The sequence below is a fragment of the Haemophilus influenzae genome (assembly GCF_003494325.1).
GTDB lineage: Bacteria > Pseudomonadota > Gammaproteobacteria > Enterobacterales > Pasteurellaceae > Haemophilus > Haemophilus influenzae_I.
The window spans coordinates 1-57,671 of record NZ_QQIK01000005.1; the positions used below are offsets into that span (position 1 = coordinate 1).

General features: G+C 38.0%; 44 protein-coding genes, 3 tRNA genes and 9 pseudogenes (1 of these 56 running past the window's edge). 34 read left to right on the forward strand and 22 right to left on the reverse strand.

Annotation, left to right across the window (positions count from 1 at the left end):
* Positions 1-153 precede the first annotated feature (153 nt).
* Positions 154-807: a DNA transformation protein TfoX gene (tfoX, locus tag DV356_RS08085; RefSeq protein WP_118806803.1), complete on the reverse strand. Its 654-nt coding sequence runs from the start codon at positions 805-807 to the stop codon at positions 154-156.
* Between the two features lie 371 nt (positions 808-1,178).
* Between tfoX and recA the strand changes: the two genes are divergently transcribed.
* Positions 1,179-2,243, forward strand: coding sequence for a recombinase RecA (recA, locus tag DV356_RS08090; protein WP_050848032.1), 1,065 nt, complete (start codon positions 1,179-1,181; stop codon positions 2,241-2,243).
* A gap of 77 nt (positions 2,244-2,320) precedes the next feature.
* Positions 2,321-2,779 carry a recombination regulator RecX gene (gene recX, locus DV356_RS08095; RefSeq protein ID WP_118806804.1) on the forward strand — a complete coding sequence of 153 codons (459 nt, stop codon included), beginning with the start codon at positions 2,321-2,323 and terminating at the stop codon, positions 2,777-2,779.
* On the opposite strand, the gene crcB is transcribed toward recX, so the two are convergent.
* Positions 2,776-3,162 carry a fluoride efflux transporter CrcB gene (gene crcB / locus DV356_RS08100; RefSeq protein ID WP_111691157.1) on the reverse strand — a complete coding sequence of 129 codons (387 nt, stop codon included), beginning with the start codon at positions 3,160-3,162 and terminating at the stop codon, positions 2,776-2,778. The genes recX and crcB overlap by 4 nt on opposite strands.
* Complete coding sequence (locus DV356_RS08105) at positions 3,162-3,980, reverse strand: Cof-type HAD-IIB family hydrolase (RefSeq protein ID WP_021034534.1); 819 nt, start codon at positions 3,978-3,980, stop codon at positions 3,162-3,164. The genes crcB and DV356_RS08105 overlap by 1 nt, the downstream gene beginning before the upstream one ends.
* A gap of 414 nt (positions 3,981-4,394) precedes the next feature.
* Between DV356_RS08105 and DV356_RS08110 the strand changes: the two genes are divergently transcribed.
* The 8 genes and pseudogenes from DV356_RS08110 to potE all read left to right on the forward strand — a co-directional run bounded on the left by DV356_RS08110 (position 4,395) and on the right by potE (position 13,007).
* Complete coding sequence (locus DV356_RS08110) at positions 4,395-5,399, forward strand: ornithine carbamoyltransferase (protein ID WP_105887572.1); 1,005 nt, start codon at positions 4,395-4,397, stop codon at positions 5,397-5,399.
* Between the two features lie 9 nt (positions 5,400-5,408).
* On the forward strand, positions 5,409-6,341 hold the full coding sequence (gene arcC, locus DV356_RS08115; protein ID WP_112081819.1) for a carbamate kinase: 933 nt from the start codon (positions 5,409-5,411) through the stop codon (positions 6,339-6,341).
* Positions 6,342-6,446: 105 nt separating this feature from the next.
* Positions 6,447-7,976 carry a YfcC family protein gene (locus DV356_RS08120; RefSeq protein WP_118806805.1) on the forward strand — a complete coding sequence of 510 codons (1,530 nt, stop codon included), beginning with the start codon at positions 6,447-6,449 and terminating at the stop codon, positions 7,974-7,976.
* An 89-nt stretch (positions 7,977-8,065) separates the two neighbouring features.
* Positions 8,066-8,531, forward strand: a pseudogene (locus tag DV356_RS08125) (Lrp/AsnC family transcriptional regulator).
* A gap of 133 nt (positions 8,532-8,664) precedes the next feature.
* Positions 8,665-8,763, forward strand: a pseudogene (locus DV356_RS10025) (ornithine carbamoyltransferase); the annotation flags it as partial.
* A gap of 208 nt (positions 8,764-8,971) precedes the next feature.
* On the forward strand, positions 8,972-9,166 hold the full coding sequence (speFL, locus tag DV356_RS09980; protein ID WP_197532058.1) for a leader peptide SpeFL: 195 nt from the start codon (positions 8,972-8,974) through the stop codon (positions 9,164-9,166).
* A 252-nt stretch (positions 9,167-9,418) separates the two neighbouring features.
* Positions 9,419-11,581 (forward strand): ornithine decarboxylase SpeF, encoded by a 2,163-nt coding sequence (gene speF, locus DV356_RS08140; protein WP_112081817.1) that lies wholly within the window; start codon positions 9,419-9,421, stop codon positions 11,579-11,581.
* A gap of 106 nt (positions 11,582-11,687) precedes the next feature.
* Positions 11,688-13,007, forward strand: a complete 1,320-nt coding sequence (gene potE / locus DV356_RS08145; RefSeq protein ID WP_005640821.1) for a putrescine-ornithine antiporter — start codon at positions 11,688-11,690, stop codon at positions 13,005-13,007.
* Between the two features lie 102 nt (positions 13,008-13,109).
* Here potE and DV356_RS08150 read toward each other — a convergent pair.
* Positions 13,110-13,256 (reverse strand): annotated as a pseudogene (locus DV356_RS08150) (SoxR reducing system RseC family protein); the annotation flags it as partial.
* A 176-nt stretch (positions 13,257-13,432) separates the two neighbouring features.
* Between DV356_RS08150 and pepE the strand changes: the two are divergent.
* The 4 genes from pepE to cpdB all read left to right on the forward strand — a co-directional run bounded on the left by pepE (position 13,433) and on the right by cpdB (position 18,859).
* Positions 13,433-14,137, forward strand: a complete 705-nt coding sequence (pepE, locus tag DV356_RS08155; protein WP_162690987.1) for a dipeptidase PepE — start codon at positions 13,433-13,435, stop codon at positions 14,135-14,137.
* 17 nt (positions 14,138-14,154) lie between these two features.
* Positions 14,155-15,450: a C4-dicarboxylate transporter DcuC gene (gene dcuC, locus DV356_RS08160; protein ID WP_005688115.1), complete on the forward strand. Its 1,296-nt coding sequence runs from the start codon at positions 14,155-14,157 to the stop codon at positions 15,448-15,450.
* Positions 15,451-15,520: 70 nt separating this feature from the next.
* Positions 15,521-16,792: a M20 family metallo-hydrolase gene (locus tag DV356_RS08165; RefSeq protein WP_118806806.1), complete on the forward strand. Its 1,272-nt coding sequence runs from the start codon at positions 15,521-15,523 to the stop codon at positions 16,790-16,792.
* A gap of 93 nt (positions 16,793-16,885) precedes the next feature.
* The gene (cpdB, locus tag DV356_RS08170; protein WP_118806807.1) at positions 16,886-18,859 is read left to right on the forward strand and encodes a 2',3'-cyclic-nucleotide 2'-phosphodiesterase; all 1,974 of its coding nucleotides are present in this window, start codon (positions 16,886-16,888) and stop codon (positions 18,857-18,859) included.
* An 86-nt stretch (positions 18,860-18,945) separates the two neighbouring features.
* Here the strand turns inward: cpdB and DV356_RS09950 are convergent.
* Positions 18,946-19,044 (reverse strand): annotated as a pseudogene (locus DV356_RS09950) (MerR family transcriptional regulator); the annotation flags it as partial.
* A 501-nt stretch (positions 19,045-19,545) separates the two neighbouring features.
* Here DV356_RS09950 and mnmG point away from each other — a divergent pair.
* The 7 genes from mnmG (at position 19,546) to dusA (ending at position 27,586) form a co-directional block, all read left to right on the forward strand.
* On the forward strand, positions 19,546-21,435 hold the full coding sequence (mnmG, locus tag DV356_RS08180; RefSeq protein ID WP_118806808.1) for a tRNA uridine-5-carboxymethylaminomethyl(34) synthesis enzyme MnmG: 1,890 nt from the start codon (positions 19,546-19,548) through the stop codon (positions 21,433-21,435).
* Between the two features lie 181 nt (positions 21,436-21,616).
* A complete protein-coding gene (gene rpsL, locus DV356_RS08185) occupies positions 21,617-21,991 on the forward strand; it encodes a 30S ribosomal protein S12 (protein WP_005543325.1) in 375 nt (124 codons plus the stop codon).
* Positions 21,992-22,148: 157 nt separating this feature from the next.
* The gene (rpsG, locus tag DV356_RS08190; RefSeq protein WP_005626581.1) at positions 22,149-22,619 is read left to right on the forward strand and encodes a 30S ribosomal protein S7; all 471 of its coding nucleotides are present in this window, start codon (positions 22,149-22,151) and stop codon (positions 22,617-22,619) included.
* A gap of 83 nt (positions 22,620-22,702) precedes the next feature.
* On the forward strand, positions 22,703-24,805 hold the full coding sequence (gene fusA, locus DV356_RS08195; RefSeq protein WP_118806809.1) for an elongation factor G: 2,103 nt from the start codon (positions 22,703-22,705) through the stop codon (positions 24,803-24,805).
* Between the two features lie 64 nt (positions 24,806-24,869).
* Complete coding sequence (gene tuf / locus DV356_RS08200) at positions 24,870-26,054, forward strand: elongation factor Tu (RefSeq protein WP_005654658.1); 1,185 nt, start codon at positions 24,870-24,872, stop codon at positions 26,052-26,054.
* Between the two features lie 153 nt (positions 26,055-26,207).
* Positions 26,208-26,600, forward strand: a complete 393-nt coding sequence (locus tag DV356_RS08205; protein ID WP_269460551.1) for a chloride channel protein — start codon at positions 26,208-26,210, stop codon at positions 26,598-26,600.
* 2 nt (positions 26,601-26,602) lie between these two features.
* Positions 26,603-27,586 (forward strand): tRNA dihydrouridine(20/20a) synthase DusA, encoded by a 984-nt coding sequence (dusA, locus tag DV356_RS08210; RefSeq protein ID WP_118802703.1) that lies wholly within the window; start codon positions 26,603-26,605, stop codon positions 27,584-27,586.
* A 53-nt stretch (positions 27,587-27,639) separates the two neighbouring features.
* Here the strand turns inward: dusA and DV356_RS08215 are convergent.
* The 6 genes and pseudogenes from DV356_RS08215 to trpS form a co-directional block, all read right to left on the reverse strand.
* Positions 27,640-27,744 (reverse strand): annotated as a pseudogene (locus DV356_RS08215) (DUF406 family protein); the annotation flags it as partial.
* Between the two features lie 52 nt (positions 27,745-27,796).
* On the reverse strand, positions 27,797-30,868 hold the full coding sequence (locus DV356_RS08220) for a TonB-dependent hemoglobin/transferrin/lactoferrin family receptor (protein WP_239994854.1): 3,072 nt from the start codon (positions 30,866-30,868) through the stop codon (positions 27,797-27,799).
* Positions 30,804-30,938, reverse strand: a complete 135-nt coding sequence (locus tag DV356_RS09955) for a PT domain-containing protein (protein WP_239994853.1) — start codon at positions 30,936-30,938, stop codon at positions 30,804-30,806. The genes DV356_RS08220 and DV356_RS09955 overlap by 65 nt, the downstream gene beginning before the upstream one ends.
* Positions 30,939-31,290: 352 nt before the next feature.
* Positions 31,291-31,389: pseudogene (locus DV356_RS09870) on the reverse strand (DUF406 family protein); the annotation flags it as partial.
* A gap of 129 nt (positions 31,390-31,518) precedes the next feature.
* Complete coding sequence (locus DV356_RS08230; protein ID WP_118802701.1) at positions 31,519-31,809, reverse strand: YfcZ/YiiS family protein; 291 nt, start codon at positions 31,807-31,809, stop codon at positions 31,519-31,521.
* Between the two features lie 22 nt (positions 31,810-31,831).
* Positions 31,832-32,836 (reverse strand): tryptophan--tRNA ligase, encoded by a 1,005-nt coding sequence (gene trpS / locus DV356_RS08235; RefSeq protein WP_042594690.1) that lies wholly within the window; start codon positions 32,834-32,836, stop codon positions 31,832-31,834.
* Positions 32,837-32,964: 128 nt separating this feature from the next.
* On the opposite strand from trpS, the gene hflD reads away from it, so the two are divergent.
* From hflD to glmU, 5 genes are all read left to right on the forward strand, one after another.
* Entirely contained in the window at positions 32,965-33,582 is a 618-nt protein-coding gene (gene hflD / locus DV356_RS08240) for a high frequency lysogenization protein HflD (RefSeq protein WP_048942755.1), read from the forward strand.
* 22 nt (positions 33,583-33,604) lie between these two features.
* Complete coding sequence (gene purB, locus DV356_RS08245) at positions 33,605-34,975, forward strand: adenylosuccinate lyase (RefSeq protein ID WP_118806811.1); 1,371 nt, start codon at positions 33,605-33,607, stop codon at positions 34,973-34,975.
* Between the two features lie 271 nt (positions 34,976-35,246).
* Positions 35,247-35,738 carry a 50S ribosomal protein L10 gene (rplJ, locus tag DV356_RS08250; RefSeq protein WP_005626605.1) on the forward strand — a complete coding sequence of 164 codons (492 nt, stop codon included), beginning with the start codon at positions 35,247-35,249 and terminating at the stop codon, positions 35,736-35,738.
* 54 nt (positions 35,739-35,792) lie between these two features.
* Positions 35,793-36,164, forward strand: a complete 372-nt coding sequence (gene rplL / locus DV356_RS08255) for a 50S ribosomal protein L7/L12 (RefSeq protein ID WP_005650892.1) — start codon at positions 35,793-35,795, stop codon at positions 36,162-36,164.
* 157 nt (positions 36,165-36,321) lie between these two features.
* Positions 36,322-37,692, forward strand: coding sequence for a bifunctional UDP-N-acetylglucosamine diphosphorylase/glucosamine-1-phosphate N-acetyltransferase GlmU (gene glmU, locus DV356_RS08260; protein ID WP_118806812.1), 1,371 nt, complete (start codon positions 36,322-36,324; stop codon positions 37,690-37,692).
* 34 nt (positions 37,693-37,726) lie between these two features.
* Here glmU and DV356_RS08265 read toward each other — a convergent pair whose 3' ends face one another.
* The 9 genes from DV356_RS08265 to DV356_RS08305 all read right to left on the reverse strand — a co-directional run bounded on the left by DV356_RS08265 (position 37,727) and on the right by DV356_RS08305 (position 45,515).
* Positions 37,727-38,038 carry a DUF5389 family protein gene (locus DV356_RS08265; RefSeq protein ID WP_005654509.1) on the reverse strand — a complete coding sequence of 104 codons (312 nt, stop codon included), beginning with the start codon at positions 38,036-38,038 and terminating at the stop codon, positions 37,727-37,729.
* Between the two features lie 95 nt (positions 38,039-38,133).
* Positions 38,134-38,210, reverse strand: a tRNA-Arg gene (locus DV356_RS08270).
* Positions 38,211-38,267: 57 nt separating this feature from the next.
* A tRNA-Arg gene (locus tag DV356_RS08275) sits at positions 38,268-38,344 on the reverse strand.
* A 20-nt stretch (positions 38,345-38,364) separates the two neighbouring features.
* Positions 38,365-38,459: transfer RNA gene (locus DV356_RS08280), tRNA-Ser, on the reverse strand.
* 280 nt (positions 38,460-38,739) lie between these two features.
* Entirely contained in the window at positions 38,740-41,217 is a 2,478-nt protein-coding gene (gene torA, locus DV356_RS08285) for a trimethylamine-N-oxide reductase TorA (RefSeq protein ID WP_118806813.1), read from the reverse strand.
* Between the two features lie 25 nt (positions 41,218-41,242).
* Positions 41,243-42,343, reverse strand: coding sequence for a NapC/NirT family cytochrome c (locus DV356_RS08290; RefSeq protein WP_075913425.1), 1,101 nt, complete (start codon positions 42,341-42,343; stop codon positions 41,243-41,245).
* Between the two features lie 184 nt (positions 42,344-42,527).
* Entirely contained in the window at positions 42,528-43,463 is a 936-nt protein-coding gene (locus DV356_RS08295; protein ID WP_118806814.1) for an alpha/beta fold hydrolase, read from the reverse strand.
* A 53-nt stretch (positions 43,464-43,516) separates the two neighbouring features.
* Positions 43,517-44,632: an aspartate-semialdehyde dehydrogenase gene (gene asd, locus DV356_RS08300; RefSeq protein WP_005650877.1), complete on the reverse strand. Its 1,116-nt coding sequence runs from the start codon at positions 44,630-44,632 to the stop codon at positions 43,517-43,519.
* A gap of 166 nt (positions 44,633-44,798) precedes the next feature.
* Positions 44,799-45,515 (reverse strand): MgtC/SapB family protein, encoded by a 717-nt coding sequence (locus DV356_RS08305; RefSeq protein ID WP_005650876.1) that lies wholly within the window; start codon positions 45,513-45,515, stop codon positions 44,799-44,801.
* 152 nt (positions 45,516-45,667) lie between these two features.
* Here DV356_RS08305 and rimO point away from each other — a divergent pair, with 152 nt between their 5' ends.
* Positions 45,668-47,005, forward strand: coding sequence for a 30S ribosomal protein S12 methylthiotransferase RimO (gene rimO / locus DV356_RS08310; protein WP_048950749.1), 1,338 nt, complete (start codon positions 45,668-45,670; stop codon positions 47,003-47,005).
* A 62-nt stretch (positions 47,006-47,067) separates the two neighbouring features.
* On the opposite strand, the gene DV356_RS08315 is transcribed toward rimO, so the two are convergent.
* Positions 47,068-47,646: an NAD(P)H-dependent oxidoreductase gene (locus tag DV356_RS08315; RefSeq protein WP_048942749.1), complete on the reverse strand. Its 579-nt coding sequence runs from the start codon at positions 47,644-47,646 to the stop codon at positions 47,068-47,070.
* A 210-nt stretch (positions 47,647-47,856) separates the two neighbouring features.
* Positions 47,857-48,328, reverse strand: a pseudogene (locus DV356_RS08320) (oxidoreductase); the annotation flags it as partial.
* A 961-nt stretch (positions 48,329-49,289) separates the two neighbouring features.
* Between DV356_RS08320 and DV356_RS08325 the strand changes: the two are divergent.
* The 7 genes and pseudogenes from DV356_RS08325 to DV356_RS08350 all read left to right on the forward strand — a co-directional run.
* A complete protein-coding gene (locus DV356_RS08325) occupies positions 49,290-52,277 on the forward strand; it encodes a type I restriction endonuclease subunit R (RefSeq protein WP_118806816.1) in 2,988 nt (995 codons plus the stop codon).
* A 148-nt stretch (positions 52,278-52,425) separates the two neighbouring features.
* On the forward strand, positions 52,426-53,565 hold the full coding sequence (locus DV356_RS08330) for a Fic family protein (protein ID WP_112119610.1): 1,140 nt from the start codon (positions 52,426-52,428) through the stop codon (positions 53,563-53,565).
* 38 nt (positions 53,566-53,603) lie between these two features.
* Positions 53,604-54,149 (forward strand): annotated as a pseudogene (locus DV356_RS08335) (restriction endonuclease subunit S); the annotation flags it as partial.
* Positions 54,150-54,256: 107 nt separating this feature from the next.
* Positions 54,257-54,328: pseudogene (locus DV356_RS10030) on the forward strand (adhesin); the annotation flags it as partial.
* Between the two features lie 80 nt (positions 54,329-54,408).
* Positions 54,409-54,957 carry a restriction endonuclease subunit S gene (locus DV356_RS08340; protein WP_239495807.1) on the forward strand — a complete coding sequence of 183 codons (549 nt, stop codon included), beginning with the start codon at positions 54,409-54,411 and terminating at the stop codon, positions 54,955-54,957.
* Between the two features lie 70 nt (positions 54,958-55,027).
* Complete coding sequence (locus DV356_RS08345; protein ID WP_112119611.1) at positions 55,028-56,191, forward strand: AAA family ATPase; 1,164 nt, start codon at positions 55,028-55,030, stop codon at positions 56,189-56,191.
* Positions 56,188-57,671, forward strand: partial view of a type I restriction-modification system subunit M gene (locus DV356_RS08350; protein WP_118806818.1) — the 5' portion only. It continues 130 nt past the right edge of the window; 1,484 of the gene's 1,614 nt are visible here — the first part of the coding sequence; the start codon lies at positions 56,188-56,190; its stop codon lies beyond the right edge, outside the window. The genes DV356_RS08345 and DV356_RS08350 overlap by 4 nt, the downstream gene beginning before the upstream one ends.

Genomic DNA, 57,671 nt, shown 5'->3' on the forward strand with positions numbered 1-57,671 from the left:
ATTGTCTGATACATTGTTAAAGAGCAAAAAATAACGACGCACTTGGAAACTTAAAAAAATTCACAACAGTGCGTCGTTGTGTGCGGTGCATTATAGGGATTTTCAAATCCCTTGCAAGTACTTTTTGCAAAAAATTATTTGAATGAACAAATTTTATTCATCATCTAATTTTCTATAGCCTTTTAAGCCATTTTTTCTCAAAACTTCGTTTAATTTCTTCAATAAACGCTCTTTTTCAGCTTGACTTAACATCTGACTATTTTTATTTTGCAAAGCACATACTAATTTCCAATAAAAATCAAGCGTAGCACCACTGCCACTTTTCTTTAATTCCACCAATGCATTTTCTGCGCCAATCTCTCTTAGCATCGCAACATTTGTAATACCAACTTTTATTAAAGCTCTTTCATGTTTAATCGTTAAATTGGGTAAATCCTTTAATCGATTCAATTTTCTTAACGTACATTCTAGCTTCCGCTCAAGAATCTGCTTAATAGAAAGAATAATCAATCTTCTACACAATCTATTACTACGTAAAATCTGATCAGAAAGTGCATAATATTGTGAAAGCACAAACCGTTTATTCAATTCATTCGTTGTAAAAGGTTCACAACCTAATTTAGTTAATTGAATTGCGAGAACACCCTCACCGCGTAAATAAAGTTTTTTATTTTGCCAAATGGCAAACATTGTCTCTTCCTTGTGAAACAAACCGTAACCAGTAAAAAGATTTTTAAAGGAAACATTTCCTACTAACTGATCTAACAAGGAGCAAACGCTATCTATATGCTCATCCTTTATATTCATATTAAACCTCCAATGAATAATTATTTTAAAAGAATCAGTAGAAGTACTTCTGATTTCATTTATATCATGACATTTTTACTACACCTAAATATAAATCTCAGATTTGTGAAGCAGATCGTAAATTTGAAATTTATTTTTATGTAAACGATTGGTTTATATATAAATATACTATATTTAAAACTTTTTTTGCGATTAAAAATCGTACATAATTTGATCTAATTATTCTATCAAAACTTCTATTTTTAGACTAACCCACCTTTTTTACTAGAATGTATACCCCATATTTTTTATTAATATAAATATTTTTCTTGATCTGTACATCAATACAGATATAATCATAAAAAATTGGACATTCAAACAGGAATTTAATTATGGCAACTCAAGAAGAAAAACAAAAAGCACTAGCGGCTGCATTAGGGCAAATAGAAAAACAATTTGGTAAAGGCTCAATTATGAAATTAGGCGATACTAAAACGTTGGATGTAGAATCTATTTCTACCGGATCACTTGGCTTAGATGTTGCACTGGGAATTGGTGGTTTACCTATGGGTCGAATTGTAGAAATCTTCGGACCTGAATCATCTGGTAAAACAACATTAACTCTTTCCGTCATTGCTCAAGCACAAAAAGCAGGAAAAACCTGTGCATTTATTGATGCAGAACACGCACTTGACCCTATTTATGCAGCAAAACTTGGTGTAGATGTAAAAGAACTTTTTGTTTCTCAACCAGATAATGGAGAACAAGCACTTGAAATATGTGATGCATTAGTTCGTTCTGGCGCAATTGATGTAATTATTGTGGACTCCGTTGCCGCACTGACACCAAAAGCTGAAATTGAAGGCGATATGGGGGATTCTCATATGGGTCTGCAAGCGCGTTTAATGTCTCAAGCTTTGCGTAAACTCACAGGTCAAATTAAAAATGCAAACTGTCTAGTTGTGTTTATTAACCAAATCCGTATGAAAATAGGTGTAATGTTTGGTAATCCTGAAACCACCACAGGCGGTAATGCATTAAAATTCTATTCATCCGTTCGCTTAGATATTCGCCGTACAGGTTCTGTAAAAGACGGGGAAAATATTATAGGAAATGAAACTCGCGTAAAAGTAGTAAAAAACAAACTAGCAGCACCATTCCGCCAAGTGGATTTCCAAATTCTCTATGGAGAAGGCATTTCAAAAGCAGGAGAATTACTGGAATTAGGAGTAAAACACAAACTTGTAGAAAAATCAGGCGCGTGGTATTCCTATAATGGCGAAAAAATTGGTCAAGGAAAGGCTAATTCAATGAAATGGCTTAACGAAAATATAGAAAAATCAGATGAATTAGAAGCTCGTTTACGTGCTGAATTAGTAGCTAATCCAGAACAAGCCTTAATGGCTGACATTGAACAATCTGAAAATAGTTCAGAATCAGAAAGTGATTTTGAATAAAGAAAATTACAAATGCCAAAAGTGCGGTTAAAAATGACCGCACTCTATATCAATTCAATAAAATAAGGAATCATTCCTTGTCATCTCTTGCTTTTAATTACATAGTTAATCTTCTTTCCCGCAGAGAATATAGTGAATTCGAGCTCCGCAATAAAATGCAGGAAAAGAACTTTTCGGAAGAAAAAATTGATGAAGCTTTATCTCAATGCCAAGCAAAAAATTGGCAAAGTGATCGTCGTTTTTCAGAAAATTATCTAAATTCACGCGCACAAAAAGGTTATGGTGTAGTAAGAATTCGACAAGAATTACTCCAATTAAAAGGTGTGTCTTCTGATATTATTGATGAAGTTTTAATGGAATCAGAAATTGATTGGTATGAAATGGCTGAGAACTTGTTACGTAAAAAATTCCCAAATTATAACGAACAGCAAAAGCCTAAAATGAAACAAAAAATTTGGCAATATATGCTATCACACGGGTTTCGTAGCGATGAATTTGCTGATTTAATTGGGCAAAACCAAAGTGAATGGGATTAATGTAAAAGTTGAGAACAAATTTTATATATCCAAATGCCCAATGTTGTCATAGCTAAACATCCAAATAAATGCATAATCAATACACAAAATCCATTTAACCACTTGTCATTAAAAAATAATTCCACAACTTCGGAAGAAAAAGACGAAAATGTAGTTAGCGATCCTAAAAAACCGGTAATTAAAAATAACCGCCATTCAGAACTAATTTGTGGGAATTGCCAAAAAATCCCAAGTAATACACCAATAATTAAACAACCAAGCAAATTAGCGATTAAAGTCCCAAAAGCAAAGGAAGAAAATAAAGGATTAAATAACAATCCTATAGTCCAACGCAATGACGCGCCTAATATTGCACCACAACTTATGAATAATAATGCCTGCATTAATAATCTAATCCAAATTGAGTTCGCAAATAACAAGCGACTGATTCTTCTTTATTTGATCCAATAACTTCTAAATCTGGACAAGCCGTTTTTAAACGAATATCAGCATCTTTCATAATGCAACCTTTTCCAGCCCAAGAAAGCATTTCTACATCATTCATTCCATCGCCAAAAGCAATACAGTCTTTTAACTCATATTCTCGTGATTCGAGTAAATGTTTTAATGCATCGCCTTTTGAAACATTCTTATTCATTACTTCCAAACAAGCTAATGCAGAATAAACAATTGTCGTCACGTCACCAAACTTATCTCGTAAATAAGTTTCTACTTCAACTAAATCCTCTGGAGTTTTACCAATAAAAAAGACTTTTTCTGTCCCACGTCCATGATGTTTGGAAAAATCAACTACGTTATAATCAAATCCTGATTCTTTGTGGAACTGACGCATTGCAGGAATATCTTTATTAGTAAACCAACCTTCATCTTGATAGCTATTCATGCATACTTTGGACGTATCAAATGGCGTTTTGTAAAGCTCGAGAACTAATTCTTCAGGCAAGCTATTGCTATAAAGCAAATTACCCTGTAAATCCCGTACACGAGCACCATTTGATGTAATCATAACCGCACGTTCCGCACCAATTTTTCCAAGAATGGATGACACATCGGTATGATTACGTCCTGTTGCCAAAATAATATCTACGCCTTTTTGCTCTAATGCTCTCAGCGTATCAATGGTAAGATCACCCACTAAATGTTCAGGTGTTAAAAGCGTGCCATCTAAATCAGACACCATTGCTCGAAAAGGTAAATTCATAAAAACCTCAAAAAATAAACTATGCTTATCATATCACTAAATATACAAATGGTACTTGCTGAAGATCAATGTATTAAAAACTGTAATAAAAATAACCGCACTTTTATTAAGCATCAATAGACACATTCCTCTTTATCCAATAATAAGCTAAAACATATTTTCGTTTAAATTGATCTACTATTAGAAATTAAACAAATACCAATAAAGAGTTAGTTTATTTTTATTAGAATGAATATAAATTCTAATAAAGCTGAAAATCTCGCAATAAAATTCTACATACTGGAATTACCAGTTGAAAAACGATAACAAATTTCATTTTACCTCTCTTATAATACAAGTGTTCGAACAACAAGCAGTACCTCGAATGATGTATGTTTATTCCCCAATGGATAGTCAAAAAACAAGGAGATTATTATGGCTTTCAATATGAAAAACAGACATTTACTTAGTCTTGTTCATCACACAGAACGTGAAATTAAATATCTCTTAGATCTCTCCCGAGATTTGAAACGAGCCAAATATACAGGCACAGAACAACAAAAATTAAAAGGCAAAAATATCGCACTCATCTTTGAAAAAACCTCCACTCGCACACGCTGTGCATTTGAAGTCGCCGCTTATGACCAAGGCGCACAAGTCACCTATATCGACTCTAACTCCTCCCAAATTGGCCACAAAGAAAGTATGAAAGATACCGCCCGCGTATTAGGCAGAATGTATGATGGCATTGAATATCGTGGCTTTAAACAAAGTATAGTTCAAGAACTTGCTGATTATGCTGGTGTGCCAGTATTCAATGGTTTAACCGATGAATTCCACCCAACACAAATGCTTGCTGATGTGCTTACCATGATTGAACATTGCGACAAACCATTAAGCGAAATTAGCTATGTCTATATTGGGGATGCTCGTAATAATATGGGTAATTCACTTTTATTAATTGGTGCAAAATTGGGTATGGATGTGCGGATTTGTGGACCTAAAACATTATTACCAGAAGCAAGTCTTGTGGAAATGTGCGAAAAATTTGCGAAAGAAAGCGGTGCTCGTATTACCGTAACTGAAGATATCGACAAAGCGGTGAAAGGTGCTGATTTTGTTCATACTGATGTGTGGGTTTCAATGGGTGAACCATTAGAAACTTGGGGCGAACGCATTAAATTATTACTTCCTTATCAAGTCACACCTGAATTAATGAAACGCACTGATAATCCAAAAGTGAAATTTATGCACTGCTTGCCAGCCTTCCATAACAGCGAAACCAAAGTTGGTCGTCAAATTGCTGAAAAATATCCTGAATTAGCTAATGGTATTGAAGTGACTGAAGATGTATTTGAATCGCCAATGAACATTGCATTTGAACAAGCAGAAAACCGTATGCACACAATTAAAGCTGTAATGGTAGCAAGTTTGGCATAAGGAGAACGTATGAGAATAGTGATTGCATTAGGCGGTAATGCGTTATTACGACGCGGAGAACCAATGACAGCCGAAAATCAACGACAAAATGTTCGCATTGCTTGTGAGCAAATTGCTAAGATTTGGCCAAATAATGAATTAGTGATAGCACACGGTAATGGTCCACAAGTGGGTTTGCTCGCCTTACAAGGTGCTGCCTATACTGATGTGCCAACTTATCCTTTAGATGTATTGGGAGCAGAAACAGCTGGAATGATTGGTTATATGATTCAACAAGAACTCGGTAATTTAGTTCCATTTGAAGTGCCATTTGCAACGTTATTATCTCAAGTAGAAGTTGATATCAACGACCCAGCTTTCAAAAATCCAACTAAACCAATTGGTCCTGTTTATACGAAAGAAGAGGCTGAACGTTTGGCAAAAGAAAAAAATTGGTCTATTGCACAAGATGGTGATAAATATCGCCGCGTTGTGCCAAGTCCATTGCCAAAACGTATTTTTGAAATTCGTCCGGTCAAATGGTTGCTTGAAAAAGGCAGTATCGTAATTTGTGCGGGTGGCGGTGGTATCCCGACCTATTATGATGAAAACCATAATTTACAAGGTGTTGAAGCCGTTATTGACAAAGATTTATGTTCAGCTTTACTTGCAGAAAATCTTGATGCTGATTTATTCATCATTGCAACTGATGTTTCAGCAACCTTCGTAGATTGGGGAAAACCAACTCAAAAAGCAATTTCAGTTGCCTCACCTGAAGCAATTTCAGAACTTGGTTTTGCAGCAGGTTCTATGTGGCCAAAAGTACAAGCAGCCATCAACTTTGCAAAACAAACAGGAAAAGATGCAGTAATAGGCTCTTTATCTAATATTGTGGACATTGTGAAAGGCAAAGCTGGTACTCGTATTACGAAAAAAGCTGAAGGCATATCCTATTATGCTTAAATAATAAAGGTGCTTTGTGAAATCATTCTCAAGGTAAAAAGTGCGGTCGGTTTAACCGATGTTTTTACCAACCGCACTTTAAACGTTACACATAAGGAGCTCGCTATGGATGCGTCCAAAAAGAAGAAAACGTTTAATTTCCCATCAGCGTTTACAATTTTATTTGCAATATTAATTCTCGCTGTTGGATTAACCTGGATAATTCCATCTGGTTCATATTCAAAATTAACATATAATTCCACTGATAATGTCTTTGTGGTCAAAGCTTATGGCGTTGATGATAAAACTTATCCCGCCACAACAAACACTCTTGATAATCTCAATATAAAAATTAAACTCTCCAATTTCACCGAAGGCGTGATCAAAAAACCAATCGCTATTCCTGGTACTTATCAACGTGTAGAACAACACCATAAAGGCATTGAAGATATCACCAAAAGTATGGTTGAAGGCACCATCGAAGCCGTTGATGTTATGGTCTTTATCTTTGTATTAGGTGGTATGATTGGTGTCATTAACCGTACCGGTTCTTTTAATGCCGGTTTGATGGCTCTCGTGAAAAAAACCAAAGGCAATGAGTTTTTTATTGTATTCAGCGTATCTGTTTTAATGGTGTTAGGCGGTACAACCTGTGGTATCGAAGAAGAAGCAGTGGCATTCTATCCGATTCTGGTGCCAGTATTCTTGGCTCTGGGATATGATGCAATAGTCTGTGTAGGAGCTATATTCCTTGCTTCATCTATGGGAACGGCATTCTCTACAATTAACCCATTCTCCGTTGTTATCGCATCAAATGCAGCTGGTATTCAATTTACTGAAGGTATTGGTTTCCGTGCTCTAGGTTTAGTTTTAGGGGCAACTTGCGTAATCGTATATCTTTATTGGTACTGTAAAAAAATCAAAGCTGACCCAAGTTTTTCTTTCACTTATGACGATCGCGAAGAATTTCGCCAACGTTATATGAAGAACTTTGATCCAAATGCAACTATCGCATTCTCAGCTCGTCACAAATTAATCTTAACGCTTTTCTGCATTGCATTCCCTATTATGATTTGGGGTGTAATGGTTGGCGGATGGTGGTTCCCTCAAATGGCTGCATCTTTCCTTTCCATTACTATCATCATTATGTTTATCAGTGGCTTGTCTGAAAAAGATATTGTGGAATCTTTCACTGAAGGTGCATCAGAATTAGTAGGCGTATCCTTAATCATTGGTCTTGCTCGTGGCGTAAACTTAGTACTCGAACAAGGTATGATTTCTGACACCATTCTTGATTATATGTCTAATGTAGTTAGCGGTATGCCAGGTAGCGTATTCATCTTAGGTCAATTAGTCGTATTTATTTTCCTAGGCTTAATCGTGCCGTCTTCTTCAGGCTTAGCCGTGCTTTCAATGCCAATTATGGCTCCACTTGCTGACTCAGTGGGTATTCCACGCGATATCGTGGTTTCCGCTTACAACTGGGGACAATATGCAATGCTATTCTTGGCACCAACAGGATTAGTATTGGTGACTCTCCAAATGTTGCATATTCCGTTTGATAGATGGGTTAAATTCGTGATGCCTATGATTGGATGTTTATTACTAATCGGATCTATTTTACTGGTAGTACAAGTATCCTTATATAGCGTTTAATTAGTCAAATTGCCACCTAGATCACAGTTTTTCTAGGCGGTTTCTTTTATAATAAGTTATCTTTTTTGTTAGCATAAAAAGGATTTACTATGCTTAAAAAACGCTTTGATAATATTGATACCCGTATTCTTAAAGCATTGCAACGCAATGGCTGATTACAAAATAATGAACTGGCTAACGAAATAGGACTTTCAAATTCAGCTTGTTTACGTCTAGTGAATCACTTAGAAGAAAGTGGCGTAATTGATAACTATGTAGCCTTATTAAATTAAAAAAGTAAACTGTAATCTCATCGTTTATGCATTAGGTTCTTTCTTTGAAGAAGATCCAGAATTAAAAGAGCGGTTTATTTTTGAAGTGAAACTAATCCCTCAAATTACCGAATGCCATTTTATGGCTGGTAGCTTTGATTTCTTATTAAAACTCAATGTATCAGATCTTGATCAATTTAATTACATCAAAAATACCTATCTTAATTCTAGGCTTGGCATTAAAACCTTAAAATCAGAAGTTACTCTAAAAACGGTCAAATCAACAACTGAATTGCCTTTATAAAATCATCATAATGATTGCTCCTAAAATAAAAAGAAGCACGCATAGAATGATGCGTACTTTATGTAGGGTGGGCTTCAGCCCACCAAAATATCTCACGATTGTTTGTTGGTGGGCTAAAGCCCACCCTACAACTACTGAAGATGTATTTGAATAGCCAATGAACATTGCATTTGAACAAGCAGAAAACCGTATGCATACGATAAAAGCAGTCATGGTAGCAAGTTTAGCTTAGGAAAGAGATAAATTGGTACATTAATTAATCGCCTAAATTTAAGAATAATTTATTTCCATACTTTTTGTGGTTTTATTTTTTATATGAAATTTAAATTTATTTTTTGATAATGATCACATTTTTTGAAAAATATTATTGACATGATATTTACACAAGCAGAGAATATACCTAACTAAGGTTAGTTTAGATAGAAAGAGGAAATTTTTCTATGCTACTTCGTACATATATACACAGATACGTCTATACGAAAGTATTGAGACTTTTATGGTTTAATCCGATAAAAGGTCGTTCTTTGATGGCGCATATCCGTCGTACACGCCATATTATGATGCCATCGCATCGCTCTTGCTTCTCATACTCAGTATTCGCTTCTCAAAATAAACCATCCAACACGGCTCTCTAAACAGAGTTGTTCTCTCTGTTTAGAGAGTCTCCATAGATTAATTTCTGAATATTTTTGTATTGTCTAGAACAGGCAAGAAATATTTTGTGAAATTAACTTAATCTTATTTAATTTAAAATAAAAATTCTTACTTTAGTTTTTTATATTAAAAAACTAGAGCGAGTTGTTTTATTCTAAATAAATCTATTGCGTTATTAAAATTAATAGCGCAGGGTAACTTTACGTCAAAAAAATAAATAAAAGGAGTTTATTATGCCAAACTTAAAAATTGCATATAATCCAAAAGTTGAACAATATTTCTCTACAAATAGAGAATTAGTTGAAATTACCAAAACAGACTTTACTGATGTTGCAGCTATCATGTTGACATCAGGGGATGTAGGTGAATACCTTGAACGTATTCAAACAACAAATTTTGGTATCCCAGTATTTGTTGTTCAAACTGAAGAAGAACAAGTTGATCCGAAATTCTATGATGCTATTTATCATATTCAAGATTTAAATGGTTATGACATTAAGCTTTATAGCCGTCAAATCGAAACTGCTGCAAGACTTTATGAAGAAAAAATGTTACCTCCATTCTTCAAAATGTTAAGTGAATATGTAGAAATGGGTAATATTGCTTTTGACTGTCCGGGACATCAAGGTGGTCAATACTACCGTAAACACCCAGCAGGTCGTTTCCTTTATGACTTCTACGGTGAAAACATTTTCCGTTCAGATATTTGTAATGCAGACGTGAAATTAGGTGACTTGTTAATTCACGAAGGTGCAGCTTGTGATGCACAAAAATATGCTGCTCAAGTATTCAATGCAGATAAAACTTACTTCGTATTAAATGGTACATCTTCTTCAAACAAAGTTGCATTAAACGCAGTACTTGCTCCGGGCGATTTAGTATTATTTGACCGTAATAACCATAAATCAAACCACCATGGTGCATTAATTCAAGCGGGTGCAACCCCAATTTACTTAGAAACTGCACGTAATCCATTTGGTTTCATTGGTGGTATCGATAGTCACTGCTTCGAAGAAGATTATTTGAAATCATTAATTAAAGAAGTGGCGCCTGAAAAATTAAACCAAAAACGTCCATTCCGTTTAGCCGTTATTCAATTAGGTACTTATGACGGTACAATTTATAACGCACGTCAAGTGGTAGATAAAATTGGTCATCTTTGTGACTACATCTTATTCGACTCTGCATGGGTAGGTTATGAACAATTTATTCCAATGATGAAAGACTGCTCTCCATTATTGCTTGAATTAAATGAAAATGACCCTGGTATTTTAGTGACTCAATCTGTTCATAAACAACAAGCAGGTTTCTCACAAACTTCACAAATTCACAAAAAAGATAAACACATTAAAGGTCAAGATCGTTATGTAAACCACAAACGTTTCAATAATGCCTTTATGTTACATGCGTCAACCAGTCCGTTCTATCCATTATTTGCGGCGTTAGATGTGAATGCAAAAATTCAAGGTAGCGAAGCAGGTCGTCGTTTATGGCATGAATGTGTGAAAGTTGGTATCGAAGCACGTAAATTAGTATTAAATCACTGTGAATTAATTCGTCCATTTATTCCAACCACAATTAAAGGTAAAAAATGGCAAGATTATGACACAGAAGAAATCGCAACTAACCTCGAGTTCTTCAAATTCCACCCAACAGATACATGGCATAAATTTGAAGGCTATGCTGACGAACAATATTTCGTTGACCCATGTAAATTCTTGCTTACCACGCCAGGTATTAGCTTAGAAACAGGCGAATATGAAAAATTTGGTGTACCAGCAACCATTCTTGCAAACTACTTACGAGAAAACGGTATTATTCCGGAAAAATGTGACTTGAATTCAATCTTATTCTTGCTCACTCCGGCAGAAACCCTCACCAAAATGCAAACTTTGGTCGCTCAAATCGCCTTGTTTGAAAAACACATTAAACAAGACTCTTTATTAAAAGATGTATTGCCAACTGTGTATAAAAACAATGAAGACCGTTACAAAGGCTACACCATCCGTCAATTATGCCAAGAAATGCATGATCTTTATGTAAGCCGCAATGTGAAACAACTTCAAAAAGATTTATTCCGCAAAGCGACATTACCAGAATATGTATTAAATCCACATGATGCAAATATTGAGTTAGTACGTAACAAAGTTGAACTCGTTCCATTGACTGATATTGTTGGTCGTGTGGCTGCGGAAGGTGCATTACCTTATCCTCCAGGTGTGTTATGTGTGGTGCCTGGAGAAAGATGGAGTCCAACTGCACAAAAATACTTCCTTGCATTAGAAGAAGGTATCAACACATTACCTGGTTTCGCACCTGAAATCCAAGGGGTTTACTTACAAAAAGACCCTGATGGACGTACTCGTGCATATGGCTATGTTTTAACTGACTATTAATAAAGTGAGGTTGTGAGGATCTTCCTCATAACCCTCTCAGCACAAACAAAAGAAAGTGCGGTTAAAAACATCTGATTTTTTGACCGCACTTGTAGGAGTATAAATTATGAGCGCTAAAAGTAATAAAATTGGTGTGGTACAACTTACCATTCTTACCATGGTTAATATGATGGGTTCCGGTATCATTATGTTACCGACCAAATTAGCTGAAATTGGGACTATTTCCATCGTTTCTTGGCTTGTAACAGCCGTTGGTTCAACAGCCTTAGCTTACGCATTCGCACAATGCGGTATGTTCAGTAAAAAATCTGGTGGTATGGGCGGTTATGCGGAATACTCTTTCGGTAAAGCCGGTAACTTCATGGCTAACTACACTTACGGTGTATCATTAGTTATTGCGAATACAGCAATCGCGATTTCTGCGGTGGGTTATGGTTCAGAGCTTCTCGGCGCAACCCTTTCTCCACTTTCTATCGCATTATGGACCATCTTCACCCTTTGGCTTGCAACCGTTCTTAACTTTGGTGGTGCAAGAATCACCGGTAATATAAGTTCATTTACTATCTGGGGCGTAATTATCCCTGTAGTAGGTATTTCTATCATTGGTTGGAAATGGTTTGATGGTTCAATGTATGTAAACTCTTGGAACCCACATAATGTACCAACTTTTGAAGCGATCGGTGTATCTATTTCAATGACATTATGGGCGTTCTTAGGGTTAGAATCAGCTTGTGCTAACGCAGATGCAGTTGAAAACCCTGAGAAAAACGTACCAATAGCAGTACTTGGTGGTACTTTAGGGGCAGCGGTAATTTATATTGTTTCAACTAACGTGATTGCAGGTATTGTACCTAACCTTGAACTCGCTAATTCAACAGCGCCATTCGGTTTAGCCTTTGCTCATATGTTTGATGAAATTGTAGGTAAAGTTATCATGGTCTTAATGGTGATGTCTTGCTTTGGTTCATTATTAGGCTGGCAGTTCACTATTGCTCAAGTATTCAAATCTTCAGCAGAAGAAGGTTATTTCCCAGCATTCTTCAAAAAAGTTACCACTAAAGATGCACCTGTTGTTGGTATGATTACCATTACTGCGTTACAAACTTTACTCTCTTTAATGACAATCAGCCCATCATTAAATAAACAATTCAATGTGTTGGTGGACTTAGCGGTAGTAACAAACGTTATTCCATACTTGCTCTCAATGGCTGCACTTGCAGTGTTATTGAAAGCAGAGAATGTTACGCCACAAAAATATAAAACAACCGTTTTTGTTGCCTTTATTGGTTCACTATATAGTATCTATGCGCTTTATGCAGCCGGTGAACAAGCGATGTTATATGGTTCAATTGTGACCTTTATCGGTTGGACATTGTATGGTTTTGTTTCTTACAAATTTGACCTTAAAAAATCACAAGCTAATTAAAAAAAGAGAAGCCTACATCTTAATGTAGGCTCTTTCGAGTAGTAATAAGCTAAGTACAAAAGAGCGGTTGAAAATTTAATTGTTTTCAACCGCTCTTTTTATTTAGGATAATACTCTTAACAAAATAGGCTGAAATTCTGTTTGTTGGCCGAGTTTTCGGGTGTAACGTTTAACCATAACAAAGGAAAGTGCGGTCAACATAAAGATTAAAATCTCACGGATGATCTCTTTTTCACTGATATAACATGAAATAAAAGCCAGTTTTTCAATTAAATTTTGAACACGATTAAGATTAATTGACATAGTTTTCTCCTGATATGATTTATTTTTTGATATTCGTTAAACAATAATAATTTTTCGTTGAAAATTAACCTTCTCTAAGCGTAATATCGGTATTTCTAAATACCTATAAAAAGGAGTAGAAAATGAAAAACATGTTACTGCTCAGTAGCTCAAAATACAAGAACACAGGTTATCTTGAACACACTCTACCTTGGTTACAAAATTTCTTGGCGGATTATCGTGGTAAAACAATTGCTTTTGTGCCTTATGCTGGGGTACGCCGCACTTTTGATGAATATGAAAAAACTGTGCAAAATGCACTTTCTTATTTAGAGATGAATATTGTTTCCGTTCATCATGGTAAACAGCATCGAGATATTATTGAACAAGCAGATGTCATTGCTATTGGCGGCGGGAATACATTTTGTTTGTTAAAACAGCTTTATGAACACAATTTAATTGATATCATTCGTGAAAAAGTGAATAACGGTACGCCTTATTTTGGTTGGAGTGCTGGGGCAAATGTAGTGGGTGCATCCATTATGACAACGAATGATATGCCAATTACTTATCCTCCTTCATTTCAAGCATTACAGCTTTTTCCTCATCAAATTAATCCGCACTTTATTTCAGGTAAAATGCAAGGTCATAATGGCGAAAGCCGAGAAGAACGTTTGGCTGAATTTTTACTCGTTAATCCAACCGCACTTGTATATGCATTGCCTGAAGGTTCTGCACTTTATATACAAAATGAAATGGCAACTGTGTTGGGTGAAAATCCTATTTTGTGCTTCAGTGAAAATATGGAATGTGGCACATTTGACATCAATACAACTTTTTCTTATTAACTTAAAAGGAACATATAATGGAATTATTCAAATCCATCGTTGCAGTGATTGGCATTATTGCCACAATTTATTTTCTGATTAAAAAAGCCGAAACCCGAACTGTTTTGATTGGTGTCGGTTTAATAATGTCCATTCTAACGCTGAATCCAATGGGCGCATTAGATGCTTTTGCCAAAAGCATGACATCTGGCGGATTAATTATGGCTATCTGTTCTAGTATGGGTTTTGCTTATGTAATGAAATACACTCAATGTGATACTCATCTAGTGCATTTACTTACCAAACCATTAAGCGGATTAAAATTCTTCTTAATTCCGATTGCAACAGTCATCACCTTTTTCATCAATATTGCTATTCCTTCTGCTGCTGGTTGTGCAGCTGCGGTTGGTGCAACATTAATTCCTGTTTTAAAAAGTGCGGGTGTTCGACCAGCTACTGCTGGTGCAGCTATTTTAGCAGGGACTTTTGGATCAATGATGAGCCCAGGTTCTTCTCACTCAGCAATGATTAGTGAAATGTCAGGCTTAACTATCACTCAAGTAAACCTTTCACATGCGCCATATAACATGATTGCGGGAGCAATAGGTGCTGTTGTTTTAACAATTCTTGCGCTTGTTTTTAAAGATTATGGTGAACAACATCGCCAAGCTTATCTTGCAGAACAAAAAGAAAGTGAAATTAAAGTTGTTGAAGGTGTCAATGTACTTTATGCCCTTGCACCATTAATACCATTAGTTATTTTAGTGATTGGTGGAACATCATTACAACAAGTACCGGGTCTTGAATGGACTAAAATGGGCGTTCCTCAAGCGATGCTGATTGGTGCAATTTACGGCATTATAGTAACTCGTATTTCCCCAGTAAAAATCACTGAAGAATTTTTCAATGGTATGGGAAATTCTTATGCAAACGTACTTGGTATCATTATTGCAGCCAGTGTATTTGTAGCAGGATTAAAATCTACAGGTGCAGTGGATGCGGCAATTTCTTTCTTAAAAGAATCCAACGAATTTGTACGTTGGGGTGCAACAATTGGACCATTCTTAATGGGTTTAATTACAGGCTCTGGCGATGCAGCAGCGATTGCCTTTAACACTGCCGTCACACCACATGCTGTAGAACTCGGCTACACTCACGTAAATCTTGGTATGGCAGCAGCGATTGCTGGTGCAATCGGTCGTACAGCTTCACCAATTGCAGGTGTAACCATTGTTTGTGCAGGCCTTGCGATGGTAAGCCCAGTAGAAATGGTAAAACGTACCGCACCAGGTATGATACTTGCTGTTTTATTCTTAGCATTATTTATGTTGTAAAAATAGTAAAAAATTGACCGCACTTTTTTTAAGTGCGGTCTGTTTTTATAGACTTTTAAAGGAAGAAAAAATGAACTTAGATTTAAATCAACTTGTTAAATGGCGTCGTGAATTTCATCGTTTTCCAGAAATTGGCTGGAGTGAATTTTGGACAACTTCTCGCATTGCGGATTACTTGGAAGACTTAGATTGTTTTGAAATTTTTCTTGGCAAACAAATTATAAATCCAGACTTTGTTCGTGGACGAAAACAAGCCGTAGTAGATAAAGGCTTAGCTAATGCAAAAGCCTATGGAGCCAATGAAAAATGGCTCGAAAAAATGGAAGGGTACACTGGTTGTGTGGCATTATTTGATTCAGGTAAACCAGGAAAAACCATCGCGTTACGTTTTGATATCGACTGTGTGAATGTAACGGAAACTCGCTCACCCGCGCATATTCCAAATAAAGAAGGTTTTGCCTCAATTAACGATGGTTTTATGCATGCTTGTGGACATGATTCACATATTACAATAGGTTTAGGTGTTGCATTATGGATCGCTCAGAACAAAGATAAACTCACTGGAAAAGTAAAAATTGTATTCCAACCAGCAGAAGAAGGTGTTCGAGGTGCAGCAGCCATTGCACAAAGTGGCATAATTGATGATGCAGATTATTTTGCTTCTTCACACATTAGTTTTTGCGCGAATACAGGCACAGTTATTGCTAATCCAAGAAATTTTCTTTCCACTACAAAAATTGATATTCGCTATAAAGGTAAACCTGCGCACGCAGGTGCTGCGCCCCATTTAGGTCGTAATGCTTTATTAGCTGCAGCGCATACAGTCACTCAACTTCATGGTATTGCACGCCATGGTAAAGGCATGACAAGAATTAATGTGGGTGTGCTAAAAGCGGGTGAAGGACGAAATGTCATTCCATCCTCTGCTGAATTACAATTAGAAGTGCGGGGAGAAAATAAAGCAATTAATGAATACATGACTGAACAAGTCATGCAAATAGCCAAAGGTATCTCCATAAGTTTTGATGTAGCGTATGAAACTGAAATTGTAGGTGAAGCAGTGGATATGAATAACGATGTTGAACTTATAAAACTCATCGAAGAAATATCTCTTGAACAACCACAAATAAATAACGTAAATTCAGATTATGCTTTCAATGCAAGTGAAGATGCGACTATCTTAGGTAGACGTGTACAAGAACATGGAGGCAAAGCAATTTACTTCATTCTTGGCGCAGATCGCACAGCAGGTCATCACGAAGCTGAATTTGATTTTGATGAAAATCAATTACTTACTGGGGTTAATATTTATACTTCCTTAGTACAGAAATTATTATCTTAATTAAATAAAAATATTTTTACTCCTTTCTTTTAAGAATCCGCTATTTTTCTTAGAATAAAGGGAATATTTACTCACCCTAATAAGGAAAACTCTATGATGAACAGACGTCATTTTATTCAAATTGGTGCGACCAGTATTCTTGCATTAAGTGCAAACCGTTTTGCGATGGCAAAAGGAAAGAGCGATGTTGATTTACGCATTGTGGCAACAACAGATGTTCATAGTTTCTTGACCGATTTTGACTATTATAAAGATGCACCAACCGATAAATTCGGTTTTACTCGTGCGGCAAGCCTTATTCGTCAAGCACGTGCTGAAGTAAAAAATAGTGTATTGGTTGATAACGGGGATTTAATTCAAGGTAATCCAATTGCAGACTATCAAGCCGCACAAGGCTATAAAGAGGGTAAATCTAACCCTGCGATCGATTGTTTAAATGCGATGAATTATGAAGTGGGTACATTAGGTAACCACGAATTTAACTATGGTCTCAATTATCTTGCAGATGCCATCAAACAAGCTAAATTCCCAATTGTGAATTCAAACGTAGTAAAAGCGGGGACAGAAGAACCTTATTTCACACCTTATGTCATTCAAGAAAAATCAGTTGTTGATAATCAAGGTAAAACACATAAATTAAAAATTGGTTACATCGGTTTTGTGCCACCGCAAATTATGGTTTGGGATAAAGCAAACCTTCAAGGCAAAGTTGAAACCCGTGATATTGTAAAAACAGCGCAAAAATATGTCCCTGAAATGAAGAAAAAAGGGGCTGATATTGTCGTTGCATTAGCTCACACTGGCCCATCTGATGAACCTTATCAAGAAGGTGCTGAAAACTCTGCATTCTATTTAGCGGATGTTCCACATATTGATGCGGTTATTTTTGGACACTCACACCGTTTATTCCCAAATAAAGAATTTGCGAAATCACCAAATGCAGACATCGTAAATGGTACCGTAAAAGGCGTACCAGAAAGTATGGCTGGTTACTGGGCAAATAATATCAGCGTGGTGGATTTAGGCTTAACAGAACACAAGGGTAAATGGATCGTGACTTCTGGCAAAGCTGTGCTTCGTCCAATTTATGATATAGAAACCAAAAAAGCACTTGCAAAAAATGACCCAGAAATTACCGCACTTTTAAAACCAGTTCACGAAGCGACACGTAAATATGTTTCTCAACCTATCGGCAAAGCCACAGACAATATGTATAGTTACCTTGCATTAGTACAAGATGATCCAACCATTCAAATTGTAAACCAAGCACAAAAAGCGTATGTAGAGAAAGTTGCACCAAGTGTTGCAGCAATGGCTGGCTTACCTATTTTAAGTGCAGGCGCACCATTTAAAGCGGGTGGTCGTAAAAATGACCCAACGGGTTATACAGAAGTGAATAAAGGTAAATTAACTTTCCGTAACGCTGCAGACTTATACCTTTATCCAAATACATTAGTGGTTGTTAAAGCGACAGGCGAACAATTAAAAGAATGGTTAGAATGTAGTGCTGGTATGTTTAAACAAATTGACCCTACAAGTGATAAACCACAATCATTAATCGACTGGGAAGGTTTCCGTACTTACAACTTTGATGTAATTGATGGTGTCAATTATGAATACGATCTAACCAAACCTGCTCGTTACGATGGCGAATGTAAATTAATTAACCCAGAATCACATCGTGTAGTGAACCTCACTTATCAAGGCAAACCAGTTGATCCAAAAGCAGAATTCTTGATTGCAACGAATAACTATCGTGCTTACAGTAATAAATTCCCAGGCACTGGCGATCAACATATTGTTTACGCTTCGCCTGATGAAAGCCGTCAAATTTTGGCTGATTATATTAAAGCAACCAGTGAGAAAGAGGGTTCAGTCAATCCAAATGCGGATAAAAACTGGCGTTTTGTGCCTATCACAGGTAACGATAAATTAGATGTCCGTTTTGAAACATCGCCAAGCGAACAAGCAGCGAAATTTATCGCAGAAAAAGCACAATACCCGATGAAACAGGTGGGTACTGACGAAATCGGTTTTGCAGTGTATCAAATTGATTTGTCGAAATAGTAGCTAGAAAAATAAAATGCCGTCTAAAAATTAAAATTTAGGCGGCATTTTTTCTTCCTAAAGTGCGGTCAAATTTTTGAATATTTTTACAAATTACATTTGCTTTTCAATCCTTCTATTGCTTTACATTCCTCTTCATTATGTTCACTTTCAGTAACAATTGACTGTAAAAAATCTTTAATTTTATTTCCTTAACTATTTGATTTGAAGGAAGCATAAAACCTGTAGTAACTACAAAGTCAAATCATAAAACGTACATTTAATAAAATTAATTGTTTAAAAAAACTAAATTATAGGGATTTCAATAAAAATTCATTTTTATCTGTGGATAACTCATAAATAATCTGTCATAAAACTGTTTTTACTCACTTAGTAACGTTGAGAAAAAATAAAGTTGTTAATAACTTTCCATTTTACACACAAGATTTTTAAAGAAAATGATCGCATTTTCACAAGATTTTTGGATCCTATAACACCTGTTTCCATAAGGATCGAATAAGGTTACTCACAACCAAAAAAGATCTTAATAATAACAATAATAAGATCTTTATATATAAAAAGAGATCTTATTTACTAATACAAACCTGATCTTTCAAAGGATCAATAGATCCATTCTTTTTTTGTCAGGTGTTTTAAATTTCTGTAGAATAACGCCAATTTTTTGATCCGAATAAATAGAGATAGATATGTTTTACACTGAAACTTATGATGTGATTGTGATCGGTGGTGGCCATGCGGGTACAGAAGCCGCGCTTGCACCAGCTCGTATGGGATTTAAAACCCTTTTATTAACACATAATGTAGATACTTTAGGGCAAATGTCTTGTAACCCTGCAATTGGTGGGATCGGTAAAGGTCATTTAGTAAAAGAAGTAGATGCAATGGGCGGTTTAATGGCGCATGCTGCAGATAAAGCAGGGATCCAATTTCGTACTTTAAATAGCAGTAAAGGCCCAGCAGTGCGTGCTACTCGAGCTCAAGCTGACAGAGTTCTATATCGTCAAGCTGTTCGTACTGCATTAGAAAATCAACCTAATTTAGATATTTTCCAACAAGAAGCGACCGATATTCTGATTAAGCAAGATCGAGTTACAGGCGTTAGCACAAAAATGGGATTAACTTTTCGTGCTAAATCAGTGGTATTAACTGCAGGTACTTTCTTAGCTGGTAAAATTCATATTGGTTTGGAAAATTATGAAGGTGGTCGAGCAGGCGATCCTGCTTCTGTAAATCTTTCACATCGATTAAGAGATCTCGGATTACGTGTAGATCGCCTTAAAACAGGTACACCACCGCGTATTGATGCACGCACGATCAATTTTGATATTTTAGCTAAACAGCATGGTGATGCTGTATTACCTGTATTTTCTTTTATGGGATCGGTATCTGATCACCCGCAACAAATTCCTTGTTATATTACTCACACCAATGAACAAACTCATGAAGTAATCCGTAATAATTTGGATCGTAGTCCAATGTATACTGGTGTAATTGAAGGGATCGGTCCACGTTATTGCCCATCTATTGAAGATAAAGTGATGCGTTTTGCGGATCGTAATTCACATCAAATCTATTTGGAACCAGAAGGATTAACCAGTAATGAAGTGTATCCAAACGGGATCTCTACCAGTTTGCCGTTTGATGTGCAAATGGGCATTGTGAATTCTATGAAAGGTTTAGAAAACGCACGTATTGTGAAACCAGGTTATGCTATTGAATACGATTATTTTGATCCACGCGATTTAAAACCAACATTAGAAACTAAATCAATTTCGGGTCTATTCTTCGCAGGTCAAATTAACGGTACAACCGGTTATGAAGAAGCAGCGGCACAAGGTTTATTGGCTGGGATTAACGCAGGTCTTTATGTTCAAGAGAAGGATGCATGGTATCCACGCCGTGATCAATCTTATACTGGCGTATTGGTTGATGACCTTTGCACACTTGGTACCAAAGAACCATATCGTGTATTCACTTCTCGTGCTGAATACCGTTTGTTACTACGTGAAGACAATGCAGACATTCGTTTAACACCAATTGCCCATGAATTAGGTCTAATCGATGAGGCTCGCTGGGCACGTTTCAATCAAAAAATGGAAAATATTGAACAGGAACGCCAACGTTTACGCAGCATTTGGTTGCATCCTCGTTCGGAATATTTAGAAGAAGCGAATAAAGTGCTTGGTAGTCCACTTGTACGTGAGGCTAGCGGTGAAGATTTATTGCGTCGTCCTGAAATGACCTACGATATTTTGACTTCTTTAACGCCATATAAACCGGCAATGGAAGATAAGGAAGCTGTTGAGCAAGTAGAAATTGCTATTAAATATCAAGGCTATATCGAGCACCAACAAGAAGAAATCGAAAAACAAAAACGCCACGAAAATACGGCTATTCCAGCTAACTTTGATTACAACAAGGTATCTGGTTTATCTAATGAAGTACGTGCGAAATTGGAACAACATCGTCCGGTTTCCATTGGTCAAGCGAGCCGAATTTCAGGTATAACGCCTGCTGCTATTTCAATTATTCTGGTTAATTTGAAAAAACAAGGAATGCTAAAACGTGGGGAATAAAGTTTTTTATTAAAAAACAAAAGTGCGGTAAATTTTAATCTAATTTTAATCCTAGAGCATATTGTTTAATTATTGACAATAAAGCGTAAAACTATTAGAATTCGCCGTCTATTTCTATATAGAAGTAGATTTTTTGAACAACATTCTATTCTTGAATAACATTTAAACTGGAGCTTTTTTAATGGCAACTATCAACCAGCTAGTACGCAAACCGCGTGTGAAAAAGGTTGTAAAAAGCAACGTTCCTGCATTAGAGGCTTGCCCGCAGAAACGTGGTGTATGTACTCGTGTATATACTACAACTCCTAAAAAACCAAACTCAGCGTTACGTAAAGTATGTCGTATCCGCTTAACTAACGGTTTTGAAGTAACTTCTTATATCGGTGGTGAAGGTCACAACCTTCAAGAGCACAGTGTTGTATTAATCCGTGGTGGTCGTGTTAAAGACTTACCGGGTGTGCGTTACCACACAGTACGCGGTGCATTAGACTGCGCAGGCGTTAAAGATCGTAAACAAGGTCGTTCTAAATACGGCGTTAAACGTCCTAAAGCTTAATGGTTCTCCGTTAAGTAAGGCCAAACGTCTAAATTAGCAAAACAATTTAAACCATAAACTCCAGTCAAAAAGCGCTTTGCGCTGCAAATTTTCTCAATGAGAAATATTGCTGATGGGTTTTGGATATCCTGAAGATTAAAATACGGAGAAATTCGCAATGCCACGTCGTCGTAGTGTTGAAGCACGCAAGATTCTTCCAGATCCGAAGTTCGGTTCAGAATTACTTGCAAAATTTATTAATGTAATCATGGTAGACGGTAAAAAATCCGTTGCTGAATCAATCGTTTATGGTGCTTTAGAAACTTTAGCACAACGCACAGGTAAAGAACCTTTAGAAGCGTTTGAAGTTGCACTTGAAAACGTACGTCCAACTGTTGAGGTTAAATCTCGTCGTGTTGGTGGTTCTACTTACCAAGTACCAGTTGAAGTGCGCCCTGTACGTCGTAACGCATTAGGTATGCGTTGGATCGTTGAAGCAGCACGTAAACGTGGTGATAAATCAATGGCTTTACGCCTTGCAAACGAATTATCTGATGCTTCAGATAATAAAGGTGCAGCAGTGAAAAAACGTGAAGACGTTCACCGCATGGCTGAAGCTAACAAAGCATTTGCTCACTACCGTTGGTAATAAGTTTTTGAATTTAAAGGGCTTCATCATTGATGAAGCCTTACCCTTATATAAACTGATATTAAATAAACAAGGTTATAATAATGGCTCGTACAACCCCTATTGAAAGATATCGTAATATCGGTATCAGTGCGCACATTGATGCGGGTAAAACCACTACTACTGAGCGTATCTTATTCTATACTGGTGTTAGCCACAAAATCGGTGAAGTGCACGATGGTGCAGCAACGATGGACTGGATGGAACAAGAACAAGAGCGTGGTATCACCATTACCTCTGCGGCAACAACTGCATTCTGGTCTGGTATGTCACAACAATTCCCACAACATCGTATCAATGTTATCGATACTCCGGGACACGTGGACTTTACTGTTGAAGTAGAACGTTCTATGCGTGTTCTTGATGGCGCAGTAATGGTTTACTGTGCGGTTGGTGGTGTTCAACCACAATCTGAAACCGTATGGCGTCAAGCTAATAAATATGAAGTTCCGCGTATTGCGTTCGTAAATAAAATGGACCGTACTGGAGCGAACTTCTTACGTGTTGTTGAACAATTAAAAACCCGCTTAGGTGCTAATGCGGTTCCACTTCAACTTCCAATTGGTGCAGAAGAAAACTTCACTGGTGTAGTTGATTTGATCAAAATGAAAGCGATCAACTGGAATGAAGCAGACCAAGGTATGACTTTCACTTATGAAGAAGTGTCTGCAAATATGCAAGCAGACTGTGAAGAATGGCGTCAAAATCTTGTTGAAGCGGCAGCTGAAGCATCAGAAGAATTAATGGAAAAATACTTAGGTGGCGAAGACTTAACTGAAGAAGAAATTAAGTCAGCATTACGTCAGCGCGTATTAGCAAATGAAATTATTTTGGTAACCTGTGGTTCTGCATTCAAAAACAAAGGTGTTCAAGCAATGCTTGACGCAGTTGTTGAATACTTACCAGCACCAACTGATATCCCTGCAATTAAAGGTATCAACCCAGATGAAACTGAGGGTGAGCGTCATGCAAGTGATGAAGAACCATTCTCTTCATTAGCATTTAAAATTGCAACTGACCCATTTGTAGGTAACTTAACATTCTTCCGTGTATACTCTGGTGTTATTAATTCTGGAGATACAGTATTGAATTCTGTACGTCAAAAACGTGAACGTTTTGGTCGTATCGTACAGATGCACGCTAATAAACGTGAAGAAATTAAAGAAGTTCGTGCAGGTGATATCGCAGCAGCTATCGGATTAAAAGATGTAACTACTGGTGATACATTATGTGCAATTGATTCGCCAATTATCCTTGAGCGTATGGAATTCCCAGAGCCAGTAATTTCTGTTGCGGTAGAACCAAAAACTAAAGCTGACCAAGAAAAAATGGGCTTAGCATTAGGTCGTTTAGCACAAGAAGACCCTTCATTCCGTGTTCACACAGATGAGGAATCTGGTGAAACCATTATTTCTGGTATGGGTGAGTTGCACTTAGATATCATTGTTGATCGTATGAAACGTGAGTTCAAAGTGGAAGCTAATATTGGTAAACCACAAGTATCATACCGTGAAACTATCCGTACTCGTGTTAATGATGTGGAAGGTAAACACGCTAAACAATCTGGTGGTCGCGGTCAATATGGTCATGTTGTTATCGACTTATACCCATTAGATCCAGAAGGTCCTGGTTATGAATTTGTAAACGAAATCAAAGGTGGTGTAATCCCTGGTGAATACATTCCAGCCGTTGATAAAGGTATTCAAGAACAACTTAAATCTGGTCCATTAGCGGGTTACCCAGTAGTTGATCTTGGTGTACGTTTACATTTCGGTTCATACCATGATGTGGATTCATCTGAGTTGGCGTTTAAACTTGCTGCGTCTTTAGCATTTAAAGCGGCATTCTCAAAAGCAAACCCAGTATTACTTGAGCCAATTATGAAAGTTGAAGTTGAAACTCCACCTGAATATGTTGGTGATGTAATTGGTGATTTAAGCCGTCGTCGTGCTATGGTAAACGGTCAAGAAGCGAACGAGTTTGTTGTTAAAATCGATGCAGAAGTTCCACTTTCTGAGATGTTCGGTTATGCAACAGACTTACGTTCACAAACTCAAGGTCGTGCATCATACTCAATGGAACCGTTAAAATATGCTGAAGCTCCAACAAGTGTGGCAGCTGCAGTAATTGAAGCGCGTAAAAAATAATTTTTGTAAACCAGCGGTGTAAAATATGATTGTTTTATACCGCACTTCTTAGGAAACATTAGCAATGTCTAAAGAAAAATTTGAACGTACAAAACCGCACGTAAACGTGGGTACAATCGGCCACGTTGACCACGGTAAAACAACTTTAACAGCAGCAATCACAACCGTATTAGCAAAACATTACGGTGGTGCAGCGCGTGCATTTGACCAAATCGATAACGCGCCAGAAGAAAAAGCGCGTGGTATTACCATCAACACTTCACATGTTGAATACGATACACCAACTCGCCACTATGCACACGTAGACTGTCCAGGACACGCCGACTATGTTAAAAACATGATTACCGGTGCGGCGCAAATGGATGGTGCTATTTTAGTAGTAGCAGCAACAGATGGTCCTATGCCACAAACTCGTGAACATATCTTATTAGGTCGCCAAGTAGGTGTACCATACATCATCGTATTCTTAAACAAATGCGATATGGTAGATGACGAAGAGTTATTAGAATTAGTAGAAATGGAAGTGCGTGAACTTCTATCTCAATATGACTTCCCAGGTGACGACACGCCAATCGTACGTGGTTCAGCATTACAAGCATTAAACGGCGTAGCAGAATGGGAAGAAAAAATCCTAGAATTAGCTGGTCACTTAGATACTTACATCCCAGAACCAGAACGTGCGATTGACCAACCGTTCCTTCTTCCAATCGAAGATGTGTTCTCAATCTCAGGTCGTGGTACAGTAGTAACTGGTCGTGTAGAACGTGGTATCATCCGTACTGGTGATGAAGTAGAAATCGTCGGTATCAAAGATACAGCGAAAACTACTGTAACAGGTGTTGAAATGTTCCGTAAATTACTTGACGAAGGTCGTGCAGGTGAAAACATCGGTGCATTATTACGTGGTACCAAACGTGAAGAAATCGAACGTGGTCAAGTATTAGCGAAACCAGGTTCAATCACACCACACACTGATTTTGAATCAGAAGTATACGTATTATCAAAAGATGAAGGTGGTCGTCATACTCCATTCTTCAAAGGTTACCGTCCACAATTCTATTTCCGTACAACAGACGTAACTGGTACAATCGAATTACCAGAAGGCGTGGAAATGGTAATGCCAGGCGATAACATCAAGATGACAGTAAGCTTAATCCACCCAATTGCGATGGATCAAGGTTTACGTTTCGCAATCCGTGAAGGTGGCCGTACAGTAGGTGCGGGCGTTGTTGCAAAAATCATCAAATAATTGATGGATTCCTGAATGTCTTAAAGATAAAAGACAGAAGAAACAAAAAGAAAAGTGCGGAGAAAATTCTCCGCACTTTTTTATTTTATATATGTAAATATTTACTAAATTATCTGATTTTGGATTAGAACTAAATGCTCACTGGTCATCTAAATATCCTGTTGCAGTTTGGTTTGTGTTACCCCTAGGAATGGTATTGCCGGTGGTATCTTTACCCCATCACTGACAACAGGCGCAGGCATTGGCACAATGCTTTGGGATCTAAGTGGTGGTATGGTTGATCAACGTTTTTTGGTGATTTTATGTATGGTGGCATTTTTAGCTGGCTGCACACAATCGCCAGTTACAGCCAGTGTTATTGTAATGGAAATGACAGGTGCACAACCCGTTCTCATTTGGCTCTTGATTTCCAGCATTATTGCATCCATAATCTCGCACCAATTTAGCCCAAAACCATTTTACCACTTTGCTGCAGGCTGTTTTCTCCAGCAAATGCAAGCTCGCCAAGCCGAAGAATTACGTAGCAAAACCGAACAAGAGAAATAAAAATGCCTCAAAATCTACCGCACTTTTACCGCGGCCGTTTTTCTGTTGCACCAATGTTAGATTGGACAACACGCCATTGTCGTTATTTTCATCGCCAATTTTCAAAGCACGCATTACTTTACACTGAAATGGTCACAGCACCAGCGATTATCCACGCAAAATATGACCACTTGGATTTTGATTTACAAGAAAATCCCGTTGCGTTACAGCTGGGAGGAAGCGATCCTGAACAACTCAAATATTGCGCAAAACTTGCTGAGGAACGAGGCTATCACGAAATTAATCTTAATGTAGGATGCCCTTCTGATCGCGTACAAAATGGAATGTTTGGTGCTTGCTTAATGGCGAAAGCAGATTTGGTGGCAGACTGTGTAGAACAAATGCAAGGTGCGGTCAAAATTCCAGTCACTGTGAAAACGCGTATTGGTATTGATGAATTAGATAGCTATGAATTTTTATGTGATTTTATTGAAAAAGTTCAAGGAAAAGGTTGCCAAGAGTTTATTATCCACGCACGAAAAGCTTGGCTTTCGGGGTTAAGTCCCAAAGAAAATCGAGAAATTCCGCCATTAGATTATACTCGGGTGTATCAACTAAAACGTGATTTTCCACATCTAACTATTGCAATTAATGGTGGTATAAAAACCATTGAAGAAATGAAGCAACATTTGCAATATGTGGACGGCGTGATGGTTGGGCGAGAGGCTTATCAAAATCCAAGTTTACTTGGGCAAATTGACCAAGCCTTATTTGATCCTAACGCACCAATTGTTACCGCTCATGAAGCGGTACGGTCAATGCTTCCTTATATTGAAAAACAACTTAGCCAAGGCATACACCTTAATCATATCGTCCGTCATATATTAGGCGCATTCCAAAATTGCAAAGGTGCTCGTCAATGGCGACGCTATTTAAGCGAAAATGCGTTTAAACAAGGCGCAGGAATTGAAGTGGTTGAAACAGCCTTAAGCTTTGTAGAAAGCTAATCCTAAAAACAAAATAAGCCGCAAAAGTGCGGCTTATTTTTCAGCTGTTTTTCTTACGCAATACGCATTTGAAAAATCACCAATTCAGCTTGGCAACAGAAAGTGAAATCTGCCTTTAATAAATAGCCATCATCCACTTTTGTAATTTCAGTTGTTATAGGGGGCATAAGCCGACCCTATAAATAATATCACTTTGGGTTTTAGAGATAACTAAAACTCAAACTGAACTGACATTCTATAGTTTCTGCCTGGTGCGTTGAAGCGGTTGATACCCAATCCACTCTTTTGGTCAATTATATTACTTGTACCAAATGGTCTAATTGATCTCGCAGAATCCCAAGTAATATATTTTCTATTGGTTAAATTATATACCCCTGCTCTTAAAGTAAGATTTTTAATTGGTTTGATATATCCTAACAAATCAATGGTTGTATAAGATTCACTTCTCCATTTAATTGTGCTGTCTGTTTTGCCTTCTTCTTTATAGAACATATTATAAGTATCTTCTGCATTTTTGGCAGAGACGTGAGTAAAGTACAGGTCTAAGCCAAATTTATCAGCAGGATGAGCATAACTCACGCCATAAACAGAGGTTTTTGGTTGAATGGCATTCATTGGGATGCCGCCGTCTATTCTGCCTTTTTGATAGGTGTATTTATAGCTTAGGTTCAAACCGTTAAGGAATTGAGTAATCTTACCTAAGGAGATTTGAGAAGCAATTTCCCAGCCTGTTACTTTAGCATTTGGTCTATTTACATTTTGATATGTGTGATATGGTCTTAGTTTTGAATGTCTCTGAACGTTATAAAGACCTTTATAGGCTAAATCAATAAAATTACGATAGCGTGTGTCAAAAACAGAAGTCGTCACGTAACCTATTTCGTTATGTAAGGTTAAAGCTAGCTCTTTTGTTTTTGCCGTTTCTGCTTGAAGATCTCTATTTGGTCGAATAGAAAAATCTGGATGCAAGAAAGTAAAGTAAATTTCATCACTTGTTGGTGCACGGAATGCTTTACCATATTTTGCTTGTAAGCGTAACCAATTTAACGGATCAAGCGTTGTCCCCACAGAATAAGAACTTGCAGAGAATTTTTTAGGTTGAGCAATTGCTTTAATGTTTGCAGCAGCATTAGCTTCTTTTTTCCTTAACTCTTCAGGAGGAAGATTTACTTTTGTATCATCAAATGTCGGCTGTTTTACATAAAGATTAACGACCATATCGTCAGGAATTTTTGGTGTTTTTCCTGGGATATACTCGGGGTCATATTTCACGCGATCATAACGATAACCAAAATTAAAGGCGATATGGCTGTTCACACGGAAATCGTTAATAAAATACAACGCACCTGTTTTCGTTTTCACGGGAATCAGGAAAGAATACACATTGCTATTATTACATAATGTATTTGTTCGCTCTGGGTTTAATGTTGGTGCTCCATTTGGTGTAGATGATGGTAAAAAGATATCACAATTATGTGGATATTGTGCCCACCATTTTACATTCAGCGGAGAATCGCCAGAGATATTGGTCATTGATTTTTCCATTTCAGACCACAAGCCACCATAAGACAAATCGTGCTGTGTTTTACCTAATTCAAGATGTTTGGTTAAGTCAAGGTTAATTTGTTTAGTTTCACTCGTTAAATCACGTTGTGTCCAAAGATTCGTTTGATAACCTTTTTTATTTGGCATAAAAAGGAATGGACCAGATAGCTGAGTTTTGGCTTTTACTTCTGTTTTAGCATATTTTTTGCCATTTTTGTAAATTACCTCAAAAGGAATATTTTCAGTAGTTCCATCTTTTTTAAATCCTTGAATCATTTTTTTATCACAATTTAATCCATCACAACTAAAAAGATAACTGACGTTAGTCGGCAATCTTTGTTCATCAGAGATAACGTTTTTATCTGCTTCAGATAATAGATTGTATTTTTTGCCATTGATTTCAAAGGTGTTTTCTTTTTGACGAGTTTTTACTTCGTAAGTGCAAAAGGAATCAGATTCATTGTTTAAACAATATTTTTGTATTTTGGCTTCAGGATGTTTTGCTTGAACAGCATTCCAATCTACTTTCTTCCATAACCATCTTTCGTGAGTGTGAGTTAATTCTGCTCTTTCTTTTTTTGTATTCTCTTTATCAAGATCTTTATATTTAGCAGGATTACCATCTTTTCCAACAAGTTGATTATCCTTATTATATTTCATTCCAAGCGGATTTCCCGCCAAGGCACATTTGTCATTCCCATCGCAATAATCATCGGTTCTTGCTGTAGTCGTGATTTTTTGATGAGAATAACTGATTTTTAAGGTATCCCAGAAAGGTGTTTCGGTAAAGTTTTCATAAGTAAACGCAAGATTTTTACGATCCACTTTATCATTGGTATGGCGTAATTCTACCTCGTCATAGGTCATATACTCCGTGTTTGGTTTTAGAGTATAAGAAAAGTCATGACCTTTAGACGTTTGTTTATATAAATCTACCACTACAGACAAGCGGTGATTTTCAGTGGGTTGAAAAGCAAATTTTAACAGTTTACTTTCTTGTGTTCTTCGATAAGGATCGGCTTTTTCTCTTTCTCTACCTTGTATTCTATCGTTATAATTTTTATAACCATAGTTTTCTAATTCATGACCTTTACGTGATGTAATTACCGCAATAGCATCAAAATATTTATAACGCCCAGCGAGGGTAAGTGTTTGAAGATTTTGGTTATCTGCGGTGTTATAGCCTCTTTTATAGGAAGCATAGTAATTTTTGTTAAGTAAATAATCTCTTGCATCTTTTGTATCAAAACTCACTGAACCACCTAATGCACCACTCCCTGATTTTAGCGAGTCTGCACCTTTACGAATGGTTACTTGTTTGAGGGTTTCAATCTCTGCAGTGTTTCTCGTGTTATTGAAGTTTCCATAGCCTTCAAATAATTCTTTAAATCCTTGTGAAGAAATTGTTTCTGCTTGATGCAATCCATCTATTTGAACGGCTACACGGTTTTCATCTACTCCTCGAACGGCAAAGCCACTATTTCCAAAACGTCCCGCCTCTACGACAGTAATCCCTGTTTCATAACGTACGAGATCTTTAACATCTTGTGCCTGTTCTTTTTCTAATTTTTTTGCTGATTTTACTGTTTCAGCAATTTTTGGTGGTGTTTTTGTATCACTATTTTCGGTAGAACCAGATACATTAATTTGTTCTAGTTGTTCAGAAACATTACTATTTTGGTTGGTTGGTTGGTTGGTTGGTTGGTTGGTTGGTTGGTTGGTTGGTTGGTTGGGCAGCATAGGCTGTGCTTGCATTTAATGCAAATGCAATAGAGCAAGCAAGCAGGCTGAATTTAAAGTTGGCCATAGGTTTCCTTATTTTTAATGATAATAATTGTCATATATTAAATAATTCAATTTATCTAATCAATATCAAAATGAAAAAGTATAATAAGTACAAAATCCTAATTGCTTTGTATCAGCATAAAAGAAAATCATTTTGACCGCACTTTTGTTTGTAAGCCGTATTTTAAAATCATCAAAATGCAATTTTTAATCACTCTTTTATCGACTACGTAGATTTCTTTAGTAATTGTAGGGTGGGCTTTAGCCCACCAACAAACAATCGTGAGATATTTTGGTGGGCTGAAGCCCACCCTACGTTTGGGATAGGTTCAAAACAAGCCGTAAAAGTGCGGCTTATTTTTCAGCTGTTTTTCTTACGCAATACGCATTTGAAAAATCACCAATTCAGCTTGACAACAAAAAGTGAAATTTGCCTTTAATAAATAACCATCATCCACTTTTGTAATTTCAGTAATTGTAGGGTGGGCTTTAGCCCACCAACAAACAATCGTAAGATATTTTGGTGGGCTGAAGCCCACCCTACGTTTGGGATAGGTTCAAAATAAGCCGCAAAAGTGCGGCTTATTTTTCAGCTGTTTTTCTTACGCAATACGCATTTGAAAAATCACCAATTCAGCTTGGCAACAAAAAGTGAAATTTGCCTTTAATAAATAACCATCATCCACTTTTGTAATTTCAGATTGAATTTTACAAGGTTCACTTTCTACATCACGCGCTTTCTGGGTAAAAAATGCGAGCGCTTCTTGCGCTTGTTCTTCACCGTCATAAATATATTCAATAACCTGACTACAATCACGATTATCGAAAAGTGATTTCATATCAAATGTGTTACAACCTACACATTCAATCGGTTTTTCAGTTTGAATTGCCATAATATTATCCCTTTTATTCAGATTATTTTGCAGCAACAAAACCTACTGCTTCATACACTTTCGCCAAGGTTTCTTGGGCTTTTGCACGCGCTTTTTCCGCACCTTGTCGTAAGATATTATCTAATAAAGCTTCATCATTACGATATTGATGGAAACGTTCTTGTAAACCAGCAAGTAAAGTTGAGACTTCATCCGCTACTGCAGTTTTTAAATGTCCGTACATTTTACCTTCAAATTCTTTTTCAAGATCCGCAATTGGCTTATCCGTAACCGCAGAAAGAATATCTAAAAGATTGGATACCCCCGCTTTATTTTGCACATCATAACGAACAACAGGCGGTTCATCTGAATCTGTTACGGCACGTTTAATTTTCTTCGCCACAGATTTTGGATCTTCTAAAAGTGTCACCACGTTGTTGCGGTTATCATCTGATTTTGACATTTTCTTTTCAGGATCTTGCAATGACATAATACGCGCACCTGCTTTTCCAATGAAAATTTCAGGAATAGTGAAAATATTGCCATAGAGCGCATTAAAGCGATTTGCAATATCACGCGTAATTTCTAAGTGTTGTTTTTGGTCATCGCCAACAGGCACGCTTTTTGCTTGATAAAGTAAAATATCCGCCGCCATTAACACAGGATAATCAAACAAACCCACGTTAATATTTTCTTCATAACGCGCTGATTTATCTTTGAATTGCGTCATTCGGCTCATTTCACCGAAATAGGTGTAGCAGTTTAACACCCAGCTTAATTGCGTGTGTTCAGGAACGTGAGATTGAACAAAAATAGTACTTTTATTTGGATCAATTCCGCACGCCAAATAAAGTGCAAGCACATCAAGCGTTGCTTTGCGAAGGGCAACAGGATCTTGACGCACAGTGATCGCATGTAAATCAACTACGCAGAAAATACATTCATAATCCTCTTGCATTTTCACCCAGTTGCGCAACGCGCCCAAATAATTTCCGATAGTTAATTCACCAGAAGGCTGCACGCCACTAAAAACAATTGGTTTTGCCATAATCAATCCTTAATACCTTAAAACTGTTCGCTCATCATATCAGAAACTCTAGGCTTTTTTAATGTTCGAGTTCAAAAGCTAGGTTAAAAATGCTATATTTAACGGAAACGTTTTCCTAATATTTTCTAATGAAAAACTACCACGATATTGTTCTTGCCCTTGCTGGAGTGTGCCAATCAGCAAAATTGGTTCATCAACTTGCAACAGAAAGTCGAGCAGATTCAGATACATTTTTAACCGCACTTAATAGCCTTTTCATTACCCAACCACAACAAATCGAAGATGTTTTTGGTGGAGAAGTTCGTCATTTAAAATTAGGTCTAGAAACCTTAATTGATCAGCTCAACGCGCAAGGCGATCAAAATTTAACTCGCTATTGGCTAAGCCTTTTGGCATTAGAAGGGAAATTATCGAAAAATCCCGATGCCAAACAAACATTAGGCAATCGAATTTCTCGCCTAAAAGAACAGGAAATTCATTACGCTCGCGATAGTGAAACAATGCTATCTATTATGGCAAATATTTACAGCGACGTTATTAGCCCATTGGGCAAAAAAATTCACATACTAGGCTCACCTGATTATTTGCGACAAGAACTCGTGCAAAATAAAATTCGTGCAGTGCTACTTGCAGGCATTCGCTCTGCTGTGCTATGGAAACAAATGGGCGGAACAAAATGGCAAATTTTATTTTTCCGCAGAAAATTACTTGCCACCGCAAAACAGATTTATTCTTCTATTTATTAATACAATTCTGGAGCAAACATTTATGCAACTCTCTACACTGACCGCACTTTCTCCTCTTGATGGTCGTTATCAAGATAAAGTAACGCCATTACGTGCTATTTTTAGCGAATTCGGGTTAATGAAATTCCGTGTAGCTGTGGAAGTTCGTTGGTTACAAAAATTAGCTTCAACGGCAGACATTACTGAAGTACCGACATTTTCTATGCAAGCAAATGCTTTTTTAGATGGAATTGTGGCTAATTTTAATGAGACCGATGCTGCGCGTATTAAAGAAATTGAACGCACAACCAATCACGATGTGAAAGCCGTTGAGTATTTTCTGAAAGAGAAAATTCAAAATGAAGTGGAACTAATGAACGTTTCCGAATTTATTCATTTCGCTTGCACCTCAGAAGATATTAACAACCTCTCTCACGCATTAATGTTAAGTACCGCTCGTGACGAAGTGATTTTACCAGAATGGCAAAAACTGATTGATGAAATCACTCGTCTTGCAGAAGAATATAAAACGATCCCATTACTTTCTCGCACACATGGTCAGCCAGCTTCACCAAGCACAGTGGGCAAAGAAATGGCGAATGTCGTTTACCGCCTAAAACGTCAATTTAAACAACTTCAGAACGCGGAAATCTTAGGTAAAATCAATGGCGCAGTAGGTAACTATAATGCGCATTTATCGGCATATCCTAATATTGATTGGCATAAATTCAGCGAAGAATTTGTCACTTCATTAGGTATTCAATGGAATCCTTATACCACGCAAATTGAGCCGCACGATTACATTGCTGAATTTTTTGATGCAGTAGTACGCTTTAATACCATTATCATTGATTTTGATCGTGATTTATGGGGATACATTGCATTAAATCACTTTAAACAACGAACTATTGCAGGCGAAATTGGTTCTTCAACCATGCCACATAAAGTCAATCCAATTGATTTTGAAAACTCAGAGGGCAATCTAGGGTTAGCCAATGCAGTAATGACCCATTTAGGTCAAAAATTACCAATTTCTCGCTGGCAGCGTGACTTAACAGATTCAACCGTATTACGTAATTTAGGCGTAGGATTAGGTTATTGTTTGATTGCTTATGCTTCAACGCGCAAAGGCATTAGTAAACTTGAAGTAAATCAACCGCACTTATTAGAAGAACTCAATCAAAACTGGGAAGTTTTGGCTGAACCAATTCAAACCGTAATGCGCCGCTATGGAATAGAAAAACCTTACGAAAAATTAAAAGAATTAACGCGAGGTAAACGAGTGACAGAACAGGCTATGCGTGAATTTATTGATAAGTTGGATATTCCACAAGAAGAAAAATTACGTTTACAAAAATTAACACCCGCTACTTATATTGGGGCTGCAGAGGAATTAGTAGAAAAACTATCATAGGAATTTGGCTCTTTTTTCAACAATATTCTTTACAAGAACATAGCTTTTCTCTATAATCCAGCGCCTGTGTTAGTCAATCTAACAAATTTCTGGTTGGTGCTTGACCTATTCAAGCCCCATCCAAGACCGTAGGGGAGTAATCTTAATTATCCTACGTAGATGGTGAACAGAATAAGAATTTTTCTTGCTTCTGGGCGCCGAAGTCATCCTAGTCTTAGGATTAGGTAAATTAATTCCGAGTAATCGGAGTGTATTCAGGAGCTAAAAGCCAATGGCATTAAATCTTCAAGACAAGCAAGCAATTGTTGCTGAAGTAAATGAAGCAGCCAAAGGTGCACTTTCAGCAGTAATCGCGGATTCTCGCGGTGTAACTGTTGAGAAAATGACTGAATTACGTAAATCAGCACGTGAAGCTGGCGTTACAATGCGTGTAGTTCGTAATACTTTATTACGTCGCGCAGTTGAAGGCACAGATTACGAATGCTTAAAAGATACGTTTGTAGGTCCAACACTTATCGCGTTCTCTAACGAACACCCGGGCGCAGCTGCTCGTTTGTTCAAAGAGTTTGCTAAAGCAAACGATAAGTTTGAAATTAAAGGTGCAGCCTTTGAAGGTAAAATCCAAGATGTTGAATTCTTGGCAACATTACCAACTTACGAAGAAGCGATTGCACGTTTAATGGGCACAATGAAAGAAGCTGCAGCAGGCAAACTTGCTCGCACCTTCGCGGCATTACGCGACAAATTACAAGAAGCAGCTTAATCATTAAGCGTTTCTTACTTCATCTAACTTTATTTATTTTAGGAATTGATTGTTATGTCATTAACTAACGAACAAATCATTGAAGCGATTGCTTCAAAAACTGTAACTGAAATCGTTGAATTAATCGCAGCGATGGAAGAAAAATTCGGTGTTTCAGCAGCGGCAGCAGTAGCAGCAGCTCCAGCAGCAGGCGGTGCAGCGGCAGCAGAAGAAAAAACTGAATTCGACGTTGTACTTAAATCTGCAGGTGCGAACAAAGTAGCAGTAATTAAAGCAGTACGTGGTGCAACTGGTTTAGGCTTAAAAGAAGCTAAAGATTTAGTTGAATCTGCTCCAGCTAACTTAAAAGAAGGCGTTTCTAAAGAAGAAGCTGAAGCACTTAAGAAAGAATTAGAAGAAGCGGGTGCAGAAGTAGAAGTTAAATAATTTCTATTTTAACCACTTTAAAATTCAAAAAACCGATGGGAAACCGTCGGTTTTTTTCTTATCTAAAAGTCTGTTATAGCTTTTACTTAAAAACTTACCATTCGCTATCTTTCTACGATAGAATATTACCCATTATTGATGAATAAAGAGAAAATCTATGACAAAAAAAGCATTAAGTGCGGTAATTTTAGCAGCTGGAAAAGGAACTCGCATGTATTCCGATTTACCTAAAGTGCTACATACAATCGCTGGTAAACCAATGGTAAAACACGTGATTGATACTGCCCATCAATTAGGCTCAGAAAATATTCATTTAATCTATGGTCACGGTGGGGACTTAATGCGTACCCATCTTGCAAATGAACAAGTAAACTGGGTATTACAAACAGAACAACTTGGCACAGCACATGCAGTTCAACAAGCGGCACCTTTCTTTAAGGATAACGAAAATATTGTTGTACTTTACGGCGATGCACCATTAATAACTAAAGAAACATTAGAAAAATTAATTAAAGCGAAACCAGAAAATGGCATTGCATTGCTTACCGTAAATTTAGACAACCCAACAGGCTATGGACGAATTATCCGTGAAAATGGGAATGTTGTGGCAATTATAGAACAAAAAGATGCAAATGCAGATCAACTAAATATTAAAGAAGTAAATACTGGCGTTATGGTATCTGATGGTGCAAGTTTCAAAAAATGGCTCGCTCGTGTAGGCAATAATAATGCTCAAGGCGAATATTACTTAACGGATCTTATTGCTCTCGCAAACCAGGATAATTGCCAAGTTATTGCTGTACAAGCAACAGATGTCATGGAAGTTGAAGGCGCAAATAATCGCTTACAATTAGCCGCACTTGAACGTTATTTCCAAAATAAACAAGCCTCCAAATTATTACTTGAAGGCGTAATGATCTACGATCCCGCTCGCTTTGACCTACGTGGAACATTAGAACATGGAAAAGATGTGGAAATCGACGTTAATGTTATTATCGAAGGTAGTGTTAAACTCGGTGATAGCGTAAAAATTGGCGCAGGTTGCGTATTGAAAAATGTTGTTATTGGTAATGGTGTAGAAATAAAACCTTATTCTGTGCTAGAGGATTCCGTAGTGGGAGAAAAAGCCGCAATTGGTCCATTTTCTCGTTTACGCCCAGGTGCAGAACTCGCAGCTGAAACGCATGTCGGTAACTTTGTAGAAATTAAAAAATCTATCGTTGGTAAAGGTTCTAAAGTTAATCATCTAACTTATGTTGGCGATTCTGAAATCGGCTCAAATTGTAATATTGGAGCGGGTGTTATAACCTGCAACTACGATGGTGCAAATAAATTTAAAACGATCATCGGTGATGATGTATTTGTGGGATCTGATACACAATTAGTCGCGCCAGTGAAAGTCGCAAGTGGTGCAACTATTGGTGCAGGCACAACAATTACACGTGATGTAGGCGAAAATGAATTAGTGATTACAAGAGTTGCTCAACGACATATTCAAGGTTGGCAGCGACCAATAAAGAAAAAATAAAATAAAAAATCCTACGTTTTATCGTAGGATTTTTTTATAAACCAATTTTACAAATCGTAATTAAAACCACATAAAAAATGACCGCACTTAATATTAATAATTTATTTGCTAGTTTAGGTTTATGTTGATGAATAAGGTATAGTATTCGAGCTGTAATGGCTAGAATAAAGGGATAAACCCAAAAAAGTATTGAAAATAAATTGATTTGCCAGTTTGTTAGATGAGGATTTTTACTGAATGCCGTAGAAATTAATAATGCCATTGGACACAATAATATAGGCGAACAAAAAGCAGCAAGCCCCCAAGCAAACGGGCTAAATTTAGTTGGTAAAGATTGTTTTTTCATATTTTAAATGATTAAAAATAAATAGATGCAAGAAATAAATATAACAAATGTATTGAATAGTAAAGAATATTTTAATGAAAGTAATAATGTAGAAATGGCGCACCCGAAAGGATTCGAACCTTTGACCGCTCGGTTCGTAGCCGAGTACTCTATCCAGCTGAGCTACGGGTGCGTAGATGATGCTTTAATTATTCATAACCACTTTAATAAGATAGAGCCGTTTTAAAAATGGCGCACCCGAGAGGATTCGAACCTCTGACCGCTCGGTTCGTAGCCGAGTACTCTATCCAGCTGAGCTACGGGTGCAGAATAAATAAAACAAACAATGGCGGTGAGAGAGGGATTCGAACCCTCGATGGAGCTTTTTAACCCCATACTCCCTTAGCAGGGGAGCGCCTTCAGCCTGCTCGGCCATCTCACCACAATCAGTGTGAGCGGTATAATACGTTTTTTAGAAAATATGTCAAACCATTTTTTGAAAAACACACCTGTTTGAATATTTTATCTACACATTAAATATATTATTGAATAAAAATCTACTTATCATTCAAAAGTACTAAAATCTTAGATATTGTTTCCCGTCTTAATTCATCTTGCTCAAATAACACCTCATGTTTAGAATTTAGTGCTGTTAATGCCTCTTCGTTCTATTATTAAAAAAGAACCGCACTTTTTGAAGTGCGGTTATATTTTTAATAGTTTTACGCCACCTGTTTAGGTTGTTTAAATACCGTAACTTCTGGTGCTACACCTGTAAATTTCTCAATCTGAACGATACAAGTATTTGGAGAATTACCCTGTGCCAATTTAGATGTACCTTCATCTCTAGTTAAGACATTTGCACAACCATTTTTACACAATGGTTTTTCACTTTCACCTAAGTCCATTGGGTCATACCATGCACCCTCATGTAGAGCAATGGTACCTTTGATGATGTTTTCTGTGACAACCGCACCTGCAAGCACTTGACCGCGTTTGCTATGAATGCGAACAATATCACCGTCTTTAATACCGCGAGCAGCGGCATCTTCAGGGTGAATCATCACTGGCTCACGATCATTTACCGCATATTTTTGACGTAATGAAGTATGTGCCAATTGGCTATGTAAACGATAGTAAGGATGTGGCGTCACTAAAGCTAACGGATATTCTTCTGTCACATTACCCGCAAATTCTTCTGGCTCCATCCAGCTTGGGTGACCTTTACAGTCGTTATAATGCATTTTCTCAATAACATCAGAGAAAATCTCAATTTTGCCTGATGGCGTGCCGAGCGGATTGAGCAATGGATCTTCACGGAATTCACCATAACGCACCCATTTCTTCGCGGCTTCGCCCGCTTCAAAACTTAATGGTTTATTTTCTGCCCAGAATTTATCAAAACGTGGCATTGCTACACGGTTTGCACGTGCGGCAGTAAAGGCTGCATTGTAGAATTCTTCCAGCCATTCCATTTCCGTTTTACCTTCAGTGTATTGTTCTTCCACACCTGCTCGTTTTGCGAGTTCAACGAAAATATCGTAGTCATTTTTCGCTTCAAATTGTGGTGGAACCACTTGTTTCATCGGGTAAACGCTCATCATGGAGTAGTCGCCTGCCATGGTTAAGTCATTACGTTCATAACTGGTAGTTGCCGGCAATACAATATCTGCCATGCGTGCAGTTGGCGTCCAGTTCACCTCATTGACAATCACCACATCAGGTTGTTGGAAGGCCTTCACTAAGGTATTGGTATCTTGATGGTGAACAAACGGGTTACCACCTGCCCAATATACCGCTTTGATGTCAGGATAAGTAATTTCAGTACCGTTATACTGAATTTTTTTGCCTGGATGGAGCAACACATCAGCAATACGAGCTAATGGGAAGGCAGATTTAGAGGTATCATCCAACCATGTTTTTGCACCCGCTTTGCCTGATGGACTTGCGGTAATGGAGCCGATAATACCCCCTGTCGCTGTTGGCACCCCACCATTTGAATAGTGATAGCTTAAACCGAAACCACCACCTGGCAAGCCAATTTGTCCCAACATAGACGCTAGCGTTACTAACATCCAGTGGGTTTGTTCACCATGGCGTTGGCGTTGCATACCCCAGCCCCCCATTAACATGGTACGTTTGCTAGAGAAATCTGCTGCAAGCTGTTTAATCGTTTCTGCTGGTACACCACAAATTTTTGCCGCCCATTCTGCTGTTTTTGGTTGGCCATCGGTTTTACCTAATAAATATTCCTCGAATTTAGCATAACCCGATGTGTATTTTTTCAAGAAATCTTTATCGTGCTTACCTTGTTCAACTAAAGTATGCGCAATACCAAGCATTAATGGCACATCCGTTGCTGTATTCACCGGAATCCATTCTGCATTCAGCATTTGGCAAGTTTCGCTTTTTTGCGGGTCGATACAAATAATGCGTTTTCCACTCGCTTGGAATTTTTTGAAATATTCAATCCCTTTTTGGTCAGTAGACATCCAAGCAATACGCATGGTTGTGAGTGGATTTGCAGACCAAAGCACAATAATATCACTACTTTCTAATATGGATTCCCAGCTGGTTTGTTGTTCATAGACTTCAATAGTACCAAGCACATGCGGCATGATTACTTGCGCAGCACCCGTAGAATAATCTCCTTTATGCCCCACAAAACCACCGGTAGCGTTCATATAACGATGTAATAACGTACGAGAAGCATGTAATGAACCACAGCTAAACCAACCATAAGAACCGGCAAAAATGCCTGTTGGTCCATGTTCGTCACGAATGCGTTTAAGCTGATTGTGTACTAAATCTAACGCTTCATCCCAAGAAACACGCACCCATTCATCACGACCACGCATTGTAGTATCGCTTTTTCCTGGGTTAGCTAAAAAGCCTTTACGCACCATTGGATATTTCACGCGGGCTTCGTTATACAATTGATCGGCAACAACTGTTTGCAATTCGTTCGGCACTGCAGGCTCAATAGCAGGACCAGATTTTACGACCTTACCATCTTGTACAACAACCCCAAGAGATCCCCAATGAGCGGCAGTCACTACCGTTTTCATTTCAGCTTCTTTTGCGACCGCACTTTTTGATACAATGCCCACCATACCACCGGAAAGGGCACTACCAGCCACGCCTAAAGATGTTTTTTTCAGAAAATCACGACGTTGTTCGTTTACGTTATTCTTTTTCATTTCAGCCTCGTTAGATACTCAGTAATTATTTTTTTGCCATATCTTTGGCATTGCGTTGCAGATAAATAGTTAATGCACGCACTTCATCTTTGTTCATTGATGTACGGTCTTTCATGGAATTCACCACACCAATCCATTGGTTAGCCGTGTAATGATCCGCACTAATTGCTGCGTGACAACTACTACATTGAGTTTGATTTAACTGACTACCGTATTGATTAAGTGCGGCTAAATCTGATGTCATTTTTTCTTTTTTAACATTCACCGCAACATTGATTTCTTTCCAGTCAGAATCTGTTACTGCATCATGAACTGTTTTTAATACTTGAACATGATTACGTGCATCTTCATCCAGTAAAGCAAGCGTGATACGTTTGCCTAACTCTTGATAAACAACCGCTTCAGCTCCTACTTGTTGCCAACCATGCAAGGTGCCTTGAACTTGATCGCCATTTACTTTCCATTGCATTAATTCTGCATAAGGCATTAAGCGAACCTCATTTCCTTTATCATTAGTCGCTTTCATCATTTCAGTGGCAAAAATGGCTGAACCATCAGAGAGAGTACCACCTTGTACAGCAGAGGATTTTTGCGCATTTTGATCGCTATGTGCTTCAGGAAGGAAGTGAACAATACCTTTATGGCAATCAATACAGGTTTGCCCATTTGTTTGAGCGTCTGTATGGGTTTGTTTTGCTAATTTAGTTTGTTTTGAAAGCTCCATTGCATCAAAACTGTGGCAACTGCGACAGGTTTCTGAATCGTTGGCTTTCATATCGTCCCACACTCGTTGTGCCATTTCTTCGCGATGAGCTTCATATTTTTCTTTATTCTCAATCTTGCCTTGTGCTTCATACCACAAGTCTTTTAAAGCAATAAATTTCGCTTTGACATAATGCCAACCTTCTTTTGGAATATGGCAGTCTGAACATTGTGCTCGCACGCCTTTTGTATTCGCAAAGTGGCTCGAACCTTCCCATTCTGCTTTTGGATAGCTCATTGAATGACAACTTACACAAAACTCAGTTGTACTGGTTTTATGCATAACCCATTGCGTTCCCCACAATGCTACAACACCGACACCCACCAAGCAAAGTGCGGTCACGATTTTCTTGATTTTTGACATAGACACTCCAACTATACAAACAATAAAAAGTATAACTACAAATAAGTATTATGGATTGTAGGGATATAGTGAGAAAGAAACTATGATCTTGCTCAATAAAAGCTTAAACACTCATGAGATAAAAATAAAAAAACATTACATAAATAAATATATAATGTTTTATATTTAATCTAATTAGGAAAATTTAAGAATGAAGAAATTGATTAATGCGTTCAAGCACCGCTTTTCTCACGTTATCCTTTTCAAAAAGGATTTCATGTTTTGCTTGAGGTACAAGTATAGATTCTGCATAAGGAAAAAGTGCGGTTAATTTTTCAAGATTTTTGTTATCTACTATTTTTTCTTTTTCGGCTTGTAAAATGAGGATTGGAATTTCAATCTTAGGAATAACTTTCGGTAAGCGTTTAATTGCATTCAAACACAAATGTACCCAACGGAATGTTGGTCCGCCAAGATTAATTGCTGGATTTTTACGATTTATACGATTCATCCATTTCATTCTGGTTTTACAGAAAGTTAATTCATTGTATTCCAAGTGGGTTTGTTGATAATCGCCTTTTCCAAAAACATAACGCTCGCCTTGTCCTAAAATATTCATTAGGGCAATAATCAGTTCATCTCTAATTGGATGTTTTAAAGAAATGCCGTAAAAAGGCGAAGAAAGTACCGCTTTATTAATGCGATGATCACAATTCGCCAAATAATAGGTGGAAATCAATGCGCCCATTGAATGAGCAAGCAAATGCTGTGTTGAATAGCTGAAAAGTGCGGTCACTTTTTCGATGATTTTCGCCATATCATCGACATAGAAACGAAATTCGTCTAAATGCCCTTTTTGAGGAATAATACGCTGTGAATAGCCTTGACCACGGTGATCAAATAGCAGCACATCATAGCCTTGATGATAAAAATCATAAGCCAATTCAGTCCATTTCAGCATATTTTCTGCTCGACCATTTACTAAAATCATCAATTTTCTGACCGCACTTTCAGGTTGAATCAAATGACGATAAGCTAATTTTATATTTCGTTTACCAGAAAGATATTGGGTAGGAAATTGCTCAAAAAAAGGCAATAATTTTGCAAGGGCAAATTGATGAAAATGAGGTTCTCTGATCATAATTTTTAATCAAAAGGGCGTAGTAAATACGCCCTTTGTAGTGAAAGTAAAATTTATGCCACTAATTGTTTTAAGATACGGCGAACTGGCTCTGCTGCCCCCCATAATAATTGGTCACCCACAGTAAAGGCTGCCAAATATTCAGGCCCCATAGCCAATTTACGTAAACGCCCAACTGGCACGCTTAATGTACCTGTTACTTTCGCTGGCGTTAATTCACGCAATGTGATTTCTTTGTCGTTTGGAATTACTTTTACCCATTCATTATGTGATGCAATAATTTGTTCGATTTCTTCTAATGGTAAGTCTTTTTTCAGTTTGATAGTGAACGCTTGGCTGTGGCAACGTAATGCGCCGATACGCACACATAAACCATCAACAGGAATTGGATTGTCGCTTAACCCTAAGATTTTATTGGTTTCTGCATAGCCTTTCCATTCTTCTTTAGTTTGCCCTGTTTCAGGAAGAAGTTTGTCAATCCAAGGGATTAAGCTACCGCCTAATGCTGCACCGAAGTTATCCGTTGGGAAGCTATCAGAACGCATTTCTGCAGTCACTTTACGTTCAATATCTAAAATAGAAGAAGCTGGGTCTTTTAATTCACTAGAAACCGCTTGTTCTAATAAACCCATTTGTGAAAGTAATTCACGCATATTTTTTGCGCCTGCACCCGAAGCCGCTTGATAAGTTGCGACAGATACCCATTCCACTAAATCTTTCTCAAACAAACCACCGATAGCCATCAACATTAAGCTCACGGTACAGTTACCGCCCACGAAAGTTTTAATGCCTTTTTTCAAGCCTTCAGAAATCACGTTTTGATTCACAGGATCAAGTACGATAATTGCATCATCTTTCATACGTAGCGCTGAAGCTGCATCAACCCAATAACCATCCCAACCTGTTGCTTTTAATTTTGGATAGACTTCATTGGTATAGTCGCCACCTTGGCAAGTCACGATAATGTCTAATTTTTTAAGTTCATCAATGTCGAATGCATTTTTAAGCTCACCCGCTTCTTTACCTGCAAATACAGGGGCTTTTTGACCTGCTTGTGAAGTGGTGAAGAAAACTGGATTAATATTGGCAAAATCTTGCTCTTGCACCATACGATCCATTAATACGGAACCGACCATTCCGCGCCAACCGATAAAGCCTACATTTTTCATTGTTGTTTCCTTAGTTTGTTGTGTTTGAATAGCATTATTAATTACAAGATAGCGTTAGCAAAATCAAGTATTTTTAATGAAAATTGATCTTTTGTGAAAGAAATTAAATAAAAAATAAAGAAAGTGCGGTTAATTTAAAAGAAAATTTAATTTGACCGCTCTTTTTCTAGTTATCTACTTCAACACTCATTACACCTTCTTCCGCTTTCAACAACGCATACGCATCTTTCAACATTGTGGAATCAATGGAAAAACAACAGATTTGTAACCGCACTTCACCACTACTTTGATCTTTCACTTGTATATGTTCAATACGATACTGATTGTTTACTAACAATTGAGTGACTTTTCCAATACTTTCTGCACCATTGACAAGAATATTGAATTTTGTCCGACGACGTTGTGATTTACGATGTACCCAACGTTGAACCAACGGACTTAATCGAATAGACACCAAAATCATCACAGTTGCAATGACCGCATCGAATACGAAACCTGCTCCAGCAGCAATACCGATCCCCGCAGAAGCCCAAATAATCGCCGCAGTGGTTAAACCTGAAATCGCATCATTTTTCTTATGCAAAATCACACCAGCACCTAAAAAACCGATTCCACTAATCACTTGAGCCGCAAGACGCATCGGATCCGTACGAATATTGTCTGAAACTTGTGCATAATGCTCTGCGGCTTGAATCGAAACAATGGTTAGCACACAAGTGGTGACGGCAATAATAGCGCAGGTTTTTACACCCACAGGTTTACGTTTAAGTTCACGCTCTAAGCCAATAATACTACCAAGCACCATCGCCAAGAGCATTTTGCTAAAAATAATTAAGTGATCAGGATCGAAAAGTGCGGTTAAAAGTAAAGATGAATTTTCCATAATGATAAAAATGATTCCGACATAACCATCTATTCTACATCACTTAGCTTAAAATCTTTACTCTTCCAAGCCTTTAATTTATCGCCTTTCTTGCGAAAATTGAGTAAAATCTTGCGCTTGAAATTTTATAGAGCGAAAAAACGGTTATTTTTATGCAAAATTCAACTCCAAGCATTGGCTTTGTAAGCCTTGGTTGCCCCAAAAACTTAGTAGATTCTGAACGAATCTTAACGGAACTACGCACCGATGGTTACAACATTGTGCCAAGCTATGAAAATGTTGATTTAGTGATTGTGAATACTTGTGGATTTATTGACAGCGCGGTGCAGGAATCCCTCGAAGCGATTGGCGAAGCATTAGAAGAAAATGGGCGCGTCATTGTAACTGGCTGTTTGGGGGCAAAAGAAGACCAAATTCGTGAAGTGCATCCTAAAGTTTTGGAAGTTAGCGGCCCACATAGTTATGAAACAGTGATGGCTCAAGTTCACAAATACGTGTCAAAACCGACACATAGCCCTTACACCAGCTTAGTACCAAAACAAGGCGTAAAACTGACACCAAAACATTATGCCTATTTGAAAATCTCTGAAGGCTGTGATCACCGTTGTACGTTCTGCATTATTCCATCTATGCGTGGCGATTTGGAAAGCCGCTCTATTACGCAAGTTTTGGACGAAGCAAAACGTTTAGCCGAAGCAGGCGTAAAAGAATTACTTGTGGTATCACAAGATACTTCCGCTTATTCCATGGATTTAAAACGCCAAGAGGGCGGTGTAAAAACGGCTTTTTGGAATGGCATGCCAATTAAAAATGATTTAATGACCCTTTGTAAACAGCTTGGCAAACTTGGCATTTGGGTTCGCTTACATTATGTGTATCCCTATCCGCATGTGGATGATTTAATTCCATTAATGGCTGACGGCACACTTTTGCCGTATTTAGACATTCCATTACAACACGCCAGCCCGAAAATCTTAAAAGCAATGAAAAGACCGGGCAGTATTGACCGCACTTTAGAACGCATTAAACAATGGCGTGAAATTTGCCCAGATTTAACATTACGCTCCACTTTCATTGTAGGTTTCCCAGGAGAAACAGAAGAAGATTTCCAATTATTGCTCGATTTCTTAAAAGAAGCCCAACTTGATCGCGTAGGCTGTTTCAAATTCAGCCCCGTTGAAGGCGCACCTGCAACAGATATGGCTGACCAAGTGCCAGAAGATGTGAAAGAAGAACGTTTCCATCGTTTCATGCAATTACAACAGGAAATTTCTGCAAACCGTTTAAAACAAAAAATCGGTAAAACTCTTGATGTATTAGTGGATGAAATTGACGAAGAAGGCATTATTGGCCGCTCCAAAGCAGATGCCCCTGAAGTGGATGGTTTAGTTTATGTAGATAATTTAAGCGGAATCAATGTCAAAGTCGGCGACGTGATTAAAGTAACCATCACAAATTCTGATGAATATGATTTGTGGGGAAGTTGTTAAATAACAACAATCTCAAGGAAATAAACAAAAAATCCATCTTCGTATTGAAGATGGATTTTTTATTAGCCAAACACTTTTTCCAAATGTGCTTGGTAGTCTGATAAATATTGTTCTACTTGTGGATTTTTAACCACATCGTTACATAAGAATGTCGGCAGACGGGTCAAGCCGATGAACTCATTGAGTTTGTGGAAATGCATATACAACACATCCACACCTTTGCCTTCAAAGAAATCGCCTTCGCGAGTAAAGGCTTCAATCGGTGCATTCCAAGTAAGTGAAAGCATATGTTTTTTGCCTTGCAACAAGCCGCCTGTGCCATAGCCCTCGGTTGGATTAACGCTGTGTCTGCCATCACTGTGATATAACTTGCCGTGTCCGCTGGTTAATACTTCGTCTATGTATTTTTTCACTGTCCAAGGTTCGTGCATCCACCAACCTGGCATCTGCCAAATTACGGCATCCATCCACAAAAATTTTTCGATTTCTGCTTCAACATCATAGCCAGCATCGATCACAGTTTCTTTTACATTGTGTCCAAGTGCGGTCAAAACTTCTTTCGCTTTTTTGTGAAGCGTGTGGTTCAACTCGCCGTGAGAATGACCAAACGCCTTACCGCCGTCTAATAATAAAATATTCATCTTTTTGCTCCTAAAACAAATAATTATAAAAAATGGGGCTGCCATTATGCCTTTTTACGTTAATTTTTAAAAGTATATTTGCCTGCCACATTATTTCCAGACTATAAGGAAGACTACAGCCCGTAGGGTGGGCGTAAGCCCACGAAAAAAGAATATTATCAATAATAACTTTTTGAGTTAAACGCGTGAGCTTACGTCCACCTTACATTAACTAACTGCACGGGCTTTTTCGGAGTAATCGATGAAGAATGCTTCGAGTTTGCGGGTGTTGTCTTTGGTAGAGAGTATTTGCGGGCTTTCGTAGTTACCACTGGAAACTTCAATAAAATTAATACCCATTTCCGACAGTTTTTGTACTACTTGCACCGATTCACTTTCGTCAAAACTGCCTTGGAAATCCGCCGAATTAAGTTTTACGCCAACCAAGAAATTTTTGCCCACGGCGGTGCGGATGGCGGTGTAGGTTTCCAAAAGGAAGCGCATCCGGTTTTTTAAACTGCCGCCCCATAGGTCTTGGCGGCGGTTATGGTGCGGTGAGAGGAATTGGCTGATGAGATAGCCGTGCGCGGCGTGTCGTTTTGTGTGCCACCTTTCGCCCATTTTTCGGCATTTCAATGCTACAGTCGCCTGAAATTACCACATCGTTTATCAAATTCTTGCCACTTTCGGTGGTCATCACATTAGCAAAATTCCCAAAGCTCATACATCCTCAGTTCTGAGTATCAGACGCAACCAAAATCGATAGGCGTCAATATATAATGCGGGCTACATCTCTAGTTTCTATTAAACCGAGCGTTCATGACATCTATGTGTTAGGTCATATTACTACCTTATATTGTTCATATGCCACATAATTTTATTTTAACTTCTAGGTGGAGAACAGCGGAAAACATGTCTACCTATAAACTTAAATAACTTCTATTTTCGTCATGCTTATAAAAGCTATGACATGATGGAAAATCACTGACTATAATCTTACTCTATTTTAGAAACTGTTCACCATGTAGCAACATTTGAGCTAGAGTCTTAGTGTTTTGAGCTACGTAGAACCGTACTCTTCGCGAAGAGTTGCGCTACCCTACTCAGGGGCAGAGGAAAAATTATCAATCACATTTATTTTGTGATTCTACTGACATGTATGGGATGCATTCCCCTTGAAGGGATGAGGATGCAATTTTTAACTAATTTGCAGAAATAGATTTTACCATCGCTGATAATTCACACACACTTAAGACTGAGTGGCTAAACAAATCTATATGCGCTAGCTAACATAATGGCCTTAAGTCACATTGATTGGCGCGATTCTATACTGATTGAGAGCTTCAAAAAGAAAATGTAGAAAAACTTCTGTCAGAGAAATGGTCTATCAATTTAGATAAATACCGCGTTAGCGTCATGATTGTATTTAAGTATCTCACAAGAGATTCCAAGCGAGCCAAGGCCCTATCGGCAATGGAAGATATCGTTGATTAGATAAACGACAAAAATGCAGCTCCCATGATCAAGCGAGGCTTATTGAAAAATTGGATTGTATAAACCCAAAACATACGACTCTTTAACAACAAATATGCAGCCAGTTTTTATGTAGTAACTATTTATTTGTATGTTAAAATAATTATAATTATAATTATTGAAACTTTGCCATGACCTACACCGAATCAGCCATCGAACACAAATTCATTCAAAAACTGATCGACTTAAAATACACCCACCGACCTGATATTCACGACCGGGAATCGCTCGAAAAAAATTTCCGTCAAAAATTCGAGCAATTGAACCGCGTCCGTTTAACTAGTAGCGAATTTGAACGCTTAAAACTGGAAATCATCAAGCCTGATGTGTTTTCTGCTGCGAAGCTCCTACGCGAGACCAATACTTTCATTCGCGAAGATGAGACTCCGCTCCACTATACTCTGGTTAATATCAAAGACTGGTGTAAGAATGACTACGAAGTCATCAGCCAACTGCGTATCAATACTGAAAACAGCCATCACCGTTATGACGTAATTTTGTTAATTAACGGGCTTCCGTTGGTACAAATCGAGCTAAAAACCCTGCAAATTCCGCCGATAAAAGCCATTGAGCAGATTATCGACTACAAAAATGATACGGGAAACGGCTACGGTAACAGTCTTTTATGCTTTATGCAGCTTTTTATTGTCAGTAACGAAAGCAGTACCTATTATTTTGCTAACAACTCAAACAAACACTTTAGCTTCGCTGCAGACGAACGCTTTTTGCCCGTTTATCATTTTGCAGACGAAGCCAACAATAAAATCAACCATCTCTACGACTTTGCCGATAAATTCTTAGAAAAATGTACCTTAGGCAGAATGATCAGTCGTTATATGGTATTAGTTGCCAATGAGCAAAAACTGTTAATAATGCGTCCTTACCAAATTTATGCTGTTAAAGCGATTGTGGATTGCATTCATCAAAGTCGCGGTAATGGTTATATCTGGCACACTACTGGTTCTGGTAAAACGCTGACTTCCTTTAAAGCCTCAACTCTGCTCAAAGACAATCCTGATGTCGATAAATGTCTGTTTGTTGTAGATAGAAAAGACCTTGATCGCCAAACCCGTGAGGAATTCAACCGTTTCCAAGAAGGCTGCGTTGAAGAAAACACCAATACCCAAACTTTGGTAAACCGTCTGCTGTCCGACGATTACGCTGACAAGGTCATCGTAACTACTATTCAGAAACTCGGCTTGGCACTCAAAGAAAACAGCAAATACCATAACCAATTAAGCACACTCAAAGACAAACGCATGGTGTTTATCTTTGACGAATGTCATAGAAGCCAATTCGGCGACAACCATCGGGCGATTAAAAACTTCTTCCCGAAAGCTCAGATGTTTGGCTTTACTGGCACACCGATTTTTGAAGAAAATGCCAGTTACAAACGTATTGATGGCACGGATGCTACACTTCAGACGACCTTAGACATCTTTGAACAGCAGTTGCACGCCTACACCATCACCAATGCTATTGACGACGGCAATGTCTTGAAATTCCATATCGATTATTACAAAGCCGAAGGTGATAAACCCGTTTCCGCCACCCATCCTGCCACCAAACAGGCAATTGTCGATTCCATTTTAAGCAAACACGATGCAGCAACGGGCGGCGAGCGCCGCTTCAACGCTATTTTTGCTACCGCGTCCATTAACGATGCCATCGAATATTACGAATTATTCAAGTCTGCCCAAGCTAAGCTGCAAGTAGACAATCCCGAATTTGAGCCGTTGAACATCGCCTGCGTTTTCTCGCCGCCTGCACAGGCAATGCAGAAAGATGACCACAAAAACCAATCCGACATCGTTCAAATGCAGGAAGATTTACAACAGGAAAAATTCGATAATCAAACTGACCCAGAAGGCAAAAAAGCAGCCTTAAAAGCTATTATCGAAGACTACAACCACCAATACCGTACCAACCACAGCATCGGTGAATTCGATGTGTACTATCAGGGTATTCAAAAACGCATCAAAGACCACCAATATCCCGACAAAGACTATGCGCACAAAAACAAAATCGATATCACCATCGTCGTCGATATGCTGTTGACCGGATTCGACAGCAAATATTTGAACACGCTCTATGTCGATAAAAATCTCAAGTACCACGGCTTAATCCAAGCCTTTTCCCGCACTAACCGCGTTTTGAACGCAAGCAAGCCCTACGGCAATATCCTCGATTTTCGCGGACAAGAGTCGCAGGTAGATGAAGCCATCAAACGCTTTTCAGGGCAGGATGCAGAGCGCGCCAAAGAAATCTGGATAGTCGATCCCGCAGAAATCGTCATGACCAAACTGCAAAACGCCATGACTCAACTTGAAGACTTCATGTCATCGCAAGGCGTAGCATGCGAACCATCCGAGGTTTATAACCTTAAAGGCGACAACGCCCGCGCAGGCTTTCTTAACCTATTTAAAGAAGTACAACGTTACAAAACCCAGCTTGGGCAATACACCGATTTAAGCGAAGAACAAAAGCAAGAAATAGAAGCCATTCTACCCACCGATACCCAGCGTGCTTTCAAAGGCGTATATCTGGATATGGCGCAACGCTATAAAGAAAAAACTGGTAAGAAAGACACTGTTTTACCTCAAGAAATCGAACAACTGGATTTTGAATTCGTCCTCTTTTCATCCGCCATCATTGATTACGACTACATTATGCGCTTGATTGCTGAAAATACATCCAAGCCGAAGAAGCAGCAGATGAGCCGAAAGCAATTAGTCGAACTGATTGCCTCTAGCAGCGACCTGATGGACGAAAAAGACGACATTATCGCCTATATCGACAGCCTGAAAGCAGGCGAAGCCCTAAGCGAACAAGATGTTAAAGCAGGCTATCAGGCATTCTGCCAAGAAAAAACAGACAAAAAACTGACCGCACTTTCCGACAAACACGGCATCTCGAACGCAACCCTGTCCGCATTCGTCAACGAAATTATGGATAGAATGATTTTTGACGGTGAAAAACTGACCGACCTGCTTGAGCCGCTGGATTTAAACTGGAAAGAACGTCGTATTAAAGAACTCGCCTTGATGGAAGAGCTCATGCCTTTTCTGAAAAAATTGGCAAAGGGCAAAGAGATCTCGGGATTGAAGGCGTATGAGTAAAAAGTGTGATTTCTCGAAATAACGGCAATTCTTATTTCGAGAAAAACTGTTTTCTCGAAATAACAGCATTTATTATTTTGAGAAAACAGTTTTTCTCGAAATAAGGAAGTGTGTTATTTTAAGGAAAACGTAAAATCAAGGTGAATTTATGTCAGCAACACAAAAAATCGAAACCTTCAAAGCAGGCAAATGGGAAAAACGCTACCAATACAACAGTTTTGAGCCGACGCTCATCAACAAGCCGTGGTCGTGGGAAGATCCCAAAATCAACTTTATGCTGGAGCGGGCAATCAAAGCCTTAGGCGAACTGAATGCTTTTTCACTGATTGTGCCTGATATTGACTTATTTATTCAAATGCATATCACCAAAGAAGCACAAACATCCAGCAAAATTGAAGGCACGCAAACTCAGCTTGACGAAGCATTAATGCCCGAAGATCAAATCCAACCTGAAAAACGCGATGATTGGCGTGAAGTACAACATTACATCAAAGCCATGAACCAAGCGGTTGACGGGCTAAAAACACTACCACTGTCCAACCGCCTGCTTAAACAAACACACCATACTTTAATCAGCGGAGCAAGGGGCAAAGAAAAACTGCCCGGTGAATTTCGCAGCAGTCAAAACTGGATTGGCGGTTCAAGTTTAATGGACGCCGCATTTATCCCCCCGCATTATGAAAACGTACCTGAATTAATGAGTGATTTGGAGCTGTTTTGGCACAATGAAGACATATTTGTGCCACATCTTATCCGTATCGCCATCAGCCACTACCAATTTGAAACCATTCATCCATTTTTAGATGGCAATGGACGCGTTGGGCGTCTACTGATCCCCTTGTATTTAATTGGCCATGGAGTATTGGAAAAACCATCTTTCTATATATCAGATTTTTTTGAGCGCAATCGATCCAGCTATTACGATGCGCTTATGGCAGTACGCCTGCGGAATGATTTGAAACATTGGATTTTATTCTTTTTAAATGGTGTAGAAGAAACGGCAAAAAAAGGCTGTCAGGTTTTCCGTCAAATTCTGGCGTTGCAACAAGAAATGCACACCGTTGTTATGAGTTTGGGCAAGCGGGCAGAAACCGCAAATAGCCTGTTGAAACTGCTTTATACACAACCGATACAGACCGCACAAAACGTAGAAAACAACTTGGGCGTATCGTCATCAACTGCCAATTCACTGTTAAAAGAATTTGAAAAGTTGGGCATTTTGCAGGAAATCACAGGCAATAAACGTGGAAGGATGTATGTCATGACCCGTTATTTGAATATTTTCTAAGCAAAGACTAAAGAGCACAGACAATGAATACAACAAACATGGACAAACAAGACGATAAACAAGAACGTGTTATTCCAAAACTGCGGTTTCCGGAGTTTCAGACGACGTTGGGGTGGGATACATTTAAATTGAAAGATGTATCCACCAGAATATTAGATAAAGTAGGCGATAAGAAATTAATGCCTATAAGTATCACTGCTGGTGTAGGTATTGTTTCTCAAGAAGAAAAATTCGGGAAAAATATTTCAGGAAAACAATACAAAAATTATCTAATTCTAAATAAAGGAGATTTTGTCTATAACAAAGGAAACTCAAAAAAATATCCTCAAGGATCTATATATTATTTAGATAAATGGGAAAAAGTAGCTGCTCCGAATGTTTTTTTATGTTTCAGACTGAAATCAGATCAAGTCCATGGATTTTATCAAGGATATTTTGATAACAATGCTCATGGTGTTCAATTACTAAAATATATTACCAGTGGTGCAAGAAGTGATGGACTACTAAATATTAGTGCAGATACTTTTTTTAATTTAAGCTTTGCCATCCCTGATCCAAAAGAACAGCAAAAAATCGCCGATTGCCTATCTTCCATCGACGAATTAATTGAATTACAAGAACAAAAACTTGCAGCCTTAAAACAGCATAAAAAAGGCTTGATGCAGCAGTTATTCCCAAGCCACAATGATCTGCAAGCAAGCAAGCAAGCAAGCAAGCAAGCAAGCAAGCAAGCAAGCAAGCAAGCAAGCAAGCAAGCAAATAGTTTATCCGAAACTTAGATTTCCGCAATTTAAAGATTGTAAAGGTTGGAGGGTTGTCAAATTAGGTAATGTATTCAAAAGAATAACTTCAAAAAATAAAGAGAATAATCAAAACGTATTAACTATTTCTGCACAATACGGATTAATTAGTCAACTGGACTTTTTTAATAAATCTGTTGCTGCAAAAAATATTACAGGATATTACTTATTGCATAAAGGCGATTTTGCATATAACAAAAGTTATTCCAATGGCTATCCTTGGGGAGCGGTTAAGCCACTGAAATTATACGATAAAGGTGTTGTTTCTACACTTTATATTTGCTTTAGACTTCAAGAACTTTACTCAGAATATGGTTCATTTTTCGAACACTATTTTGAAACTGGATTACAAAACACTGAAATCAGCCAAATAGCTCAGGAAGGAGCAAGAAATCATGGTTTGCTAAATGTTTCAGTTCAAGACTTTTTTGAAAATATAAGCATTTGCCTTCCTTCTCCCAAAGAACAAGAAGCCATCGCCGATTGCCTGTCATCACTAGACAAGCTGATTAACGAAGAAAACGAACAGATAGACCGTCTGAAAGACCATAAGAAGGGACTGATGCAGCAATTGTTCCCTAAAATACAATAAGGAAATAGCGACTATTTTCGCGGCATCACGAAAATGGTCGGTTCAACCAATTGAGAACCAATAAAACGCAATGGCAAACAAAAACAAACAGCAAAACGAAGATCCGTTCAAAGACCTAGTTGATTTAAATGACTTGGCGGGACGACTAAGAAAACAAAACAGCAAATGCCACTTGATTTTTGCTCATAATGGCACAGGGAAAACACGCTTATCAATGGCATTTAAAGATTTGGGGAAACAAGACAATAGCCGTGATACGTTGTATTTTAATGCTTTTACCGAAGACTTGTTTTTTTGGGACAACGATTTGGACAATGATACTGACCGAGTATTGGTATTGAATGACTATTCTCACTTTTTCGATGGTATCGAGAAATTGGAAATGGAAACCCGGATCCGTCCTTTTGTGCAGAAATATGTAGATTTTAATTTTCGGATAACCAAAGAGAAGCATAGAAAAGAGGCTGATAAAGAAGAAATTGAAAGATGGGAGGTTTCTTTTTTCCTGCCCGAAAATCCGGATGAAAATATTAAAGTATCCAGAGGAGAAGAGCATATTTTTATATGGTGTTTTTTCCTTGCCATTCTGCAACTTAGTTTGGATAAAGAGGATGGTTCGCCTTATGAATGGGTGAAATATGTCTATATTGATGACCCGATTTCTTCATTAGATGATAATTATGCAGTTTCTGTTGCTCATAATTTGGCAACAATGCTAAAAGATTATAAAAAAATAAATTATGATCCTAAAAAGGATATTAAATTTATTATATCTACTCATCACGGTTTATTTTTTAATGTATTATGCAACGAATTAAACAAAGCACCCAGATATTTACTCTCTAAAAATACTTCTGATAAATACTATTTCATTAAATTAGAAGGGGATACTGCCAGTTTGTATCATGTAGCTATGCTGAAAGTGCTGAAAGATACGTTGGATAATAATGAACCGCTATATCCTTATCACTTCAATATTCTACGAAATATTATGGAGAAAACAGCAAATTTTCATGGGTTGGCAGGCTTTAAAAAATGTATAGAACTAGACGATGCTGAATTTTATGAACGTCTCATTCCCGTACTTAATCATGGCGGCTATTCTGTTTTTGAACCGAAAGAAATGCTACCTGAAAATAAAGCAAACTTTGAAAAGGTTTTGAGAAAATTATTGGACACATATCCGTTTCATTCAGACTTATTACCCAATTCATTTAAAGAGAGTCAACCATGACCCAAGAACAATTAAATCAACTCGGCAAAACGCTATGGGCAATCGCCGACCAACTGCGCGGAGCGATGAATGCTGACGATTTCCGCGATTATATGCTGTCATTTCTGTTTTTACGTTATCTGTCCGACAACTACGAGCTTGCCGCACAAAAGGAATTGGGGCGGGATTATCCGCAATTGAGCGATGAAGACAAACGCACACCGCTTGCCGTGTGGTATGAACAAAATGCTGAATTCGTCGCTGATTTTGAAAAACAGATGCGCCGTAAAGTGCATTATGTGATTAAGCCCGAGTTTCTTTGGGGCAGCATTGCCGAGCTTGCGCGGATTCAAAGCAGTGAATTATTAAATACTTTGCAAGATGGCTTTAAATATATTGAAAACGAGTCTTTTGAAAGTACGTTTAGCGGCTTATTTTCCGAAATTAATTTAAATTCGGAAAAGCTTGGCAAAAATTACGAAGAACGAAATAAGCGATTAAGCGAGGTCATCAAGAAAATTGCTGAAGGCATCAATGAATTTTCTACCGATAGCGATGCTCTGGGCGATGCCTATGAATACCTGATTGCCCAGTTTGCGTCCGGCTCTGGTAAGAAGGCCGGCGAGTTTTACACGCCGCAGCAGGTTTCCACGATTTTATCGCGGATTGTTACGCTCGACAGCCAAAACCCCGTCAGCGGTAAAAAGAAAAAGCTGGACAATGTGCTGGACTTTGCCTGCGGTTCAGGTTCTTTATTGTTGAATGTGCGTCATCAGATGACGAAAGCAGACGGGCATACCGGCAAAATCTACGGACAGGAAAAGAATATTACCACCTACAACCTAGCGCGGATGAATATGCTGCTGCACGGTGTAAAGGATACAGAATTTACCATTCATCACGGCGATTCTCTGCTCAACGATTGGGATATTCTCAATGAAATGAATCCTGCGAAGAAGCTGGAATTCGATGCCGTTGTTGCCAATCCGCCGTTCAGCTACCGCTGGGAGCCGAAAGAGGATTTGGCAAACGATTTCCGCTTCAAAAACTATGGGCTTGCCCCTAAATCGGCAGCAGATTTCGCCTTTTTGCTGCACGGTTTCCATTTTTTAAGCGATAGCGGTACGATGGCTATCATTCTGCCGCATGGTGTGTTGTTCCGAGGTGGTGCGGAAGAAAAAATCCGCACAAAACTACTCAAAGACGGCAATATCGATGTCGTTATCGGATTGCCTGCCAATTTGTTTTATTCAACAGGTATTCCAGTCTGCATTTTGGTGTTGAAAAAATGTAAAAAAGAAGACGACGTTTTGTTTATCAATGCTGCCGATTATTTTGAAAAAGGCAAACGCCAAAACCGCCTGACAGGCGAACATATTGAGAAAATTGTAGACTGCTACAAATACCGCAAAGAAGAACAGGGTTACTCTCGCCGTGTGTCTATGCAGGAAATTGAGGATAACGGCTACAATCTGAATATTGCCCGCTATGTCAGTAATAC

Bases quoted from the DNA above. Each gene is read 5' to 3' on its own strand.
- speF (WP_112081817.1), top strand. From the start codon at position 9,419: ATGCCAAACTTAAAAATTGCATATAATCCAAAAGTTGAACAATATTTC.
- fusA (WP_118806809.1), top strand. From the start codon at position 22,703: ATGGCTCGTACAACCCCTATTGAAAGATATCGTAATATCGGTATCAGT.
- tuf (WP_005654658.1), top strand. From the start codon at position 24,870: ATGTCTAAAGAAAAATTTGAACGTACAAAACCGCACGTAAACGTGGGT.
- trpS (WP_042594690.1), bottom strand. From the start codon at position 32,836: ATGGCAAAACCAATTGTTTTTAGTGGCGTGCAGCCTTCTGGTGAATTA.
- pepE (WP_162690987.1), top strand. From the start codon at position 13,433: ATGAAAAACATGTTACTGCTCAGTAGCTCAAAATACAAGAACACAGGT.
- DV356_RS08305 (WP_005650876.1), bottom strand. From the start codon at position 45,515: ATGGAAAATTCATCTTTACTTTTAACCGCACTTTTCGATCCTGATCAC.
- arcC (WP_112081819.1), top strand. From the start codon at position 5,409: ATGAGAATAGTGATTGCATTAGGCGGTAATGCGTTATTACGACGCGGA.
- DV356_RS08290 (WP_075913425.1), bottom strand. From the start codon at position 42,343: ATGTCAAAAATCAAGAAAATCGTGACCGCACTTTGCTTGGTGGGTGTC.
- DV356_RS08230 (WP_118802701.1), bottom strand. From the start codon at position 31,809: ATGGCAATTCAAACTGAAAAACCGATTGAATGTGTAGGTTGTAACACA.
- potE (WP_005640821.1), top strand. From the start codon at position 11,688: ATGAGCGCTAAAAGTAATAAAATTGGTGTGGTACAACTTACCATTCTT.
- torA (WP_118806813.1), bottom strand. From the start codon at position 41,217: ATGAAAAAGAATAACGTAAACGAACAACGTCGTGATTTTCTGAAAAAA.
- glmU (WP_118806812.1), top strand. From the start codon at position 36,322: ATGACAAAAAAAGCATTAAGTGCGGTAATTTTAGCAGCTGGAAAAGGA.
- rimO (WP_048950749.1), top strand. From the start codon at position 45,668: ATGCAAAATTCAACTCCAAGCATTGGCTTTGTAAGCCTTGGTTGCCCC.
- DV356_RS08165 (WP_118806806.1), top strand. From the start codon at position 15,521: ATGAACTTAGATTTAAATCAACTTGTTAAATGGCGTCGTGAATTTCAT.
- cpdB (WP_118806807.1), top strand. From the start codon at position 16,886: ATGATGAACAGACGTCATTTTATTCAAATTGGTGCGACCAGTATTCTT.
- purB (WP_118806811.1), top strand. From the start codon at position 33,605: ATGCAACTCTCTACACTGACCGCACTTTCTCCTCTTGATGGTCGTTAT.
- DV356_RS08295 (WP_118806814.1), bottom strand. From the start codon at position 43,463: ATGATCAGAGAACCTCATTTTCATCAATTTGCCCTTGCAAAATTATTG.
- mnmG (WP_118806808.1), top strand. From the start codon at position 19,546: ATGTTTTACACTGAAACTTATGATGTGATTGTGATCGGTGGTGGCCAT.
- DV356_RS08315 (WP_048942749.1), bottom strand. From the start codon at position 47,646: ATGAATATTTTATTATTAGACGGCGGTAAGGCGTTTGGTCATTCTCAC.
- recA (WP_050848032.1), top strand. From the start codon at position 1,179: ATGGCAACTCAAGAAGAAAAACAAAAAGCACTAGCGGCTGCATTAGGG.
- rpsG (WP_005626581.1), top strand. From the start codon at position 22,149: ATGCCACGTCGTCGTAGTGTTGAAGCACGCAAGATTCTTCCAGATCCG.
- DV356_RS09955 (WP_239994853.1), bottom strand. From the start codon at position 30,938: ATGGCCAACTTTAAATTCAGCCTGCTTGCTTGCTCTATTGCATTTGCA.
- speFL (WP_197532058.1), top strand. From the start codon at position 8,972: ATGCTACTTCGTACATATATACACAGATACGTCTATACGAAAGTATTG.
- rpsL (WP_005543325.1), top strand. From the start codon at position 21,617: ATGGCAACTATCAACCAGCTAGTACGCAAACCGCGTGTGAAAAAGGTT.
- rplJ (WP_005626605.1), top strand. From the start codon at position 35,247: ATGGCATTAAATCTTCAAGACAAGCAAGCAATTGTTGCTGAAGTAAAT.
- DV356_RS08265 (WP_005654509.1), bottom strand. From the start codon at position 38,038: ATGAAAAAACAATCTTTACCAACTAAATTTAGCCCGTTTGCTTGGGGG.
- asd (WP_005650877.1), bottom strand. From the start codon at position 44,632: ATGAAAAATGTAGGCTTTATCGGTTGGCGCGGAATGGTCGGTTCCGTA.
- DV356_RS08330 (WP_112119610.1), top strand. From the start codon at position 52,426: ATGTCAGCAACACAAAAAATCGAAACCTTCAAAGCAGGCAAATGGGAA.
- DV356_RS08110 (WP_105887572.1), top strand. From the start codon at position 4,395: ATGGCTTTCAATATGAAAAACAGACATTTACTTAGTCTTGTTCATCAC.
- rplL (WP_005650892.1), top strand. From the start codon at position 35,793: ATGTCATTAACTAACGAACAAATCATTGAAGCGATTGCTTCAAAAACT.
- tfoX (WP_118806803.1), bottom strand. From the start codon at position 807: ATGAATATAAAGGATGAGCATATAGATAGCGTTTGCTCCTTGTTAGAT.
- DV356_RS08345 (WP_112119611.1), top strand. From the start codon at position 55,028: ATGGCAAACAAAAACAAACAGCAAAACGAAGATCCGTTCAAAGACCTA.
- DV356_RS08105 (WP_021034534.1), bottom strand. From the start codon at position 3,980: ATGAATTTACCTTTTCGAGCAATGGTGTCTGATTTAGATGGCACGCTT.
- crcB (WP_111691157.1), bottom strand. From the start codon at position 3,162: ATGCAGGCATTATTATTCATAAGTTGTGGTGCAATATTAGGCGCGTCA.
- dusA (WP_118802703.1), top strand. From the start codon at position 26,603: ATGCCTCAAAATCTACCGCACTTTTACCGCGGCCGTTTTTCTGTTGCA.
- DV356_RS08120 (WP_118806805.1), top strand. From the start codon at position 6,447: ATGGATGCGTCCAAAAAGAAGAAAACGTTTAATTTCCCATCAGCGTTT.
- hflD (WP_048942755.1), top strand. From the start codon at position 32,965: ATGAAAAACTACCACGATATTGTTCTTGCCCTTGCTGGAGTGTGCCAA.
- DV356_RS08325 (WP_118806816.1), top strand. From the start codon at position 49,290: ATGACCTACACCGAATCAGCCATCGAACACAAATTCATTCAAAAACTG.
- dcuC (WP_005688115.1), top strand. From the start codon at position 14,155: ATGGAATTATTCAAATCCATCGTTGCAGTGATTGGCATTATTGCCACA.